Raw genomic sequence first — 57,248 nt, 5'->3', positions numbered from 1 at the left:
CGACGGCAAAGCCAAGACCGATACGGGCCTTGGTGCTGAGTCGAGAAACCGAACGAGACAAGAACATGCGATAGCCTTTCTAAAACGTGGTCGGGAACGACTTTATTGGTAAAGTGTATTTCTATTAAGAAATATCTCCCAATAGAAATTAACGATCAACGAGATAGGATTTGCTGCACGCTCCATAGAACATCTGCGAAAAGTGCCGTTTTGTATTCAGGGTCTGTAAAGAAGCAAGGTGGTAAAGCATCAAAACTAAGAGCGGGAATGAACATCATGGAGTCACTCCTTGATAAGGAGGTCAGCGCGAGAGAAAGAATGCAGTATCGGTCGCTCAGGCGGCCAGGGAATAGAATTGGTCTACAGTGGACACAACTTGCCCGTATGGGTTGTCCAGTTGCCCTTCCTTGATCATGTGCATGGTTTTGATACAGGCCTGCAGAGTGCATAACCGTCGTTCATCGGTATTCGCCCTGATACAAACTAACTACCCTGCCAGAACCGGCACCGGCTTACTGCAACGGAATCTTAGTTCTGCAACCGGGTCATGTTTGCTACGCCAGCAGCCGGTAGGATATTGTTATCGCACTTTGTGCTGTGCCAGCGGCGGGCGGCTGTTCGGCCAGCGTCCACCAAGCGATAAGGTGGCTCTCTCGGCTGCGGTCAGCAGCAGGCTGCTCATTCGCTGAACCGCAAGTTCGGAGAAACGCTCAAGCGGTCCCGACAGTGACAAGGCGCCAAGCAGCGTATTGGCCGGGCCGAACACCGGACTGGATATCGCGCCGCACAGCGGGTCGCGTTCCCCGAACGACGTAAATACGAGCTGCACATCATCGCCGTCAGTAGGGCCGCCATTGGCGTAGGTGCGCAATACCTTGCCAGGCGCACCATTCTTTAATGGCAGTAAATCACCTACCCTGACCCGGTCGAGCGTTGAATGCGCCGAATCGATGCGGCACAAGCAGACACGTGTATCGGCGCTTTGCTGTACATGAAACGATGGACTCTCCGTACCCTGCTGTACTAGCCACTCCATCACCGGCAAGATCGCATCCTTCAGGCCATAACTGTTCTCAAACGTGCGGCCGAACAAGAATGCCAAAGGACCAAGCGCATAACGTTTGTCATTGCGCTGGACAACAAGGCCGCTACGTTCAAGGGATGCCAGCAGGCGCAGCAAAGTGCTCTTGTACATGCCCGTCAGGCGCGCGATGTCGGCGAGCGACTGCGGTGTACCGGCCTGCGCGAGCGCGATGGCGATGGCGAGGGCGCGGTCGACTGCGGCGACGCCGTCGTTCTGGCCGACGGCGCTGTCTGCGGTCATGTCGGTCAAATTGAATCTACGGTAAACAGTTGGCGGAAATTCACGGTCGCAACGACATCATAGTGTAGGGAGCCGGTTTCGCTCAGTATTCTAACTCAAAGAATAACTGTTCTGTGAAAGAGAACGACATCAACACTAGTTCCGGTTTTTCTAGTGACGATTGTGGCCGTTTAGGCTCATAAACTCCTCCGTTATACCGCCTTGACATGCTGCTAAGGGGCACGTAGAATTCATAAATCAGAACCAAAGTTCTGTCAGGGAGAACGAAAATTCGAGTCTCATCCGTTTCAATAAGAATGCATTCAAAAGCAAGACTTTGAGGAGCGCCAACTTTGCGCTTTCATCGGCTTTCAAAATAAGTGGACCAGACGTGGTTTGTTGTTCCTCGCATCGAGGGCAGAGACACCTAGGTCCATACAACCAGGAGATAAGAGTGAAGCGTACTGTGTTTGGAATTGCCCTAAGTTTTCTGATTGGCGCTTCTGCGACAGCAATGGCGGACAGTTTTCCCGAAAAGCAACTGACGATCGTTGTTCCATATAGTCCTGGAGGAAGTACAGATGCGACGGCAAGGCTATTGGCTAACGGTCTGAAAAAGAAGCTTGGGCAGCCCGTCATTGTGGATAATCGCGCCGGTGCAGGCGGTAATATTGGCGCCTCATTTGTGGCGCGCTCGCAGCCCGATGGCTACACCATGCTGATGACGAGTAGCGCACATGTTGCGAACAGATCACTTTACAAGACCTTGCCCTACGATTTGCTCAAGGACTTCATGACCGTCACCCAAGTGGCGCGCATACCCAATGTCCTAGTAGTCAACAATAACATTCCGGCAAATACGCTTAAGGAATTCATCGAGTACACAAGGAAGTCGAAGGACCCCATTACTTACGGGTCCGCCGGTAGCGGCACGGGGCAGCATTTAGCTGGAGCCTTATTTGCAAGCAAAATCGGCGCGCCGATGACCCATGTGCCGTACAAAGGAGGCGCTGCAGCGGTGACCGACTTGATGGGTGGCTTGATAGATTCTGTATTTGCACCTGCAGTTGAGATCCTTCCTTATATCGAGTCGAAGCGTTTGAAGGCATTGGCCGTCACGACGCAGCAAAGAGCTAAAGCACTTCCAGACCTGCCGACTGTAGCCGAAGCGTTGCCTGGATTTGAAATCGCATTATGGAATGGCATTCTTGTCCCAACCGGTACTGACCCTAAGCGCGTCGCATTGCTGAGCAATGCCATCGCGGAGGTCATGAACGGTGAAGAGGTTAAGAGTACCTTGGAGCGGCAGGGCTCGACCCCGGTGAGTAATAGCCCAGCCGAGTTCAAGAAGATACTGGATTCTGAGGTGACACGATGGGCGGATATTGTGAAAACGTCAGGCGCAGAAGCCCAGTGAAATGAGCTATGTTCGCCCACGATTTCGTGTGCTCGATTCTAATTGGAGAGGCAAATGAAGCAAGAGACGTTACAGAACACGGAGTTTTCCGCTGCCGAATGGCAAGCGAGAGTCGAGCTGGCAGCCTGTTACCGGCTGGTGGATCATTTCGATATGTGCGACATGATCTATAACCATATCTCACTGCGCGTGCCGGGGGAAGGTCACGCATTTCTGATCAATCCATTCGGGATGATGTATTCGGAGATCACCGCATCATCGTTGCTTAAAGTTGATATAGATGGACGTATTTTGTACAACCCATGGAGTGAATACTCCATCAACAAGGCCGGCTACGTGATCCATAGCGCATTGCATGCAGCGAATGAGCGGATTGCATGTGTAGTGCACACGCATACTCCCGATGGCATGGCCGTCTCTGCTTTGAAGTGCGGACTTCTTCCCATTACGCAGACTGCGATGCGATTCGGCGAGGTGGCTTACCACGATTATGAGGGAGTAGCCGTCGAAGAAGACGAGCGCGAACGCTTGGTGCAACATATGGGAAACAGCGAAGTAATGATTCTTCGAAATCACGGTTTACTGGCCGTCGGCGAAACTGTCCAGCAGGCCTTCAATAACATTTATCGGCTCGAGCGTGCCTGTCGGACTCAAGTGAAAGCCATGTCATGCGGCGCGGAACTTGTCATTCCGCCACAAGAGGTGATCACTAAAACGAACAACCAATTGCGCCTTCAACCCAGCGCAGACAAGCCGGGCTCGCAGAAACCATATGGCATATTGGAATGGCCGGCGTTATTACGCATGCTGGACCGCAAAGATCCATCCTATAAAACATGACCGGCAAAGCAGCATTCACGTTGAGCGATTGTTGAAATGATGAACATTACATGCCTGCACTAATGACGACAATATTGACTTCGGAGTTTGTCTGGCGGAATTTCTCCTCCGCCGGATCGGTAACCGATAATCGACCGGACATTCGATGGCTGACATTCGATGGCACCCACCGTCTGTCGAACGAGGACTTGCTCTCGGTTGATGTCGCGTATTTATCAAGCGACATACTTGGCACATCGACTAAGACCGACCTGACAGAATCGATGGCTTTGTTTTGTGACATGCTCCTCGAGGCCAAGCAGCTGAAATGGCTCCAAGTGCCTTCAGCAGGCTTGGATCGTCCGATCTACCAAACACTGGCCTCACGTGGCGTACGACTCACCAATGCGGCAGGCATGGCCTCGGTGACCGTTGCGGTGACTGCGTTGACCGGGCTTCTGGCGCTATCAAGACGCCTTCCGCTGTGGGTTGAAGCGCAGCGGAGTCACAGTTGGCTGCCTTTGCGCTCAGGCTCTCGTGAACCGAAAGAGCTGCAAGGTCAAAGGGCGCTGATTGTTGGTACGGGCAGCATAGGCCGGGAGCTTGCTCGCTTGTGCAAGGCGGTGGGCTTGTTCACCCATGGGCTGCGCCGCAATGTCAGTGAGCCCCTGGAGTACTTTGATGTTCTAGGTTCGATCAATGATCTGGATGAGGCAATACCGAAGGCAGATTGGATAATCCTTACTTGTCCACTGACGGATGAGACGCGCAAGATGATTGACCGTCGGCGCCTGGAGCTGTTCTCGGAGGGAGCCCATTTGATCAACGTCGCAAGAGGCGAACTCATCGTCGAAGAAGACTTGATTGCCGCCTTGAAGAATGGCCGCGTTGCGGGCGCATACCTGGATGTGTTTGAAGCGGAGCCGCTGCCGCCTGATTCGCCGCTTTGGGATTTGCATAATGTGCTTATCTCGCCGCATAGCGCCGGCGACGGCTCAGGCAGGCATGCACGAATTGCCCATCTCTTCTTCGACAACCTTGAGCGATGGTGCAAGGGATCAGCGCTCAATAATGAGGTCGTGCTTCGAGCATAAGTCGGCCTACAGCGGACCGTTGCACCGATTCACGTCGATCCAAGCGCGATCCACGGAGCCTGCGGCGCTTGATTGCCGTGGAGTCATGAATCCGGTAAGCGGCACGATGTCCCAAACAGCAATTTCATCATCATCGGAGTCCTATTCATGCAACAGCAGTCCAGCCTCGTCACAAAGGCTTTGCTCATCGGTGGTGAGCACGTTATCAACCACAACCAAAAATTCGAATCGGTCAACCCGGCAACCGGGGAGGTCAATTACTTTTTGTCGCTGGCGACCGCGTCACACGTTCAAGCAGCGGTGGCGTCGGCGAAGGCTGCTGCGAATGACCCAGCCTGGCGCTTCATGCTACCCCATCTGCGTGCGCGCCTCCTGTCGCGCATCGCCGATGGCATATCAGCCCGAATCGAAGATTTGGCGCGTTTGCAAATGATCGAGAACGGCAAAGTATGGTCTGAATGCAAAGCGCAAGCGGCAAGTGCGGCCGCCATCTTTCGCTACTACGCTAGCGTGTGCGAAACGCTGGGCGCCGAGATCACTCCATCCCGGGGGGATTACCTATCGATGACGTCGTATGAGCCCTATGGCGTCGTTGCCGCAATTACGCCATGGAATTCGCCTTTGACAATGGAGGCTCAGAAAGTGGCGCCCGCGCTTGCCGCGGGGAACGCCGTCATTCTGAAGCCTTCAGAAATCACGCCATCTACCGCTTTGTTGCTCGGTGAAATCGCACTTGAAGCCGGATTGCCGCCGGGTCTACTGAACGTCATTACCGGCGATGGTGCGACTACCGGTAGCGCGCTGGTCTCGCATCCCGACGTGCGCATGGTCTCCTTCACTGGCGGCACCGCGACCGGAAAGCATATCGCCCGCATTGCCGCAGAGCGTTTGATCCCTGTTGCGCTTGAGCTGGGCGGAAAGTCGCCACACATCATATTTGACGACGCCAATGTCGACGCAGCGCTCAAGAGCGTGGTAGACGGAATTTTCGAAGGTAGCGGCCAGTCCTGTATCGCGGGTTCACGCCTGTTCATCCAGCGCGGCGTGTACGACCAGGTCGTTGAGGCGCTGGTCACGCGGGCTCAGACGATCAAGGTTGATGCGCCGGAGGCCTCCGGTGCCGAAATGGGGCCGGTGGCAGGATTCAGGCACCGGTCCCATGTGGAACGCCTCGTGGCGGTCGCCCGGGAAGAAGGCGGACAAATCCTGGCCGGCGGCGCCCGCCCGAGCGGTGCGCAGTATGAGCGCGGCTCCTATTATCTTCCCACTGTTATCGCGGGCTTGAACAATCGTTCCACGGCGGTACAGCAGGAAATTTTCGGGCCGGTATTGTGTGTCTTGCCGTTCGACGACGAGCGCGACCTGGTGGCTCAGGCGAACGACAGCGCTTTTGGTCTTGCGTCTGGAATCTGGACGGCTAACTACCAGCGTGCATGGCGCGTTGCGCAGGCGCTCGAAACCGGATTAGTCTGGATCAATACGTACAAGCAACTCTCGATCTCCACTCCGTTCGGTGGCTTCAAGGAAAGCGGCATCGGGCGCGAGAAGGGTGTCACGGGCGTGCGCCTGTATCAACAGAGCAAAGGCATCTACTGGAGCATGGATCCGGCTAATTTCCCTGCTCCGAACCAATAATTTAAAGAGGAATTTTATGTTCAAGCTAATCGGTTTTATCGGCGTTGGCGTGATGGGGGAACCTATCTGCAGGCATATTGCCGTCAAAAGCGGCCTTTCCGTCATCGCGCATGATCGTGACAGCCGCCCGCTCGAACGACTCGCGGAACACCAGGTCAAGGCAGGTTCCCTTGAACAGATCGCTGCTGCCGACATCATCTTTCTTTCCTTACCTTCCGGGGAAGTCGTCGAACAAGTCGTTCTTGGAACAGGCGGGCTTCTCGAAAAAGGGCGCGCCGGCCAGGTAATCGTCGATTTGAGCACGTCGCCTGTGGATACAACCCGCAAGCTGGGGGAGGCGTTGGCCGAGCGGGGTCTTCTGTTTGCTGATGCACCGGTAATGCGTACCCGTGCAGCAGCGGAGGCCGGCACGTTGGCTGTTCCGGTAGGAGCCGAAGAGGCTCTGTTTGCGAACATCGAAAAATTCATTCGCATGTTTGCCGCCGATGTCATTCACGTCGGGAAGGTCGGTGCCGGTCAGGTGGTCAAAATTCTGAACAACATGGTCCTATACGAGACAGTACTCGCACTGGCAGAAGCACGGGCCATCGGCGTGCGTGCCGGAGTGGACGCGGAAAAGCTTTTCTCGGCACTCTCCGTCGGTTCGGCCGACAGTTTCGCATTGCGCAACCACGGCATGAAGGCTATTGCTCCACAGGAGTTTCCTGAACGCGCCTTCCCGGTAACCTACGCAAAAAAGGACCTCCTGTATGCCGTAGCGCTCGCTGAACAGATGGGCGTCGATGCGACAGGTGCAAAGAATCTGGTCGCCTGCTTTGATAAGGCAATTTCCGCAGGACACGGTGACAAGTACGCACCGGCAATCAGTCTGGTATTCGAAGGAAAATAGGAGGGTTCTGTCGCATTAGCCGTCCGGGGGCGCGCGAAGCGCTGCCCGTCACGCTGGACGGAATGCGCCCGCAAGCGCATAGAACTGTTCCGCGAAAGACATCATGTCAGCACCGGACATGCCCATCTGTCCCTTGCGGATCACGTGCATGAGTTCGATACCGGCCAGGACATGGCCGACCGAAATGACTGAAGATGAACATGGGCCGCGCGCGCCGCTTGATGGTGCCGTTCTTGTCCATCAACAGCCCGCCAGAGAAAAAAATTCAATTATTCGTTTAATTTGTTCTCCTCCTGCTCAAACATCAATTCCATACGAGCCCGGTGCGCCGCACGGATGTGTGCCCGGCTTGCTTCTTCCGCAGTCGCCGCATCATGGCGCTCAATTGCAGCCACCAATTGATCGTGTTCTTCAAAAGCGTGAGCAGAGCGGCCTGGCAGACTAAGCGTCGTTTGTCCAAGTAGGGCCATTGAGTCGCGCAGCATGCTCAAGGTCTTGAGCAGATAGCGGTTATGGGCAGCGCGATAGAGTGTTTCGTGGAAAAGGCGGTTATTTCTTGCTAACTTAACAGGGTCGTCTCCGAAAGCTTTGTCGCGATCGGCAATGTCGCGCAACATCGCGATCTCCACGTCCGATGCATGTCGCGCGGCTAGTCTGGCCGCAGCGCCTTCCAACACCTCACGCATAAAGTAAAGTTCGGCCACCATGCTATGGTCCAGCTCGGCGATGATCATCCCGCGTCGGGGTTCCTGCACCACCAGTCCTTCGGTCTGCAGACGGTTAAGAGCCTCTCGCACGGGCGTTCTACTGCTCCCAAGCCATTCAGCAATTTCTACCTCCCGAAGACGCATTCCCGGCTTTAATCTGCCGGTTTGAATGCCTTCCAGCATCTTTTGATACGCATCTTCGCCCCGCGACAGGGACGGCTGTTCACTGTCATTAAAAGAATCGAGAGTCTGTTTAGTTTTTTGGGAACACATGATGTCGTAAAAGGATTGCAAGCGCCTATTTTGAAGAGCAAGTCAGGTGGATCGTATATCGCATTTTAACGCGATTAGACAGTTGAAAGCATTTGCATACAAACGTATACATATCAATGAACACTATTGTATACTAGTGCATACATTGTGATCCTATCCTTTCAGGAATCGCGTAAATGCAGGACATCGAGCATGTCGATGTCCGAGGCCGGCGCCAGCTGGAACATTGGAGACCCGAATTGAAATACGACGTATTGGTCATTGGAGGCGGCAACGCTGCACTCTGTGCCGCGTTAACGGCGCGTGAAGCCGGCGCTAGTGTACTGATCCTTGAATCTGCGCCGCGCGAATGGCGGGGCGGCAATTCTCCACATACACGAAATGTGCGCTGCATGCATGATGAGCCACAGGATGTGCTTGTGGATGCTTATCCCGAAGAAGAGTACTGGCAGGATCTGTTGAAGGTCACGGGCGGCCTTACCAACGAAAAGCTCGCGCGTATCGCAATCAAGGCATCTGCGACGTTTCGGCCTTGGATGCGCAAGCACGGCGTCAATTTCCAGCCACCATTGTCGGGCGCATTGCATGTCGCCCGTACCAATGCGTTTTTCATGGGAGGCGGCAAGGCTCTGGTGAACGCGTACTATCGTAGCGCCGAAGCACTCGGGGTGCAGGTTCGCTACGAAGCCCCGGTGGATGCGATTGAACTTGACGACGGCCGTTTCGTTGCGGCGCGTATTGGCGCAGAGCGTATTGAGGCCCATGCATGCGTACTAGCGTGCGGCGGATTTGAATCCAACCTCGAATGGCAGCGGGAGGCGTGGGGACAAAACGAATGGGGCGAATGGACGGCAGATAATTTTCTCATTCGCGGTACCCGCTTTAACAAGGGCGTGCTGTTGAAGTTCATGATGGATGCGGGCGCTGACATGATCGGGGACCCGACTCAAGCGCATTGCGTCGCGATCGATGCGCGTGCGCCGCTATACGATGGTGGTATTTGTACACGGGTCGACTGCGTTTCGCTTGGCATCATGGTGAACAAGAATGGAGTTCGCTTCTATGACGAAGGGGAGGACTTCTGGCCGAAACGCTATGCCCTGTGGGGCCGACTGGTCGCCCACCAGCCGGGTCAGATAGCGTACTGCATCATCGACAGCAAGGCGATCGGCCGTTTCATGCCGCCGGTATTTCCCGGTATTAAGGCACTTACACTTGCTGAATTGGCACTTCGCCTGAATCTGGACGAAAAAGCCTTTCTGCAAACTGTAAATGATTACAACGTTGCCTGCCGCGTCGGCACATTCAATCATGCAGTCCTGGACGATTGTCATACCGAAGGGCTAAATCCGTCAAAGACACATTGGGCTCAGCCTATCGACACCGGCCCGTTCTATGCCTATGCCCTGCGGCCAGGAATCACGTTCACCTATCTGGGCCTGAAAATCGACGAAAGGGCGGCGGTGCACTTCAACGGCAAACCAAGTGCAAATCTCTTTGTTGCCGGCGAAATGATGGCGGGGAATATTCTGGGAAAAGGATATACCGCCGGAGTCGGCATGACTATCGGCACGGCGTTTGGCCGCATTGCCGGTGTTGAAGCGGCGCGTTCGGCCAGCGCGGCCGGTGAGCGAGAACAGAATCAGGAATTACAGCATGCAACAGCTTAAGTCACTTATCGAAGAAGCCCGCGTCGAATCGCCGCGTGTCATCCCTATCAAGGTGCTGCCTCTTACCGCAGACGAAGAAGAAGTAAGCCGGCAGATGCAGATTTGCAATGCCTGCCGCTATTGCGAAGGTTTTTGCGGGGTATTTCCCGCAATGACCCGACGACTTGAATTCGGTAAAGCGGACATCCATTTTCTCGCAAATCTTTGCCACAATTGTGGCGCATGTCTGCATGCCTGCCAGTACGCACCTCCGCATGAATTTGCGGTCAACGTACCTCGTGCGATGGCCAAAGTACGGATGCAGACCTATACCGACTATGCGGTTCCGCGAGCATTTGGCACCTTATACAAGCGCGCCGGCCTGACGGTGTCACTCGCGCTCGCTGGTGGCCTCGCGTTATTTCTCATACTCGCTATTGTGATGACCGGTGGTTTGTTCCACGAGCCGATGGCCGGCAATTTCTATGCAATTTTTCCGCATAACACCCTGGCGGCAATGTTCGGCATGGTGTTCGGTCTTGCCGTCATCGCGTTAGTCATTGGTGTCGCCCGTTTCTGGCGTGATGTCACGCCGGCCGATTACCTGAAGGCGGCTTCATCAGACGCTGTCGGAGAGGCCACGCACAACATTCTTCGCCTGAAGTATCTGGACGGTGGTCATGGCAAGGGATGTAACGAGGAAGATGATAGATTTACGCTGTTGCGACGTAAATTTCATCATTTCACCTTCTATGGATTTCTCCTCTGCTTCGCATCTACGAGCGTTGCTACCCTTTACCATTATTTTCTTGGTCTACATGCGCCGTATCCGTTTCTGAGCTTGCCAGTCCTGCTAGGCACCATCGGTGGGATTGGTCTATTGATTGGTCCGGCCGGTTTGCTTTGGCTGAATTTGCGTCGCCATCCACTGCAAGGCGATGCAGCGCAAAAGCCGATGGACCGCGGTTTTATCGCGCTGTTGCTACTGATCAGCGCGACCGGTCTGGCCCTCCTGGCGCTACGTGACGGCCCTGCAATGGGCTTACTTCTCGCCCTGCATCTTGGTACCGTTATGGCGCTGTTCCTGACTCTGCCTTACGGAAAATTCGCGCATGGGATATACCGCTCTGCCGCGCTGCTCAAATGGGCCATCGAAAAACGCCAGCCCGCAAACCTCAAGCTAGCCGACGATTGAAAGCAAGTAGTCAAGCCCGGCAACATGGGAGGCAATTGCGTAATGTCTCACCGGGCTTGATGTCGACGTAATAGCACTACATAAGATGGCATCGACGCCAGCGCATCGGCGTCTTCCACGTTCTATCCCCTGCAACTTCGTATCCCGCGCCAACAGCGCGCGCAGATACCCGGTATCAAACTCACGCTTTCCCAACGGTAGACTCCGGCCCGTAAGCGCTCATCATCTAGTCGATGATGAGCGCTTACGGGCATTGCACATTGCTGCTGCCGCCACTGTTTGCTCCTAACTTCCTTTTCTATTTTGAAAGTAAAAACCGACCACAAACATGTTGACATGTTCAACGAGTTCGTTGACACTTACAACGTTGATACATACAACGAAATGGCGGGCGGCGCTGAGATGAGCGACTTCCGGCGACTTGGTCCGATGAGCAGGGCCGAATTCTTCACAGGAGACTAGAAATGGTATTTCGGTTAATCAAGGGCGCCGCAACCGCTGCGGCATTGGTCAGTATTTTCGGGATTAACCCGGCAGCGGCGGAAGATACTTATCCTTCCCGCACCACGACGCTGGTGTCGCCGTTTGCTGCAGGAGGCACAAACGATTATCTGGCTCGCGCGATGGCAAAGAAACTTGAGACAACGCTTGGGAAGACCTTCATTGTCGAGAACCGGACTGGCGCAAACGGGATTATTGGCGCAACTTATGTTGCAAAGAACAAAGGTGATCCGTACACACTCTTGATGGGCAACAGTGCGACCCACGGCACCAACCTCACGCTCTATCCAAAGACCACCTACAATCCCATCAAAGATTTCACGCCAATCGGTATGGTAGGCGCGGTTCCGTTAGTAATGGTTGTCAGCAGCAAGCTGCCGGTAAAGTCTGTTCAGGATCTCATCGCCTATGCGAAGGCCAATCCCGGAACGCTAAGTTTCGGCTCCAGCGGAGTGGGGGGAACCGGGCACATGACTGGCGAAAAATTCAAGAAGGCGACCAGCATGGACATCATCCATGCAGCGTATAAGGGCGATGGCCCCGCAGTCGCAGACGTTATCGCCGGCCAAATCCCTGTGGCATTCATTGGTGCTACAGCAGTAGTCCCACACATGAAATCTGGTCGCCTGCGTGTGCTGGCAGTGGCAGGCAAGAACCGATCTTCTTCGATGCCGGACGTTCCTACTTTTGCCGAAGCAGGTGTGCAGGATATCGACTTCGTGCAATGGTACGCAATCATGGCGCCTGCGGATATTCCCAAGGATGTTGCGAACAAGCTGAGCGCTGCGGTCGCCGATGCAGTGAAGTCGCCAGAGATGAAACAGGCTTTTGCAACTCAGGGTGCCGACCCGATCACCGCCGGCCCCAAGGAACTCGAATCATTTATTGATGCAGAAATCACCAAGTTCGGGAAGGTCATCAAGGAACTGAATATTCGCGTCGAGTGACGCGTCAGCACCTTACATACCTTACATTGAAGAAAGAACGAACCATGCTTTTGGAAAACAAAACCGTCGTCGTCACCGGGGCCGGGCAGGGCATCGGGCTTGCATTTGCCAAAGCCTTCGCCGCGGAAGGCGCGCAAGTGGTCGCCAACGATATCAATGCCGCCAAGGCTAACGAAGCGGCCACACTGATTCAGGAATCGGGTGGCAAAGCCATTGCCCAGCATTCCGACATTTCCACATTTGCCGGGGCCGATCAGCTCGTCGCCGACTGTCTGCAGGCCTTTGGCAAGATCGACGTAATGGTCAACAATGCCGGCATCCTGCGTGACCGCATGAGCTTCAACATGAGCGAGCAGGAATGGGACCAAGTGATCGCGGTATGTTTAAAGGGCAGCTTTGCCTGCTCGCGCTCGGCGATCCGCGCAATGCGCGCCGCCGGCACTGGCGGACGCATCATCAATATTGCGTCCCGTTCAGGACTGCGCGGTATTATGGGACAGGCCAACTACGCAGCTGCCAAGGCCGGCGTGTTGGGGTTGACCCGCACGCTCGCGCAGGAAGTGAGCAAATATGGTATCACCGTCAACGCAATTTCACCGCGCGCGGTCACCGACATGACCAACAGCATTCCGGATGACGTGAAGGCCAAAAAGGATGCTGCATGGAAGGACAGCAGCGTGGTATTGCGCGGTACTGCGGAACAAGTTGCGCCGGCCGCGTTATACCTTGCTTTAGATGAATCTGACTGGATTAATGGCCAGGTCATCGGTATTGCCGGCGACAAGCTGTCCTTGTGGTCGCATCCGCACGAGGTATCGGAAGCCTTCATGTTCGGCGGCTGGACCGTGCAAAACTTGCGTGACCTGTTCAAGTCGTCTGTCGGATTCGAATTGCAGTCGCTTGGCAACAAGGATTGATCGCTCCGCACTTTACTCTCACTAACGTCTTTACGATGATAATGTCTTCCACAAGTATGGCTGCCGCAAAACATGAACGTGTACCGGCAGCCTCCCTGGCCGAGTTGTTCAGCCCGAAGTCCATTGCCGTTATCGGCGCCTCCAGCAACCCGACGCGGTTTACCGGAAAGATCATTCCGACCCTGCTGCGCCAAGGGTTTAAAGGCAGTATTTACCCGGTAAACGCCAAGAGTGCGGAAATTGCAGGTATCAAATGTTATCCCGACCTGGCCGCTATTCCCGATCAAGTCGACTGTATCGTCTATGCTCTTGCGCCCGAGCAGATGCACACTGCATTGCGCGGCGCCAATCGACTCGGCGCTAAACTGCTGGTCGTGGCTAGCGCCGGCTTCGCCGAGCGCGGGGATGAAGAAGGCAAGCGTCTGCAGCAGGAGTTAGTGGCGCTTGCGCATCAACAAGGCATGCGCGTCATCGGCCCGAATTGCATTGGTTTCGCTAATTTTGCTGACCATATCTGCGCTACTGCCGCCGCCGCCATGGACTGGCCTGATATCCAGCCCGGGCGCATCGGCCTTGTGTCGCAGAGCGGCGGACTGGGATTTGCGACGGTGCTGTTCAACGCATTGGAAGAAGGTATTGGCTTCAGTCACGTCGTTACCACGGGCAATGAGGCCGACCTCGACACGATCGACATTGCACGCTTCCTCGTCAACGATGCGCGTACAGATGTGATTGCGATCACGATCGAAGCGGTGCGCGATCCCCAGGGCTTTATCGAATTCCTTCGCTATGCACGCGAAGCCGGAAAGCCGGTCGTTGTCCTCAAGTCAGGGCGCACCGATCTTGGAAAAGTCATGGCGGCATCTCACACAGGGGCGCTGGCCGGCTCTGCGGAAGTATTCGAGGCGGTGTGCCGGCAGTTCGGCGTCACCTGCACGCATGACGTCGATGAGTTCTATCAAATCGCAGCGATGTTCGGCAAGCTGCGCGCGGCGGGCAAGCTCAAGCGGCCGGTAGCACCGGGATCGAAGTGCACGGCCTTCTCGATTTCGGGCGGGCACATTGGCCTGTTTGCGGATCATGCATCGACCCATGGCCTTCAATTCGCGCCTTTCTCAGTAAACACCATGGCCGCGATTGAGCGCGAGCTGGGTTTCTCCGGTAACTTCCAGAACCCGCTCGATACCACTGCTCGCGCAATTGGCGATGATGCATTCTGGGGACGCTGCCTGAAGGTTCTACTGGAAGACGAATCGGTTGAGGTTGCGGTACCGATCATTACGGTGGCGCGCAGTTATGACCGTGCGATTGAAGATTTCATCGCGCTTGCCGGGCAATCCGAAAAAATCGTCACGGTACTCTGGGCAGGCGGCAGCTTTGAAGGCAATGGCATGCGTCTGCTGCGAGAAAGCACAGTGCCCGTATTCCGTACTGCTGCCCGCGCCGCCGCGGCCATCGAGGCACTCGACCGCTATTGCACCGTGCAGAACCGGATACAACAGCCGGCAACGACACGCAATGCCGACGGTATGGATAAGGCGCGCGCCATTCTTTGCGCCGCCGCCGACGGAGCCCGGTCGTCTCTCACAGAACGCGAAAGCAAGGAGGTGCTCACCGCGCTCGGATTTCCTGCAACCCGCGAGAGGGTGGCTTCCAGCGCTGCTGAAGCTGTCGCAGCGGCACAGGACATTGGATTTCCGATTGCACTCAAAGGTGAACACCCGGACATTTTGCACAAGTCCGAGGCCGGCATCGTTTTTCTGAATCTGCAGGATCAGGATGCGGTGGCTGATGCCTATGCCACCATCGTTGAGCGCATGCTAAGAGCCATGCCCGGTGACAAACGGGGGCGCGTACTGGTTCAGGAAATGCTGCCTCAGGGTACCGAACTCATTCTCGGCGTGACCCGCGATCCGGAATTCGGGCTGGTCGTGCTGTGCGGAATTGGCGGAATTTTCGTAGAAATCCTCAATGACGTATCGATGCGGCTTCCCCCGTTCAGCCATGATGAAGCGCTGCGCATGATCGGCGAGCTGCGCGGTATAAAGATTCTGCAGGGCGCACGCGGCCGCGAGCCGGTCGACCTCGGCCGGGTGGCTGAACTGCTGGTTGCTCTTGGTGACTTTGCCGTGGCCAACCGGGACCTGGTTAAGGAAATTGACATCAACCCGCTGATCGCCATGGGCGGCGACCGGCTGAATATGGCAGATGCGCTGCTCGTACTCAACCGCGAGCCCGCACCATAAGTTGAACTTCCTCTCGATTAAGGAAAAGCAATGGAAGTAGATAAATCTCTCGTAGGGACGGCTACACCGCCCTTTACTGTGGAAGTGGAGAAGGGGGCGATCCGTCTGTTCGCGGAGGCGCTTCAGGATGAGAATCCGCTCTACCGGGACGCCGCCTTTGCACGTCGCATGGGCTACAACGATGTCGTGGCTCCGCCGACCTTCCCGACCAATTTCCGGCCGCCGCAGCGCCAGCAGTGGATGCTGGGGCTGGACGAAGGCCGGATTCTGGCGGGCGAGCAGTACTTTAACTACGAACGCCCCATCGTAGCCGGAGATGTTCTTGAATGCCGCCTGCATTTTGTGGGCATCGAAGAAAAGACCGGCCGTAGCGGAAAAATGCAGCTGCTGGTTCAGGAGCTGCGCGCGGTGGACCGTGAAGGCAGGCTGGTCGTCACCAACGGGCGGGTCGTCGTTTATCGCGTGCCCGGCGCCCTGAGCGAAAAACCATAATCGGAGGAGCACATCATGGCAGAAAAAAATCTTCTCCATCCGGGAAGCATCATGCGCATTCGGCGCGGACCGGTGAGCACCACACAGCTGGTGAAATACGCCGGCGCTTCAGGCGACTTCAACCGCATTCACTTTGACCAGCCGTTCGCGTTAGGCGCAGGCCTGAAGGGCGTGATTGCGCACGGCATGCTGACGATGGGTTTTGCGGCTTCCTGCCTGTCCGAGGCGGTGGGTCCGCAAGTCTTCTTAAAGCAGATCTCGGCACGCTTCCTGTCCCCGGTGTGGGTGGGCGATATCGTAGATGTCACCGCTACGGTGACGGAAATGACAGCCACCGGAGAAGCGCTGGTGGAGCTGGAAGCACGGGTCGGCGACACATCGGTATTACGTGGCAAGGCGACCGCGGTCCTGGTAGCGGCCTCCGTCAGCGCAGAGCCGCAGGAAGCGTGAGCAAGATGAGCATACATGGAAAAGCCTATATCGTCGGTGCATACGAGCATCCGACCCGCAAAGCGCCAGACAAGTCGGTTGCCCAGTTGCATGCCGAAGTCGCCAAGGGTGCGCTGGACGACGCCGGACTGAACAAAGACGACATCGACGGTTACTTTTGTTCGGGAGACGCTCCCGGCATGGGGCCGACCTCAATGGTCGACTACATGAACCTGCGGCCAAAGCATGTCGATTCCACCGACATCGGCGGTGCGAGCTATCTCACGCTGGTCAATCACGCAGCACAGGCTATCGCGGCAGGAAAATGCAATGTGGCGTTGATTACGCTGGCGGGACGCCCGCGCAGCGAAGGTGTGACGACGGGCACAACACCGCGCTTGCGCAACCCCTCTCAGGCGGATTTCCAATGGGAGTACCCGTACGGTATTGCCAACGTGAATGGTTATGCGATGTGCGCGATGCGCCACATGCATGAATATGGCACCACCAGCGAGCAACTGGCATGGATTAAGGTCGCGGCATCCCACCACGCACAGTACAACGAGCGCGCGATGCTGCGCGATGTCGTCACGGTAGAGGATGTGCTTGCTTCGCCGGTGGTGGCCGATCCCCTGCGTCGCCTTGATTGCTGCGTCGTCAGTGATGGCGGCGGCGCGCTGATCGTCGCGCGTCCCGAAATTGCACGCACGCTTAAGCGGCCGCTGGTGAAGATTATCGGTGCTGGGGAGACGGTAAAGCACCAGATGGGTGGCGAGATTGACCTTACGTATTCAGGTGCCGTCTGGTCTGGTGCAGCTGCGTTCGCAGAAGCAAAGGTGACACCGGCCGATATCAAGTACGCATCGATCTATGACAGCTTCACCATCACCGTGCTGATCCAGCTTGAGGATCTCGGATTCTGCGCCAAAGGCGAGGGTGGTAAGTTCGTTGCGGATGGCAACCTGATCTCCGGCGTGGGCAAGCTGCCCTTTAACACGGACGGCGGCGGGCTGTGCAATAACCACCCGGCCAATCGTGGCGGGATGACTAAAGTCATCGAGGCGGTGCGACAGCTGCGCGGCGAAGCACATCCGGCGGTGCAGGTACCCAACTGCAACCTGGCTCTCGCACAAGGTACCGGCGGCATGCTCGCGACACGCCATGGCAGCGCCACCCTCATCATGGAACGGGAATAAGCTCATGACGCAAAAGGAACGTATCGTACCCGCACCGGCAACCAATCCGGAAACGCAGCCATTCTGGGACGCTGCCCAGGAAGGGCACTTCCTGCTTAAGTGGTGCGCTGACTGCGGCAAAGCCCATTGGTATCCCCGCGCCGTCTGCCCGTTCTGCTTTAGCGGAAACACGGAGTGGCGCGAGGCGTCAGGCAACGGAACAATCTACTCGTACAGCGTGATGCGGCGCGCACCGGAAGTGTTTGCGGTTGCCTATGTCACTCTGGCAGAAGGACCGACCATGCTGACGAATCTGCGCGACTGCGACGTTGATCGCCTATCGATCGGGCAAGCCGTGCGCCTCGTATTTTCGCCTACAGACGGCGGGCCCCCCGTGCCGATGTTCACCCCAGCCTGAATGCAGCAACTCATTATTTGAAGGAAGGACAACATGGATCTTAATCTGAATGACAAGGTCGTCTGCATTACCGGCGGTAGTCGGGGCATCGGACTGGCAACAGCGATCACGTTCGCAACGGAAGGTGCGAAAGTCATCATTTGCGCGCGAGATGCTGGTCGACTTGAAGATGCTGTCGAGCATGTGCGCATCGTAACCGGCGTGAGTATTGAGGCAGTGCAGACGGATGTCACGAAGCCGGAAGACATTGAACGTCTGGGTCAGTACGTGGAAAGTAAACATGGCAACCTCGACGTGCTTGTCAATAACGCCGGAACCGGCATTTACAAGCCATTCGCATCGGTCACTAGCCAGGACCTGATGGAAGGCATGGCGATAAACTTCTTTGCGCAGTTCCGGGTCACTCAACGGATGCTGGGTTTGCTCGCGAAGACTGATAATAGCGTGGTCATCAACATATCTGGCCGCACGGCGCTACGCGGCAATTTTCCTCCTGGATCCAGCTGCACCGGCCCTGCCAAAGCCGCCGAAGTGCGATTCTCGATCGACCTGGCAACAGAGTTAGCCGAGCTCGGTATCCGCGTGAATTGCGTGGTCCCGGGCGTAGTCGAATCAGACGATCGCTTCAAATTGTGGGAAGGGCAGGCATTGAATCGTCCACTGGACGACAAATCGGCCGACGCTGTGCGTCGCGACCTCGAAAAAACATCGGTCCCGAAGGGCCAGCGATGGGGACAACCATCGGAACTCGCCGACGTCATCGCATTCCTCGCGTCGCCGCGTGCGTCCTACATCAATGGCGTGGCGCTCACAGTCGACGGCGGCCCGCACAACAAGTCCTACGTAACACAACTGTATGCACAAAAGCCAACTGTGATCGACAAGCTCGGTGCAGAACAGTCATAGGCAACCGTTCAGGTTGACGCGGTACACGCCAGCACGGTGGGGGAGCGAAATGCTCCTGCACCGTGAGCGTGATCTTATCGTTTCCATTCATGTTGTCATTCATGCCATCCCGGTCGCCTGGCCCGTTTCCTGATTCACCAGACGACGCGACGGTGACGCCGTCTCCGCTCGCGCCGCTGAAGCACGAAGTTTTCCGTTTGCTCTGGAGCGTAACGCTTGTAGCGAATGTTTGCATGTGGATGAACGACGTGGCTGCGGCGTGGATGATGGCTTCGCTCGACGCCTCGCCGGCTTGGGTCGCGCTGGTACAGACCGCGTCGAACCTGCCGGTGTTCCTTTTAGGTCTGCCGAGCGGCGCACTGGCGGACATCCTCGACCGCCGGCGCTTTTTCATCTTCACCCAGTTCTGGATAGCAGGCATTTCCCTTCTTCTCTGTACGGCAGTGCTGCTGGATATGGTGACCCCGGTGTTGTTGCTGGCATTGACCTTTGCCAACGGGATCGGTCTGGCCATGCGCTGGCCACTCTACGCGGCGCTGGTTCCTGAACTTGTGCCGCGTGCAGAACTTCCCAGTGCTTTAGCCCTCAACGCAGTGGCGATGAATGTGTCGCGAATTGCAGGCCCGCTGGGCGCCGGCCTGCTGATCGCGAGTGCCGGCAGTGGCTACGTTTTTATGCTGACCGGCGCAATATCCGTACTTTCCGGCATGTGCCTGCTGCGGTGGCAGCGCAACCATGTGGTGAGTCCGCTAGGGCCCGAACATCTCGGGCGCGCGATAAAGGTAGGCCTGCAGTTCGTACGTCATTCAGCCACCATGAAATCCGTACTGCTGCGTGTTTCGCTGTTTTTCTTTCATGCGATTACCTTGCAGGCGCTGCTGCCACTGGTCGCCCGCGGGCTGGGAGACGGCGGGGCGAACGCCTACACGCTGCTGCTTGCATCCATGGGGTGCGGAGCGGTGTTCACTGTTGTGCTGTTGCCGCGCCTGCGTACCGGGATGTCACGCGACCGGCTGGTGATGTACAGCACGATGCTACAGGCGGCGATGATGGCTGTGGTGGCCCATGCGCCAAATGTTTACGTCGCCGCGCCGGCAATGTTCATTTGTGGAATGGCCTGGATATCCTCAGTCAACACGCTGACTGTATCCGCCCAGCTTGCCCTGCCTGACTGGGTTCGGGCGCGTGCCATGTCGGTCTACCAGATGGCGATCATGGGAGCGGGTGCCCTCGGCGCTGCTTTCTGGGGACAGGTGGCGGCGTTCAGCAGTGTGCAAAGCAGCTTGCTGATGGCATCGGTCAGCGGTGCTTTGTCAATGGCGGCTGCCTGGTATTTTATGAAGGTGAATATCAGCGAGGAAGACCTGAGGCCGTCGCACGAGCTTCCGGTTCCTGCTGTCACCAGTCCTCCAGGCGACGGGCAAGTACTGGTGACGATTGAGTACCAGATCGATCCGCTCCGCGCCAACGAGTTCGTAGCGCTAATGGAGGAAAGCCGTCGCCATCGCTTGCGCCAGGGTGTACTCAGCTGGAATCTGTTGCACGACATTGCCCGGCCCGAACGATATATTGAACAGGTTCTGGATGTTTCCTGGACCGAATATCTGAGACGCTTCGACCGGCACACAGGCGCCGACGTCACGTTGCGCGACCGCAAACTGGCATTTCACGTCGGTGACGCGGCACCGGAAGTCACGCGTTACGTAGTGAGGATTCCAACTGTTTGAACGGCCACACAGCCGTTGACCTGAGTGGTCAACTCGTTGATAATTACAACTATTATGGCAAAAGCAAAAACCGCTGGACGAATCATCAACAGTAGCGCAGGCCCAGAAGAGGGTGCGCGCCCCGTAGGCATGACCGAACTTCTTTCATTTCGGCTGCATTCGGTCGCAAACCTGTTGTCGCGCAGTGCCGGCCTGCGTTACAAACGCGATTTCGGCGTTACGCTATGGGAATGGAGAACGATCGCATTGGTGGGCGGGCAACCCGGCATTTTATTCAAGGATCTCGCAAAGACGGCCGGTCTGGACAAGAGCCAGGCAAGCAGGGTAGTCGGTGGCCTGAGCGAGCGCCGACTGCTTCTGCGTAGCAGCGACGAAAACGATGGGCGCGGCCTCCGGCTGTCGTTGACCAATGCCGGTCAGCGCCTATACGAAGGCTTGATTGAGGCTGCGGCAGAGCGCAACGAAGCGTTTCTTGGCGCGCTGGAGCCGCAGGAGCGCCGCGCTCTGGAAAATACATTAATAAAATTGGAACAGCTTGGGCGCGAATTCATTGAGCGGGAAAAAGAACTCGGAGGCAAGGACTGAGTCCCGCCATGGTACCGTCGTCCCGATCCCGCTTCATTGACATCCGCGGCCTGCGCTATCATCTGCGCGAATGGGGGCCATCCGGCGCGCCTCAACTTTTCATGCTGCACGGTTGGCTTGACGTGTCGGCATCCTTTCAGTTCATCGTCGATGCATTCAAAAAGGGCTGGCATGTCATTGCGCCCGATTGGCGCGGTTGCGGGCTGAGTGAACGGGCCTCCGGCACGAACGGTTACCGTTTCATCGATTTCGTGGCAGACCTCGACGTCATCATTGAAGTCTGTAAGACTGACGCGTCGGTGTATCTGGTTGGCCATAGTATGGGAGCGAATGTAGCTTGCCACTATGCCGGGATTCGTCCGGATCTGGTACGGCGGATGGTCAGCCTGGAAGGGTTTGGCCTGTTACTGCGCAACGGTGACGAAAATCCCGCAGGGACTCCGGCGCGCCTTGCGCGCTGGCTTGACGAGCTTCGCGCTGTACGGCCTTTCACTCGTTTCGCAACGAAAGACGAAGTCATCGCGGAGCTGCATCGCCTGAATCCCCGGCTTTGCGAAGACCGCGCCCGGTATCTGTGTGAACACTGGTATGAGCGTAGTGCAGAGGGCAGTTTCCAGCGGCTTGGCGATCCCACCTATAAGGTACGCGAACCGGGCAGATATAGGCAGGCGGAACTCGATGCGCTCTGGGCTGCGGTAACAGCTCCTGTGCTCCACATAAGCGCGATCCATAACAGTGTCCATTCTTCGGAGGCCGAACTGGAGGCCGCTGCACGCTTCCGTGCCAGGCTTCAGGCATTTCGCGACTTCCGTGAAGTAATAGTTGGCGATGCAGGCCATATGGTTCACCATGACCAGCCGGAGAAGCTCGCGTCTTTTATCGAAGAATTCTGCTGCTAGTAAGCGGAATACCGCAGGGTAAGCCCCAACCGACCAGCCCTCTCATTACTTCCGAGGCGTTAAGTTGACAGAGGGCAAGCCGCTTTTCAACATGGTTGATATGGAAAGAGGGTACTGAGCTGCAAGGGCGGAGACCGGCAAGGCAGCGCCTCTCAACATGTCATTGGCAAAATGGATTCGAAGTATTTAAAAACCTTAGTCGCGGTTAATGGCACTTGCTGACGGTATCGAACAGCATATGGCGCGACCATGACGGTTGGTCGAATACAGGAAAGGGGGCGCAATTTTAAATTCCAGATCCACGGCACTTAATGGTGGGAGTAGGGCGCGCTTTGCCTGGATCTCAGTCTAACAAATTGCATGTCACGTGAAGAAACTTCACCGCTTTAGGCAATCAATGATGTCGCTCCAGAATCTTTATGACTTCGATGGACAAGGCATCGAAACCGATGCAGCTTAATGGACCATGGACCGGAGTCATTCACTGCGAGCGCGTGAATTATCGATAACCACATCAAGCATCCGTGCAAGCGCGCGCCTGTCCGCTGCGCTCAGGCCGCTTGTAAGCAGCGTACTCCATTCGCGTGCCCACCCGGACCTGCGAACAAAAATTTTCTTGCCTGCGGATGTGAGACTGAGAATCTTGCCGCGCCCGTCGTTAGGGTCTACGCATTGCTCTATGTACCCTTTGTCCCGTAACTGGGAGAGGACCCGGCTGATGGTAGTCTTGTGCAATCCTGTAAAGTGCCCAATCCGGCTTGGCCCGATATCTGGATAAAGCGCGATCGTATAGATAACAAGCCACTCGGGCAGATTGATTCCTTCCGGGCGCCCGATTTCCTCAAAAAACGGTTGTGTATACAAGTTGTACAACAGAATAAGCTTGCGGCCGAAGGATTCTTCCAGCGTATTCCCGGACTGCTTAGCAGGTTGCCTCGCCATGCGCGTGACCTTTGATCTATCGAGTGATAAACGCCATGCGGGCCAGGCGTTCAGGCCGGTTCAATCTGCCTGCGCATCATCGCTGCCTGTTTAAGGAAAAGAGCCTTGGAGCTGCAGAAAACCAAGCCGATTATAGCAGCACCGACGGCTCATCCCTTCGGAAGCGGGACTCGGATTTAGCGGGTGAATGTGCCAGCGGGTCCTTTTTGTGCACCGCGCACCAGGCGTCCGGGAAGGTGCCCCGTGCTTGCGCCGTTCCGGTAAACCGGCACGCCGGAGACAATCGTGGCGACATAACCGTGTGCCCCTTGCAGTAGGCGCTTCCCGCCGGCGGGAAGATCGAACGCAATATAGGGCGCTTCCGCGGCTAGCACGGGAAAATCGATAACATTCAGGTCCGCTTTCATGCCGGGCGCGATAATGCCCCGGTCAAATAACCCGACTGCCGCCGCAGTTTCACTGGTGAGCTTTCGTACGAGCCGTGGAAGATCGAAACGCCCGGCCTGACGGTCGCGGCCCCAGTGCGTAAGCAGATAGGTAGTGAAGCTGGCATCGCAGATCGCACCGACGTGGGCTCCACCATCACCTAGCCCGATGATGCTGTGTGCATCCGACAACATCTCTCGCGTCGGGTCGAGGGAGCCATAAGCGTAATTGGCAAACGGCATCAGCATAAGCGCGCGTCCGTCCCGCTCCAGCAAAAGATCGTACACCACCTCCAGTTCATCACGATTGCCGGCGGCAGCGATCTGACTGATCGAACGCGTAGCGGACGGTTCATAATCAGGCTGTTCGCCGAGCGGGAAGACATTGCGGTAGTCCAGTTCGTGACCATTGCTCATGCCGGGATGTTCCCTTGCCTCCTTCAACAGCTTTTGCCGGAAGCCGCTTTGCCGCATTGTCGCGACAATCTGCTGCAGTGGCAGTTTCGAGATCGCTTTAAAAGAATCGCAATTTTGGAACGGCCCACGGCTGGTTTGAAGCCCGAGCAGAATGCCGATGGGGCGCGGTGCGACCTGAGCACGCATTTCCAGTCCTTGCTTATTGGCTTCACCAATGCGATTGAGGAGGTCTCGCCATCCTTCGGGTTTGCCGTGACGTTGAGCAATGGAAATGGATGTCGGCCTTCCTGCTAGTCGGGTCACGCGGCTGATCATGTCAAACTCTTCGACGAGATCATCGCCAAAATCGGAGATAAATTGCAGCACCCCTTTGCCGGCATCAGCAAGGCCTTGTGCGATCCCGGCGAGTTCGTTCTCCGCGGCACGCAAGGACGGCGTCGGCTCTCCGCTGATGGCCTTGTGATTGCTGCTGCGGGACGTAGAGAATCCGATTGCGCCGGCCTGCATCGCCTCTTCAGCAAGTCGGCGCATTGCGGCGATGTCATCCGGACGCGCTTGCTCGAGGTATGTGCCGCGCTCGCCCATCACATAAACCCGAAGAGCGGCATGAGGCAATTGGGCCGCCACGTCGATGTCGCGCCCGGATTTTTCAAGTGCATCGAGATACTCGGGAAAGCTCTCCCAATTCCAGTTGAGCCCTTCATGCAAGGCAGTTCCAGGGATATCCTCGACCCCTTCCATCAGTTCGACCAGTCGCTGATGATCAGTCGGACGGACCGGCGCGAATCCTACGCCGCAGTTACCCATGATCGCGGTTGTGACGCCATGGAGACTGGATGGCCACATGCGTTGATCCCAGGTTGCTTGCCCGTCGTAATGCGTATGGACATCAACAAAGCCCGGCGTGACAAGCAGTCCGGATGCATCGATCTCTTCCGCACCAGTCTTTCCGATACGTCCAATTTCGCGGATTACGCCGTCCTTGATCCCGATATCAGCCGTATAGCCAGGGGTGCCTTTTCCATCAATGATTTCTCCCGCGCGAATTACCAAATCGAATTGATTTCCCATGTCTCTGCCCTTTCTGATTTAGTTTCAGGTGAAACTATCATTAGTGTCACATGAAACTATCTACGAGTCAAAGAGAGTGCCGGTGCGGAGCGGTCAATGCTTAAGAGAAATAAATTAATTTGTATGTAATCGTGATTGCGTATGAAAACGTTTTCTGATAACTTTCTGAAAAACGGATTCAGATAAGTCCAGAGTAAAACATTAAAAGGAGACAGCAATGGTTTCACGCCGTGCGGTAGTATCCCTGTTCCTCTTTCCGGTTTTAGCATCTGCCATCCCAAGAGTTGAGGCTGCCGAAAAACTTAACTATGACGGTCCTCCGATTACTCTCCGCTTTTCCCATTTCGCTCCCGAGACCCACCCACTGAGCAAGGCAGTCAGTAAGAAATGGATAGAGATGGTGGAGAAAGACAGTAACGGGAAAATCAAGATCCAGACCTATTTGGGCGGGGTTTTGCACAGCGCCAAAGACGGCTTCAAGGCGACCGTGAACGACATCACCGACTTTACGCCTGCGTACACCATGTACCAGGCCGGCAGCTTTAGCCTGACCCACGTGCTCGACCTTCCCTTTGCGTTCCCTAATGCAGCCGTCGCAGCGAAAGTGGCGGAAGAGCTTTATCCGAAGTACTTCAAGAAAGAGTACGAGGCAATGGGCGTCTACCTTGCCAACTATAACGCCAACGGTGTCTACAATCTCTTTACCAAGAAGCCAGTATCCCGGCTCGAAGACATGAAGGGAATGAAGATCCGTGCCGCGGGTGGAACGCCATCAAAAATTATCAAGGCGTTGGGTGGCGTGCCTGTCGCAGTTCCGGCGCCGGAAGCATATAACGCCTTCCAGCGCGGCGTAGTTGACGGGGTGGCTTTCTACGACACCGGCGCAATTGCCTATCGCGTTCATGAAATTACCACCCATCTTACGGAAACGAAGATGAACAATCCGGCCAATGCCTGGGCGTTTAATCGGAAGACCTGGGATAGTTTGCCACCCGACGTAAAGCGCTATATGTACAACATGCAAAGAAAGCTAAGCATGATGTATGGCATTGAATTTGACCGACAGGATACTGCTTCCCGCGAAATCCTGGAGAAAAAGGGCATCAAGATCATCAAGCTTTCGCCGGAGGAAATGGCGCGCTGGAAGGCTGCCGCTGAGCCGTTGTGGGAAGAATTCATTCAGGAGAATGAGGCCAAGGGCTTGCCTGCACGGGCGCTAGTCAAGGATCTTCGCGCGCTTTCCGATAAATACGCGAGCTGGACACCTGAACAGCTTATGAAGGAAGTAACAGAGCATCCCGTCTCTGGAATCATCGACGGCATGTAAATCCGGAGCCGCTTTCGTTGTTGTCTGCACAGACATCCTGTGACGCGACCTACATGTTTAGCGCCATTTGTGCAAACGTTTTCATAAAGTATCTGACATGAGCGACGTCGCGCGTTGACGTCCGACTGCGCAGCTATGCGGTCGAAGACCTGATTTTCCGCGTCTCTTGCGTACCAAATTTCTACTGGATGAAGGGAGAAAGACCGTCATGCTGCAACGCCTTCACGCTGTCCTTAAAGACTTTTCCACATGGTGCCATAACGTTGGCACCTTAGCAGTTCTGCCGATAATGGCGTTAATCATAACAATTAACGTTGTCATGCGTTATTTCTTTAACGCGCCGATCGCGTGGGGGGAAGAGGTGAACGGCTTGTTGCTCTTCCTGGTTCTTTTTCTTTCCATGACTTATACCTGGGACCAGAAAAAGCACATTCGCATGGAACTTGTGTATGTGCACCTCAAGGGAGGCTGGCGCACTCTCTCTGACTGGGTGACCGCCATCGCCGGAATCATCTTTTTCGGGCTTCTCGGCCTTCAGTGTTTTTCGGATATCGGCTACATGATCAAGACCAATGAGACTGGGGAAGAACTGCATATGCCGCTCTGGCCATTCCGTGCGCTGGCCACGCTTATCAGTCTGGTCTTTGTCATCAAGCTGGTGTACTACCTGGCGCGGGGCAGACACGAAGAAGGGGAGATCGTTACTGAAGTTGAGGGCGTCGTCATTCAAAAGGAGAAAAGATAATGGACCCCATTACCATCGGCATCGTCGGTATCGCTGCGATGCTCATCATGTTAGTGCTGGGTGTTCCCATTGCCTTTGCCATGGCCGTCGTCGGGATAGGTGGAACGGCTGCAGTGGTCGGCGTTACGCAAACCATGTCCCAAATTACTTTGGTAACCTGGGACAAAGGCACGGACTTCATTATCGTTTGCATTCCGCTGTTCATCTTCATGGGACAGTTGACTGCAACCACGGGCATCGCAGGCGACCTTTACTTGTTTCTTCAACGATGTCTGAGCCGCGTACGCGGCGGGCTCGGGATTGCTTCCGTGCTTGGCTGCGGCGGATTCGGCGCAGTGACCGGTTCAAGCGTTGCATGTGTGGCAACCATGGGGACGATTGTTTATCCGGAGATGAAAAAGTATGGCTTCGACCCGAAGCTTTCGACGGGCGTGCTGGCGGCGTCCGGGACGCTTGGGATCCTTATTCCGCCCAGTCTGGCGTTCGCCTTCTATGGGACGCTTACCGACACGTCAATTGCGGCATTGTTTATTGCGGGCATTGTTCCCGGTGTTCTTACCATGATTGTTTTCGCTGGCATCGTCTACGTGCAATGCCTACTTCGGCCTGAGCTCGGGCCTCTGGGAGAGAAGTACACCCTGAGGGAAAAGCTGGTGGCAGCAAAAGGGATCTGGCCAATTGCCGTCATTTTCCTGATCGTCATCGGCACCCTTTATGGTGGCGTCTGTACGCCGACCGAAGCGTCAGGAATCGGCGCCACGGGTGTCGTACTGGTGAGTCTTTTGATGAAGCGTCTGACTTGGGAGAACTTTAAGAAGGCACTTTCGGATACCGGTATGGTAAGTGCATTCATTTTCGCAATCATCGTCGGCGGCTATCTCATTTCACGCTTCCTGGCAGTAACGCAGATCACCGATCTTCTTGTCAGCTTTGTTACTGAGATCAATCCATCAAAGTATGAATTCATCTTTTTCATGATCGTGTTGTACCTTCTGCTGGGCGCCATCCTCGATGTGTTTGGAATGACCATCCTGACGTTGCCATTCATATTTCCGATTACTACCGCGTTGGGTATTGATCCAATCTGGCTTGGCGTGTTTATCGTGATCATGACCGAAGTGGCATTAATTACGCCGCCGGTAGGCGTAAATGTATTCGTCATGAGAGGTATCGCTGATGACGTACCAATGGGAAAAATCTTTCAAGGCGTGTTCCCCTTTTTAATAGGCGAATTCGTGATCATCGGCTTGATCATCGCATTCCCTGACCTTGCAACCTGGTTGCCTCGCATGATGAAGTAATACCAATCCCAACCCATAACGCTCGTCGTCAATAGCTCGCTATTGACTCCTCCTGCGCCTTGCCAGTCAAAAAAATCCATCGATCTCATTTGTCACGTTATAGCTTGGGATTGGTATAAAACCGGCAGGCCTTTGCGTGCAGGCGATCGTAATTATTGCAGCGGAAGAGCATCACGTTTTCGTGCTGCTCCAGGACATGACACGCCTGACGGTGATGAGTAAGGAAGATGGATAGCGCACAGGAACGAACTGTTCCATGGTTCTGGCACACATTAAATGTGCCATTCAAAGAATGGCAAATGTGACGCCACTGATGCTGTGGCAAAGCGTATGGAAACCAAGGCTTGATAGCCCTACGCCCCTGGCAGTTAAAGCGCCGCAAGGGTGACGAATCAATATTAAGCAAATACCGACCGAGGAGACACAATGACAAGAATTAGCATGGTACCGGCGAAACCGACGGACTCTGAGCTGAAACCAATATATGACGAACTGGCGTCCATGCTCGGCCCCGACTTCGCCCTGCCTAATCTGTACCGCGTGCTGGGCCGATCGCCAGCGATGTTTCGCGCATGGATAGATTTTGCCTGGCCTCTCCGGCGGCAAGCCAGCAGTTCACGGAAAACCCGCGAGTTAATGATTCTGCGTGGCGCCCAGGTATCGAAAACTGATTATGAATGGGCGCACCATGTGCCGCTTGCACTTGAATCAGGCGTTACGCAGGAGCAGATCGACGTACTTTTTTCATGGCAAGAATCTGGACTGTTCAGTCCAGAGGAAAGAGCAGCGATCAGACTGGCTGAGGAAGTTACCAACGGACCGAGCGCTTCTGCGGAATGTATCGAGGACCTTAAACGTAATTTCAGTGAGCCTGAAGTCGTCGAGCTTGTACTGACTGCCAGTTTTTATGTTTGCGTAGGCCGCTTCCTGAAGTCCATGGATATTGACGTGGAACCGGACTACCAACACCTGCGCCCGAAAGAGAAAGCATGAGCGTTCGGCCCATGCTCCTGATTGCTTGCTCCGCATAGAGGAAACAATGAAAATTTTGAACCGTTTGTTATACACGCTCGCCGTGACGACCTTGGTTTTGCCGGGCACCGCTGGTGCACAGGGTACGGAAAAATTCACTTATGATGGTCCTGTCATTACCGTCCGCCTGTCGCACTCTGCACCCGCCACCTTTCCTACGATTAAGTCGACGCTAGATCCTTGGGTCAAGATGGTTGAGCAGGAAAGTAACGGAAAGATCCGCGTCGAGAAATACTACGGCGGCGTATTGCATAGCGCAAAGGATGGCTTTAAAGCAGCGGTGAACGACATTACGGATTTTACGCCGGCATACACGATGTATCAGGCTGGCAGTTTTCAGCTACATCATGTGCTGGGTTTACCGTTCGCCTTTCCGAATGCTGCAGTAGCGTCCCGTGTGGCTGAAGAACTTTATCCCAAGTACTTCAAGAAGGAATATGAAGCAATGGGAGTCTATCTGGCCAACTACAGCGTGACTGGCGCATATAACCTTTTCACCCGAAAGCCGGTACGAACGCTCGAAGATGTTAAGGGAATGAAGATTCGTGCTTCTGGAGGGTCAGGGACAACAATGGTCAAAGCACTTGGCGCGGTTCCCGTGAGTACTCCAGCGACGGAGTCGTACGCAGCCTTTCAGCGGGGCATGGTGGATGGTGTTGCTTTCTACGATACCGGTGCCATTGGTTACAGGGTACATGAGGTCAGCAAGTATATGACGGACCTGAAGCTCAATAACAGTCCTCTTGCCTATGCATTCAACAAAAAGAGCTTCGACAGCTATCCGCCCGAGGTCAAGCGTTTTATGTACCGAATGCTGCGTCGGCTTAACCAGATGAGCGGCAATGAGTTCGACAGGTACGATTCACTATCGAGAAAAACTATCGAGGAAAGTGGCGTCAAGGTTATACACCCGTCACCTGAAGAATTAGAGAGGTGGAAGAAAGCGGTAGAACCGATGTGGGAAGACTTCATCCGTGAGAACGAAGCCAAAGGGCTGCCGGCACGCCAGCTCGTTTCCGACTTGCGGTCTCTTACGCGCAAATATTCGACCTGGACACCGGAGCAACTCATGCAAGCTGCGATTGACGATCCCGTCAAGGGAATTATCGACGGCATGTAAGCCTGATCGGGCAAATACTCATTCCAGTAAAGCACCAGTCGTTGCTCTTCAATGCGTCATGTTTACAAACCGATCAGCTTCACGGCTGCTTTTGCAGTCGAAAATTTAACCAACCAGGAGACATCTTCTATGGCACGTATTCCGTACTTTGATCTTGACAAGGCGTCACCGGAACTCGCATCCATCATCAAGGGCCGTTTACCTCTCAACATCTATCGCATGGTTGCACATGGCGGCAATACGGCGGTTGGATTTCTCGCCTTGGGAAGTGCAATTCTTAACAAGTCCGATATCGAACCGAAACTACGCGAGCTGGTGATTCTTCGTGTAGGAGCAATCAGCAATGCGAGTTATGAAGTATTCCAGCATCGTAGGGTGGCGAGCAAGACCGGCGTCTCCGCGGAAAAGATCGAGGCAGTACTCGCCAATCCGGAGAAACCGGTTGACTCGACCCTGTTCACGGATCTGGAGCAGTTGGTGCTGCGCTTTACCGACGCGGTCGTCCGCGAGGTTAAAGCCCCGGAACAGTTGTTCAATGATGTCGCCGCGCGGTTGCCGCATCAACAGCTGGTGGAACTGATGATGACGATTGGGTTTTACATGCTCGTAAGCCGGTTGCTGGAAAATCTTGAGGTAGACATCGAAGAGACGCCACCGCACTGAACGCAATATCCGTCGCCGGCGTGATGCGCAGGGTATGGCCAGCCGGCAGCAAGAGTGAGTTACTCAAAAGGCAAAATAATGAATCAGACAGATAACGAAATTCCCGCTCGTGGCCTTACCGCGGTCGATCCGCTTCGCCACGTGTTTGAAGAGGCCTTGGGCATGGCGCCGTCCCGCAACCGCATGGAAGGCCGGGCGATTCTTGTCGTAGGCGCCGGCCAACGTCCATTGGAAGGAGAGGAACGGCCTCCGCTCGGAAACGGACGTGCAATTTCGCTGATTTGCGCCCGCGAAGGTGCGTCCGTTGCCTGTGCTGACGTCAACGTTCGGGCGGTCGAAGAAACTATCGAGTTAGTCAAGAAGACGGGTAGTCGTGCAATGCAAGTTCTGGTAGACGTGTCGGACCCTGACGCGATTGAGCGTGCCGTCAAGGAAGCTGCGGACGGCCTTGGACATCTTGACGGGATGGTGCTTAATGTGGGGATCGGCGGCCCATCCGGGCTCGCTAACCAGACTGCCGACGCATGGGATGCAGCGCTCGCCGTCAATCTGCGTAGCCACATGCTGGCGTGCAAATATGCGCTGCCCCTGATGAAGCCTGGCAGCTCTATCGTCTTTGTCTCTTCTACAGCAAGCATGCGACCGGGAACGCGAATTCCTTCGTACGACGCGTCGAAGGCAGCGCTCGCCGCATTATGCAGGCATGTCGCCCTTGAGGGAGAGAACCTGGGGATTCGCGCCAACGTCATCGCTCCCGGGCCGATCGACACGCCGTTAGGCCGAGAAGCAAGCCGCGCTCGTCCCGCACGTAGCGCGCAGCGCCTGCCCTTTGGTCGCGAGGGAACGGCGTGGGAAGTTGCTTATACAACGTTGTTTCTGCTATCCCACGAATCCTCGTTTATCAACGCGCAAGTCATTGTCGCCGATGGGGGCATCACCGGGCTACAGCTACGATGATTTGTTCGATGCGCAAGAGCCCGCAATGACCAGGTCAATGGATTTAGTGATATGACGCGGGGGCACCTGAGGACCGACGCGGAGGCGTTCAAGCAGCAACTCGGCTGCCGTGCGCGCATGCGCGTCGATGTCCAGACGCAGCATCGTGAGCGGCGGATTGGCAAATCCAACCGAGTCGGCGGTGCCAATGGCGATGACGGACATGTCTGCCGGGATCGCCAGCCCCTGTTCGTAGACAGCGCGGGTGGCATCGGACAGAACGTGCGTGCTAAGGCCGATAATGGCAGTTGGACGCCTGGGCTTCGAAAGCAACGCTTTCATGTCGTCGTACGAGGAGGTCAGGCGCGGGTTTGCGCCGATGATCAGTTTGGGATCGATCTTTCGTCCCGCGGCCTGGTAGGCCTCTTTGTAGCCTGCTATGCGCTCACGCCCCGGGCGGATTTCGGTACCAGGCGTAAGCAACACAATTCGCTCATGGCCCAAGGAAAAAAGATATTCGACAGCATGACGGATGCCGTTTCGGTGGTCGAGCAAAACCGTGTCATACCGGCTGCCCATGTCGCGGTCGATGATAACCACCGGGATCTTGCATCGGGCAAAAGTCTCTTCCGATTCCGATCGTCCTTCGTTGACTGTCGTGGCGATGATGCCGTCCATGCCGCGGCTTTCAAACAGCTTGATCAGTTCCCGTTCACGGGCGAGCAGGCCGCGGGTGCTGCCGAGCAGCAGCATGTAACCATCTTCCTGCAGCCGCGCTTCCAGCCCCGACACGTAAGAGGCATAAAGCGGGTTCGAGATATCCGGAACCAGGCAGCCGATGGTCTTGCTGGTGCCCATGCGCAGGCCGCGCGCATTGGCGTTTGGGTGATAGCCGAGTTGTTCTACTGCGCGCAGCACCCGTGCCGACAGGTCTGCGCTGACATATCCGTTGCCGTTGAGGACGCGCGAAACGCTGCCAATGGAGACGCCGGCCGCCGCGGCGACTTCCCTTACCGACACTTTTTGCAGGACTGAATTGCTCTTGTTTATTTTCATGGGTTATGGCTCCGCGGGGAATCATACCGTAGGACGGGCGGAACAAGCCGAATTTCGACAGCAGTTTACTGGTATTCAACGCCAGTCATTTATTACGGGAGACGTATATGAACACACATTCACAAGGTCAGGCACAAGCGTTTTCATCGGCTCTTGGAGATGGCCCCGGCCGAGGGCGACTGGATGGGCGCAGGATTCTGGTGGTCGGTGCGGGTCAACGCCAGTGCGACGATAGCGAGGCGGTCGGAAACGGGCGCGCGATAAGCCTGTTGTTCGCACGCGAAGGCGCGGCAGTGGCCTGCGCCGATCGGGATTTCGATTCAGGGCAGGAAACGGTAGAGCGAATTACGTCATACGGAGGCAGAGGGTATTTTGTTGCATGCGACGCGACCGATGAATCGCAGGTCCAGAACATGGTGGAAAATGCAGCGGCTGCATTGGGCGGCCTCGACGGTGTCGTCATTAATATCGGCATCAGTAATGGTCTTGGCCTGCACAACCAGACAGAGGCATCCTGGGACCAAGTGCTGTCAATCAATCTAAAGGCCCATATGTTCGTTGCCAAACATGCCATGACTTCATTGAAAGATGGCGGTTCGCTGGTCTTCATTTCCTCTCTCGCCTCCAGGCTGCCATTGAGTCGACAGCCGGCCTATGAAGCATCGAAGGCAGCGCTCCCGGCGCTTTGCCGAGCCGCCGCGCTGGAAGGCCAACCCCGGGGCATCCGCGCCAACGTGGTATCGCCCGGCTTGATTGATACGCCGATGGGGCGGGCCGCCAGTGCCAGACGGCCTGACCGTGCCACCAGACCGCTGCCATTTCAACGACAAGGCACGGCATGGGAGGTTGCGCATGCGGCATTGTTCCTGATCTCTCAGGATGCTTCCTACATCAATGGACATGACCTGATTGTGGATGGTGGCCTGCTATCGGGCATTGCGAGGTAGGTTGCACGAAGAGGCATGACGCGCTTCAGGCCAGGGTGGTCAACCGTGACGTCATGCACGAGGTCGCCTCCCGAGGTCGAAAATTGGGTTCTGGTGCAAATAATCGGTTTCGCTAGACTGGTTTGGATGAGTTGTTCAGGCGACGACACATCGAGCAGGAGATCATCATTCGTTGTGTCCGATTAAAGCTGCCGCATGGCTGCTGCCGTCGGCGTCCACTGATAGAGCCAGGTTTCACTCAAGGGTGCTCCTCCCACTGTCATGTAGGCGCGCAAGTCGATCGGTGCGCCGCTGTCGTCGGCTGGCCTGAGGTCGAACATCACCCGATAACCCTGGATATCGTCCAGTGGACGTGCCGAACTAAGCTCCACAATGCCGCGGGAGGCGCTAATGACGGGTAGGACTTTCGCATCCTTACCCAGCAGTTTGAGGTTGCCGCCAACGAAGTCGATCACGAACCGCCATGAAAAATAGTTGCGCTTCTGTCCTATCACGCCGCCAATACCGGTGCGTGTCGCAGCCACGGTTGCCAGCTGCTGTGACACGGGAATATTGCGTCCCCAGTGCATCCTGTAGGAGTACAGGTATTCCTGTCCCCGCTGCGGCTTATCGGCGGGATTCCAGAAACAAACGATGTTATCGAAGGTCTCGTCGACAGTCGGAATCTCGACAAGCTGAATTGATCCTTTGCCCCAGTCCGACTTCGGTTCTATCCACAAGCTGGGGCGCTTTTCATAAAATACTCCATCATCCTGATAGTGGTCGAAATTGCGGTCACGCTGAAGCAGGCCAAAGCCGCGTGGACTTTCATCCTGATAGGCGTTGAAGCGCAGTTGCGCAGGATTGGTCAGTGGCCTCCAGATCCATTCGCCATTTCCGCGCAACATCGACAAGCCGTCGGAATCATGGATCTCAGGCCGCCAGTCGTTGGCCGCGGCGATATGGCGATCGTTTTCGCCATACTGAAACATGCTGGTCAGCGGCGCGACGCCGAGCCGCTCGATGGTCGTGCGTGGATATAACGCGACGTCCACATCCATCACGAAGGAAGCGCCCGGTTCCATTTCGAATCGATAGGCGCCCGCAACGCTCGGCGAATCGAGCAGCGCGTACACCACCAGGCGGTTGGAATTGTTTTGCGGGCGCTCCAGCCAGAACTTGGTGAACATCGGAAATTCTTCAGGACGTTCCATGCCGCAGTCGATCGCCAGGCCCCTTGCCGACAAGCCATACTGCCAGTCGGAGCCGACTGCGCGAAAATAACTCGCGCCGAGAAACGCAGTGACATCGCGCGACAGATCTGTGTGGAAGTTGATCCTGAAGCCAGCAAAACCAAGATCTGCCGGTAGCTTGCGCGGATGCAGACCGCTCTTGCCGTAGTTGAACATTTCCGGGTCATAGGCGATTTCCCTGGCCTGGCCGTTCACCACTTCATGGATATGCACGGGGGATTTAAAGAATAGGCCCCGATGAAAAAACTTAGCCTGAAACATTGAAGCTTCGTTCGCCCACAACGCATGATCCGACCGGTACTGGATCATCTGATATTGGTCCCAGTCGAGCTTGTCCACCTCATCCGGCAACTGGCTGGACGGTGCCTGGTAGGCCGTCGCAGCCATCTGGCGCGCTTGCCCTTTTAGCCACGCATAATCAAATGCCTGCGTGTGGCCGATGTATTTGAGCGCTCGCGGTGCAGTGGCCATGGCAAACAGCGGCGAAGAATGAATACCAGTCCCTGCAAGGGCAACAGCATTTCTCAAAAAACCGCGTCTATCCATAAAACTCCTTTTTAAGGTCGTTATCCTTGCCGCGACCGGCGAAGTTTATCAGCACTGGGTCAACTCTCGGTGTACGTCCTCCCAAGCTTTGATATCGATTAATGGCTTGCAAGCACTGTGAAGCGGATTGCAGCGAGACGTACTGAATAAGAGTAGGGTGTAATTTATTCGGATGATGGGTTAATTGCACAAGAAAAAGCAATCTAAAAAGATATCGGTTTCCTTGTTTCAATTACTGAGTCTTATCATTTCATTTACAGATATTTCTAAAATGCCCGGCCGATATGTAAGATTATTTTACATTCATCGATTCCGGAGCCTTCTACCAACTCATGCGGCTTACAGAAATCGGCAAGCGTCATGGCCCCAGCCAGCCGTCTTGGACAGTTGGCGGAGGGTCGGTACTCATGTTGCCCTACGAACATCGTCTTCCCAAGGATATCGATCTCTTCGTTCCTGACCCACAATATCTCGGATACGTCACGCCCCGCCTCTTCGATGTCGCGGCCTCTAAGTCGGGGTGAAACTGCTCTAGTGAGCGCGGCGTGCTGCCTGATGCTGCGCGTTAAGCAAATAGCATTAGCAGCGAGTCCCAGAGGCGCGCAAAAAATCCGGCTTCCTTGACATCTTCGAGCGCGACCAGCGGCAGTTCTGTCAGCGGTTTGCCGTCGTAGCTTACTTTGACAGTGCCAACCTTGGTGCCTTTGGCAATGGGAGCGACCAGCTTGTCCTGCAACACAACGTCAGTCTTGATCTTACTGCCGGCACCCTTGCCAAGGGTTTCAAAACGATCGGCGCCAAAGCCAGCCTTGAAAGACTTTTGGTCGCTCTTCCATACAGCCGGCGTCACTAACTGCTGGCCATCGGTGGCAACTTTGACACTCTCAAAGTTGGAATATGCCCATCCGAGTAGCTTCACGCTTTCGTCGGCACGTAGCCGCGGCGACGCAGTGCCGGTCACCACGGTAATGATCCGTTGATCGCCGTTGCGCTTGGCCGATGCGATCAGGTTGTAGCCAGACCCGTTCACATAGCCGGTCTTCATGCCATCGACGGTTGGATCGCGATACAGCAGCAGGTTGCGGTTACCCTGCTTGATATTGTTGTAAGTGAATTCCTTGATCGAATAGATCTTATAGTCTTCAGGGAAGTCGCGGATTAGGCGCGCGGCCAGCAACGCCAAATCTTCCGCGGTCGAGTAATGCTCGGGATGGGGCAAACCGGACGCATTCATGAAGTGGCTTCCCTTCATGCCGAGCTCCTGTGCTTTTTTATTCATCATCGCCGCGAACGTTTCTTCGCTGCCGGCGATCGTTTCAGCTAGCTGAACGGCTGCGTCATTGCCGGACTGGATAATCAGTCCATAGGTCAGGTCCTTGATCGACACCGGCACCTTCGGGTCGATGAACATTTTAGAAGATGATTTGTCAACGCGATATGCATTGAGCGATACATTTGCCATCTGATCCCAATCCAGGCGCTCGTCGCGTATTGCCTCGAATACCAGATATGCGGTCATCACCTTAGTCAGTGAGGCAGGGATGATGCGTAGTCCGGCGTCCTGGGAAGCCAACGTCTTGCCGGTATTGGCGTCAAGAACAGTCCAGCTTCGTGCGGCGGCGACAGGCGCTGGAACGGTTTGTGCGACAGCAGGTAAGGCTCCTGCCAGAATGGCACCGGAGACGAAGGCGCGGGCAATGATAGAAATAGTAGGCTTTAGCATGTAAAACAGTCAAAAGAGAATGGAGGTCTGCCGGCAGCGGCAACGCAAGCCTCTGGCAAGCGGCGATGCATCTATCTACAAATACGGCATTTAAAATGAATACTTCGTGCAATTCCTGCAAAGAACGACAGTGTTATACACCTGCGGTGCGGACGCGGTGTACAGTGACTTTTAAATGAACTATCACCGGTTAGACATCATTATCGGGAACCACCGTCTGCATACAAAGTACTCTAATAGCAGCTTTGCAAGTAGACATGCAGGAGGCGCATCGCGTCCGTAGCCAGCGTTTGCGTGCCGAAACGCGCGGGGGGCATACTTCATGGGCGGTATATTGATTGGCGAGGACCAGTCCAACGCCGCAGGAAACCGGTAGATTGTTACGGTCGTATGTCAGCGCCATTGTGTCATCCTTTTTATCCGTCATATATCAATGCGTAAGCGCTCCCATCTTACTGCAGTAGTAAAGAAAAGAAGGACTATAACGTGCGTTCGGGAACGACTATACATACGTTACATTAGGCGAGGCTTAACGGCCATATGCAACCTGTTCGGTGATTGCCTGCTAGTCAAGGTGTTGTCGGCTATATGATGCGTCGTCCTCCGGTCATGTGGCCTAATCTCGGGCAACACAGATCGTGACCGATTGCGTGGAGAAGCGCTTTCGGATGGAGCTACGTCGGTTGATTAGCGTTGTCCTGCGATGGTCTTGAAGCGGTCATAACCGTCGATAGCGCCACCGATGCCACGGTGTTCCCTACCTTTGTCAATCATGTTCTGATACCAACCTTGCGACCGGGCGATGTCGTGGTAATGGATAACTTAAGCGCGCAAAGTCGCCGGTACTGAGCAAGCCATTGAAGGTGCTGGCGCCATCTTAATGTATCCGCTACCTTACTCGTCAGAGCTGTCGCCTATTGAAAACTGCTGGTCCAAGCTTAAAACCAAACTAAGAAGTGCAAAGGCAAGAACCCGGCAGGCCCTTGATGAAGCCTTGGCTGCGGCGATCGACTCAATCAGTGACGCTGATGCTCAAGGCTGGTTTAAACATTGTGACTATCTCCTACATCGACATGAAATTCGCTCTAATGTCTCCACATGTTCGGAACTAAATGCGCCATCTAAGCAGTTGACAGATATTTGTCAACTGCTTAACCCACATAGGCTGGACCTTTTGAGAAAATAGAAATCTGGCGATTCCCGGTAACTCAAACCCGTTCCGAATGAACACACATCATGGTTAAACCATCGTAACTAGAACGGATAATGCCGCGCTGTAGTCTGCACTGTCATCCATCGCAGGTCGGTGAATTCAGCAATGCCGGCCTTGCCGCCGAAGCGCCCCATGCCGCTACCCTTGACGCCGCCGAACGGCATTTGCGCCTCATCATGCACCGTCGGGCCATTGATGTGACAGATGCCGGATTCGATGCGCTTTGCAACGTTCATCGCACGTGCAATATCGGTGCCAAACACCGCCGATGAAAGGCCGAATTCATTGTCGTTGGCGCAGCTCACTGCCTCTTCCACACCATCGACGCGCACGATGCCCTTGACCGGACCGAACGATTCCTCATGGTAGATCTTCATGTCGCGAGTGACATGATCCAGCAGCGTGGCGGGCATCAAGGTGGAATCGGCGCGCCCGCCGCAGAGCAGCTTCGCGCCTTTCGACAGCGCATCATCGATGAGCTCATTGCATCGATGGACGGTGCTCATGTCGACCACTGAACCGAGTACCACAGGTCCCTTGCGCGGGTCGCCCAGGGGCAACTGTTTTGCCTTGGCGGCCAGCCGTTCAGTGAAGGCGTCGGCGATCTTGCGGTCGACGATGATGCGTTCGGTGGACATACAGATCTGCCCCGAGTTGGCAAAGGAACCGAAGGCAGCTGCATTGACTGCCGCGTCAAGATCAGCATCATCCAGAACGATGAATGGCGCCTTGCCACCAAGTTCCAGCACGGCCGGCTTCAGATATTTTGCACAGTATGCGGCGATGATCTTGCCTACGCGCGTCGAGCCAGTGAAGTTCACGCGGCGCACGGCGGGATGGGCGATCATTGCTTCGACGACCGCCGATGCGTCTTGCGGCGCATTGGTCACGAAATTGACGACGCCAGGCGGCAAGCCGGCTTCCTGCATGGCCTCGATAATCAGCCCGTGGGTGGCAGGGCACAGCTCGGAACCTTTCATCACCACGGTATTGCCGCAGGCAAGCGGCATGGCGATGGCCCGTACACCCAGGATGATCGGAGCATTCCAGGGCGCCATGCCCAATACCACGCCCGCCGGCTGCCGTACGCCCATCGCGAGGCTGCCAGGTACGTCCGACGGAATGATTTCGCCACTGATCTGCGTTGTCATCGATGCGGCCTCGAGCAACATGCCGGCTGCCAGATGCACATTGAATCCAGACCACATTGCCGAGCCGCCTGTCTCTGCAGCCACTGCGGCAGCAAACGCCTCTCCCTTGGATTCGAGGGCATGCGCGGCTTTCATCAGCAATGTCCGGCGTTCGCCCGGCCCCATCGCGGCCCAGGCAGGAAAGGCCTTCGCCGCAGCATCGACTGCGGCAGTGGCGTCCTCGACGCTGGCGGCGGGTGCAGTGGTGGCAACGCTGCCGTCCAGCGGATTGCGACGTTCGAATTGCGCGCCATTACGGGCAGGAACGCGCTCGCCATTGATCAGCATGGAAATAGTGCTCATTATCGATTCCCAATCAAGTTGAATTGTGAGTAAAACCCAGCCAAGGCTAGAAGAGCGCCTGGCTGGTTTGGCCATTTGTTTGTCCTATTGCTTCTCTACAGCCCCAAATACGACTTCCTGATTCGCTCACCCTGGAGCAGTTCTTGTCCGGAACCTTCCGCCACGACCTGACCCTGCTCCAGGATATAGGCGTGATCGCAGACGGAAAGCGCCTGCCGTACATTCTGCTCCACCAGCAAAACGCCGGTGCCCTGGTCGCAGATCTGCCTCAAGATACGGAACAATTCGACGACCATCTTTGGCGCCAGGCCGAGTGACGGTTCATCCAGCAGCATGCACTTGGGCTTGCCCATCATTGCCCGACCCACCGCCACCATTTGCTGTTCGCCCCCGCTCATGGTGCCAGCCAGCTGCTGGCGCCGCTCGGCAAGACGCGGAAACAGCGCCAGAACTTCGTTCATCAGGCGACGCCGCTCGGCGGAAGGCAGCAGATAACCGCCAAGCTCCAGGTTTTCCTCGACCGTCATCTGTGCAAACAGATGACGTCCTTCCGGCACCAGCACCAGGCCGCTAGAGACGCGCCTGGATACGTTGAAGGACTCGACCGAATTGCCGGCGAGCGCAACCCCGCCTTGCCCGAGGGGCAGGATGCCGGACAGCGCCCGCATCAGGGTTGTCTTGCCGGCGCCGTTCGGCCCAACGATCACTGTCAGCTTGCCTTGCAGTACCTGGATGTTGATGTTACGGATGATTTCTAGAGGGCCGTAGCCTGCGGACAAGCGTTTTGCTTCAAGCAGTACATTCATGGCTGTGCTCATTCCACCACCTCATCGCCCAGATAGGCACTGATGACCTTGGGATTGGCGGCGATCTCGGCCGGGGTGCCATCGGCCAGCAGCTGGCCGAAGTTCAACACCGCGACACGGTCGACCGTCTTCATCAGGGTGCGCACCGCATGTTCAATCCAGACCACGGTCAAGCCATAACTATCGTGCAAGTGCCTGATCAGCCTTGCCACGTCTTCGACTTCGCCTTCAGTCAACCCGGCTGCCACCTCGTCCAGCAGCAGCAGGCGCGGAGCGGTCACCAGGGCCATGGCGATCTCCAGCTGGCGTTGACGGGCCGGCGGCAATGCACCGGCGACCTCGCTGCGCAGGGTAGCCAGATGCGTTTCTCCAATCACCTTGTCCACCAGGCTCACATCGCCGCCCTGGTTACCGAACAGGAAGGCAAAGCGTACGTTTTCCAGCACCGTCATGTCGCCGAAGATGCGCGGCGTCTGGAAGGTGCGTGCCACGCCGGCGCGGCAGAAGGCATCCGGGCTCCGGCCCTGAAGCTCACGGCCATCGATACGCACTGTGCCCGAAGTCGGCACATGGACTCCGCTGATGGCATGGAAGAACGTGGTCTTCCCAGCCCCGTTGGGACCAATGACTCCGACGAATTCGCCCTGTTTGACTTCCATGGTGACGTCGGCGAGCGCCTTCAGGCCACCGAACTGCATGCCCAATCCCTGCACCGAAAGCATGGATGTACTCATGCTGCCTCCTTGTGTCCTGCGACCAGACCGCCATCACTCCTGCGGAACAGGTTTTTCCATTTGATGCTGGCAATGCCGCCAGGGATGAACAGCACGCACACGATCAGCAGCACGCCAAGAATGACCAGATAGGCATGCGGAAAGTTCAGACGCAATGCATCCGACAGCAGGCTCAGACCGATTGCCGCGATCACCGGGCCACGCCAGGTGGTCGCGCCGCCGATCATGGCGATCAGCACGGTCTGAAAACCGATCAATGGACTGAAAGCGGAATGCGGATCGATGTAGGTCCATCGCACCGCCATGGCAGCCCCGACGGCGCCGGCGAACCAGGCGCTCAACGCGAAGCCGGCCAGCTTGGTAACACGCGTGTTGACGCCGAAGGTGGCGGCGCGCTGCTCGTCGGCACCGATGCCGCGCATCGCCATGCCCAGGCGCGACACCGACACCAGCTTGTAGGTGACGATGGCCAGCAGTGCCAGCACCAGCATAGTCCAGTACAGTATCTCGTTGGACGGGACTTCGGTCAGCACCCGGCCAACCGTGCCGAACACACTCTTTTCGGTATAGGTAATGGAGTGGCGTACCAACTCTCCAAGGCCGAACGTCAGTACCGCGAAGTAGGTGCCGCGCAGATGGAATACCGCAGCACTTACCAGCAAGGCGAACAGCGCCGACACTAGTCCACCCGCCGCGATTAGCAGCGGCCAGGGCAGGTGCTGCATTGCCATCGCGGTAGTGTAGGTTCCCAGGCCGAACAGCGCGGAGGTCGCCAACGACAGATAGCGCGTGGTGCCACTGAACATGGCCCAGCTCACCGCTAACGCGGAGTACATCATGCAGGTCATCGCCAGCGACAGCCAGAAGTCGGAGAAGACCCAGGGACCGGCAGCCAGGACAATACCTGCGAGGGCCACAAAGCTCATGAATTTTTTCATTTTGCGAACAGGCCTTTTGGTCGGGTCATCAGGATCAGAACGAAAATACCGTAGCTCAACAGCATCTTCAGCGAGGGGTTGGTGAAGTGGGTGCCGAAGCTTTCCACCAGACCGAGCAATATGGCGGCGGCAAAGCTGCCGCCGATGCTGCCGAGTCCACCCAGGGTGATAACGATCAGTGCCATGACGGTATAGGTCTCGCCAATGTTGGGGGACACCTCGTAGATCATGCTCAGGAGCGATCCGGCCAGTCCCGCCATGGCGATGCCGAGCGCGAACACAAACGGGTGCAGGCGCTGCGTGTCGATGCCGACCAGCCAGGCGCCCAGCGGCGACTGCAGCATGCCACGCACCGCCTTGCCGAGCAGCGTGCGTTGCAGCAGCATGATCAATCCGACGCTCGCCGCCACCGCCAGGAACAGCACCAGCAGTCTGTTCTGAGTAACGACCACGCCGGCATACTTGACCGGTTCGCTCATGAAGTCATAGCCGCGAATGTCGGCGCCCCAGATCAGGCTGGCGGCATTCTGCAGAATGAACATCAGGCCGAAGCCGATGATCAGGCTGCGTTCTTCCACCTGGTCCAGAGATTTGGAGGTCGCGGTCAGGCGCCTGAACACCAGTCGGTGCAGGAGCAGCCCGCCGGCAAAGCACAAGGCCACGATCACCGGCAGCCATAGCAGCGGGCTTGCACCTGTCAGCGTGTGCAGCGTGAAGGTGAGGAAGGCGCCGATCATCAGGAACTCGCCATGGGCGATGTTGAGGATGCGCATGAGGCCGTACTGCAGGTTCAGGCCAATGGCGATGACGGCATAAATGCCGCCGATCACCAGGCCGTTCACCGCCAGGTCGGCAAACAGGGAAAGATCCATTTTCTATACTCGAAAAGTGCTGCGGACTGCTATGAGCTGCGGCGAACTGCTACAGGCCGGTGGCTTACTTCCAGGCCGGCTTGGCCGTCACGAGCTTGGCTGTGGCGCGTGACGGCGGCCACACGACTTCGAATTCGCCACCCTGCCACTGTCCGACAGTGCCCGGAATGCTCGCATTCTCGCCGCGCTGGAAGCGGATCTTGCCCAGGATGGTGTCAAACTCGTTGCCTGCGATATGCTCGCGCAATGCCTTGCGATCGAGGCCGACCTTCTCAACCGCCTGCTGCAGAATCTGCAGGCCTGCCCATGCGTGGCCGCTGGCCCAGCGGTCCGGTTCCTTCTTCATCTGCGCAGCATGCGCATCGAAATAGGCCTTGGCAGCAGGTGTCACCTTCGGGTTCCATGAGCCCATGCCGAGCACGCCTTCCGCGTTGGCGGCGATGCGCTGCTTGTAGAGCGGGAATGCGGTGCCAACCGAGGCGTAGAAGAACTTCGGATTGAATTCGATCTCGCGCGCCTGTGTCGATGCCAGGATGGTGTCGGGCGGATAGGTAATGCCGATGAATGCGTCCGGATTGATGGTTTTGATGCTTTTGAGCACCGGCGACAAATCTTTCACGCCGAGCGGATAGCTTTTGCTTTCGACAATCTGAATGCCCTTTTCCTTCAGGGCGACCCGCAGCGATGCCATGTTCTCGATGCCAAACAGGTCATCCATATAGATCACCGCAGCGGTTTTGACGCCATTTGCGGCGAGCATGTCGGCGAGGGCGCCCATCATCTTGTCCGGCTGCTGCAGCAGCGAAAAGAAATACGGCAGCTGCATGTCGATCAGCTTGCGGGACAGCGCAGTCGGCGCCAGGAAGGGATAGCCGTAACGGTTGGCAAGTGGGGCGACCGCAAAGTTCATCGCCGAGCCCCAAGGCGGCAGAATCAAATCGACCTTGTCGCTGCCCATCAGTTTTTCGTAGGTACGTACAGCGGTTTCGATTTCGCTGCGGTCGTCGTAGGCAATGAGTTCGACCTTGCGCTTCTGGCCCTTGACTGACAGGCCACCGGCGGCATTGACCTGTTCGGCCCAGAGCAGGTAGTTCGGTTCCTGCGATACTTGCGCGCCCGGCGCATACGGGCCGGTACGCGACATGGTGTAGCCAACGCGAATCGGCTTGTCGGCCTGGGCAAAACTTACGGTGGGAACTGCAGCAGCGGCAGCAGCAGCGAGTGCGAGAGCAGCTGCGAGGGTTCTGCGTTTCAGATTGATAGGGTAGTTCATGTTGTCTCCGTTGTTGTGATGCTTTGTTGGTGCACGAATCTTTTGTTTTATTGCGGATGCTACGGCACAGCGCCTTTTCCGGCCGGAAAAGGACTATTCACATCGATATGCCGGCGGACCATCAGCGCCGGTGCCGATAAGCGACCGGCTTGTCAGGAAGCCAGACGCAGGATAGGAATCAGATTGTCTTCGCCGCTGTGTTCGGTGGCGTGCTTCAGGTTCAGCAAGGCAATTTGCCTGTGTTCTTCTGACAGCGCCGCCGCACGCGCACCTTGTCCGCGTCGCAGGGCATCGACCAGCATGTGATGCTGGCGGTGGGCGAACCGCATCAGTTCATCGCTATGTGCTTGCTTGGACTGGAACGGCAGCATGCCGCCGGCGGAAGCAAATGGAATACGGTCTATCGATGCCAGACATTGCTTGAGCACCTCATTGCCGCAGGCATCAACAATCAATTGATGAAAGCGGTTGTTCATCTCGAGGTAGGCGGCAATGGCTTCCATTTCCATCTTCTCGGCGGAGGTGATCCGGTCTCCTTCATCGAGACAGGACTGCAGTTCGTCACTGAGATTTCGCGCCATTCCCTGCTCCGCAAGCAGGCGGGCGGCCATTCCCTCCAGGTTGGCATGGACTGCGATGGCCTGGGAAACTTCGCGCGCTGTGTACTTGCGCACCACGTAACCGCCGCCCTGTACGCGCTGCACCAGGCCTTCCTGTTCCAGCATCAAAAGCGCGGAGCGCACCGGCGTGCGGGATGCTTGCAGTTTTTCCGACAACGTCGCTTCGACCAGGCGCTCGCCGGCGGCGAAGGCGCCCTTCATGATGAGGTCGCGGAGTTCGACTAACAGGCGGGCAGTCTGGGTGTCCATACGTTTATTGTCTCGGTTAATACATTCTTTAATGTCTATTAAAGTACACCAAGATTTATATAATGTATACCATGATGCTAAATTTAAGTAAAAATAGGCCGAAATGTGGGCGATATTCTCCGTACTGATGGGGTACGGTATACCAATGTGCTAGAAGTCACCATTTCCCCAAATGGGAATCGCCATGCCGTCGGCTATGCGCGACGAATATAAGCAGCAGCATGTCAAACATAGCCTGGACCTTATAGCCGGTGCGGATGTAGCAACGGCAAGCTTGTCAGCCGCGGGTGCCCGGAGCCTCAGCGATCCTGCGCAGTTCCTCGATCAGCTTTGCCGCGGGCCCTGGCAGCAGTCCTTCGCGGCGACGGAAAGCGGTCAGGGTACGTTCCGCATGTGCTCCCTCGATAGGCAGGGCGTCAATCAGACCTGCGTTGCGTTCGACTTCGTACATCGGTGCCGGCATCCAGCTAATAAAGCCGGCATTGATCACCAGGCTTTTGAGAACCACGATGGAACGGGTCTCGACAACGATGTTTGGCAGCCCCAGGCCATGCCATTCCGTTGCAGAGTCGCCGTGACAAGGCAGCCGCCAGGCGCTTCTTTCAGCGGCTGCTGGACGAGTATCCGAGTGGCCCACGCAAGATCGTCACTGACCAGCCTAGTGGTGGAAATTGCTTATTTCCACCACTAGGCTGTCATCTGCGTCTGCGAGGACTGGCCGATTGCCGCGCGCCTGAAAGTGGAAGGGGAGACGCCGATATGTTCCTTAAAGAAGCGCGAGAAATTGCTGGGCGCAGAAAACCCGAGATCGAAGGCGACGTCAGTAAGCGTCGCTTTGGGTGCGATTAGTCGCCGCATTGCTTCCTCCACGCGCAGCGCGCTCCAGAATACCTGGGGTGTGGTGTTAAGCTGCTCTTTGAAGAGCACAAAGAAATGCGCGCGCGACACGCCCACTTTTTCGGCGATTTCCTCGACGCCGATGCCGCCTCCAACGTGGTCGCGCATCAGAGAAATGGCAGTGCGCAGGCGGTGGTCGAGCAGCGGCGGCAACATCCGCACGCCGGCTGCCTCCTTGGAGCCGGTTGCCGCTGCAACTGAGGCATCGATCAGGCTTTCGGCTTCAGCATCGATCAGCGCACGGTTTCCGCTGTTTGTCATGAGAATGTTCAGCAGCCGCCAGCAGGCCTTGCGCAGGTTGTCGTCGATCGGGATGCGAGGACAAGGAAATAGAAAAGGGCGGCCGGTGGCCTTACGCCGCTCATTGAGCCAATCGCGGGAAATCATCAGCAGCAAGAACACCGCAGTGCCGTTCTGTTCCAGCAGCGCCATGTCGTGCAGCTGGTAGGCATTGGTCGCAACGCCGACATCCTCTGCGTAATGCACCATGGTATTGCCGACTTGGGCCTTGGCGCGGGCGCCGCCTAGCCAGAACGCCACCTGCGACTCTGTGTGCGAGTGCGCCACGAGACTGGTACGGGACTCCAGCACAATGGCCTGACCGAAGGGGCCTTCGTGAAAAGCGTATGCCTCTGACATGCTTGTCTCCTCCCACCGGTATTCGGCGTGTCGGTCGATTGTAACCACACTTTTTAGTGATATCAGCTATTCATGCGAAAGATATCAGACTCAGCGATAAGCCTTAAGACAGCTAGATAAGCCACGCGACCGGTCGATAAGCGCGTTTTGTCATCTCTTCCTACACTCGAATCCACCTGAACAGCGCCTTGGCAGCTTGCCCTGGCGGCAACATCATCGTGGAAGGATGAACTAATGCGAATTGCAAGTTATCGAGTGGACGGCCAACGTTTCGTCGGGCTGGTGTCGGCGGATCAGACAAAGGTGACGCCCTTGGCTTTGTCAAAGGAACAAGCCGAGCGCGGCGCATTGGCGATCATCGAAATAGTAGCGGCTGGAAAAATGTTGCCGGCAACGGACGGGCCAGAGATGGAAGTCTCGGCGATCAAACTTGAAGCACCGATTCCGTTGCCACGTCGCAACATCTGGTGCGTCGGCCGCAATTACCACGCGCATGCCAAAGAATTGCAGGCGTCGGTATTCAAGGGCAACGATGCCAATCCTGAGTCTTGGCCAATTGTTTTTACTAAAGTACCTGAATGCGTAGTTGGCCCATACGACGATGTCAGCCTGCCGGGCGCAGCAGTCTCGGAGCAGATTGATTACGAAGCGGAGCTGGCGGTGGTCATCGGCCGTGGTGGCAAGAACATTCAGCGCGCCGACGCGATGCAGCATGTGTTCGGCTATACCGCTGTCAACGACGTTACTGCCCGCGATGTGCAGATGCGCCATCAGCAATGGGACATGGGCAAGTCCTTCGATAATTTCTGCCCAATGGGTCCCTGGCTTGTGACTGCCGACGAACTCGACGGCACCCGAACCCGGGTGCGCTGTTGGGTCAATGGCGAGCTGCGCCAGGACGGTCCAACTGAAAACCTGATTTTCGACATCCCGACCCTGATTGAGACGGTCTCGCGCGGCATCACTCTGTATCCGGGCGACGTCATCGCCACCGGCACGCCGGCCGGCGTCGGCATGGGCTTGCAGCCGCCCCGGTTTCTCAAGTCCGGCGACGTGGTGCGCATCGAGATCGACGGCCTCGGCGCGATTGAAAACCGCTTTGTTTGATTCCGCCATCTAACAGGGGAAAACCATGGCGACGCAAATTATCACGAACCTGGCAGTCGAGGTAGAAGGCGAAGGAGCGGCTATCGTCTGCGTACATGGCCTAGGCGGCAGCAGCAATACCTGGACGCCCCTGCTGCCGGTGATGCAGGGTTACCGCGTGGTGCGCATTGACCTTCCGGGAAGCGGCCGTTCTGCCAATACCGACAGCGCTTTGAGCATCGCGCAAATGGTGGAGGCAGTGGCGACCGTATGCCAGCATCTGGGCATAGCCAGCGCCCACTTCATCGGCCACTCAATGGGGACGATCGTCTGCCAGCACCTTGCTACCCGGCACCCAAAACTGGTGCTAAGCCTGGCGCTGTTCGGCCCATTGACCTGCCCACCGGATGCAGCGCGACCCCATATCATTGCCCGCGCCGCCAAAGCGGGCAGCGGCGGCCTGCCGGCCATGCAGGAAATAGCCGATACCATCGTCGCGGCCGCCACCAGCCAGGAAACCCGAGCCGAGCAGCCGGCTGCCGTGGCGCTGGTCAGGGAAAGCGTCATGCGCCAGTCACCGCAGGGTTATGCGCAAAGTTGCCTGGCGTTGGCAAGCGCCCAATCTGCAGCCATTGAGCGCATCGAGGTGCCGACGTTGCTGGTAACCGGTGACCAGGACGGCGTGGCTCCCGTGAAGGCGGTTCAGGAAATGGCGGCGCGCATTCCGTCGAGTCGCATGGTGGTGCTTGCAGGATGCGGTCACTGGCCGACGTTCGAGAAGCCGGCCCATTGCGGAGCCGAACTCAATAGCTTCCTGCGCATGGCCGCATGAACACCTTATACCGAAAAACACTTTCAACGAATAAGCGACCCAATGACGACAACATTCTTTGAACGTATCGCTGTAGAAGTTGACGGCGAAGGCGAGCCGGTGGTGTGCATCCACGGCCTTGGTGGATCTTCCAACAATTGGACGCCAGTCGAGCATGCTCTGTCGGGGATGCGTCAGATCCGCATCGACATGCCCGGCAGTGCGCGTTCAGCGCGGGTAGAAGGGCCGCTGTCGATCGAACGGCTGGCCGAAAGCGTGATCGCCGTCTGCCGGCGCCTGGACATCACCGGTGCCCGTTTCCTTGGCCATTCGCTCGGCAGCATCGTCTGCTTCCAAGTGGCCGTGATGGAACCGCGGCTAGTGCGCAGCATGGCACTGTTTGGCCCGCTGCTGTGCCCGCCAGACGGCGCGCGCCCAAACATCCGCGCCCGCGCTGCTAAGGCACGCGAAGGCGGAGTCGCAGCAATGCAGGAGATTGCGGATGCCATCGTCGGTTCCGCATTGTCGGCCCGCACCAGGCGCGAGCGGCCAGTCACCGTGGCCATGGTACGTGAAAGCGTGATGCGCCAGGACCCGGACGGCTATGCACGAAGCTGCGAAGCACTGGCCGAGGCAGTTGCGCCGCCGGTAGAGCAAATCGGCTGCCCGACTCTGCTGGTCACCGGCGACGAGGACGTGGTCGCACCGCCGCAGTCGGTGCGCGCTATCGGTGAACGCATCGCCGGCAGCCGTACTGTCGTCTATCCGCAATGCGGGCACTGGACCACCTTTGAGCGGCCGGAGGAGTGCGTGCGTGACCTGAAAGAATTCCACGCTGGCCGTTTCTGAACAACAGCCGCGGGTAGCAGATAGCAGGCAGCAAAAAACACCGACAAGGAGACAAGCATGGCCAACGTACTGTTCACGAATGTCCGCATCTTCGACGGCAGCGGCACCCAGCCTTACCATGGCGAAGTGCTGGTCGAAGGCAAGCGCATCACCCGCATCGCCCGCAGCGCTCGCACCTTTCATCCAGGCGACGTTACCGTGATCGATGGCGCCGGCGCCTTTCTGATGCCGGGCATGACCGAGGCCCATACCCATTTCGCCTGGAACGACCAGCCTTCGCTGTCAGCGATCCAGATGATGCCGCCGGAAGAGCACATTCTCTGGTGCGTGCGAGTGGCCAAGCGTTACCTGGACATGGGCTGGACCTCCTGCGTCGGGGCAGCTACCGCCAAAGCCCGACTGGACGTGGTCCTGCGCAACACCATCGATGCCGGTGAATTTCCCGGGCCCCGCTACTTGGCTGCCAGCCAGGAAATCACCACCATCGGCGGCCTCGGTGATGAAACCCGGCCGCACCTGCCATATCCGGAGTTGAGCTTCGGCTGCGTGGCAACCGGCGCCGACGAGATGCGCAAGGTGGCGCGCACCTTCATCAAGTACGGCGTCGATTCGCTCAAGATCAATCTCTCCGGTGAGTACATCGCCGGCAGTTCGGCTGAATCCAGCCCGTTCACCGACCCCGAGATCGCAGCGCTGGTCGAAGAGGCGCGCCGTCACGGCAAGCGCGTAGCGGCTCACGCCCGTTCTTGCGAATCGATCAAGCAGTGCATTCGTCACGGCATTGAAGTTATCTACCACGCCAGCTTTACGGACGATGAAGCGTTGGACCTGTTGGAAGCCAACAAGCACCGCGTGTTCGTGGCGCCTGGGCTGGCCTGGCTAATCAACACCAGCTATAACGCCAGCGAGTACGGCATCACCCCGGAGGCCGCCAAGGCGATGGGCTACCACCGTGAGCTCGAACATGCGATCGAGTCGATGAAGAAGATCCACAAGCGCGGCGTACGCATCCTGCCGGGCGGCGACTATGGCTTTGCCTGGATCAAGCATGGCACCAATGCACGCGACCTGGAATACTTCGTCAAATACCTCGGCTTTTCCACCATGGAAGCGCTGATCTCGGCTACCAGGTACGGCGGCGAAATGATGATGCGCCCGCACGAACTTGGACAGGTCAAGGAGGGCTATCTGGCCGACATGCTTCTGATCGATGGTGATCCGTTGGCTGATATCCGCATACTGCAGGATCCGGAGCGCATCCTGGCGGTGATGAAGGATGGCGAGTTCCACAAAACACCGGCAATCCGCAACGCTCGCAGCACTTCCACCTCGCGTTGGGCGGCCTACGCATGATGCTCGCCCGCGCCCATATGCCGCGCACGTCAACGCTAGTGGTGACGGCGGTGATCGGCATCCCGCTGCTGGCACTGTCCATCTTGGCGCTGTCGACTCAGCCCAAGCTGTTCATTCTCTCGCTGCTCAATGGCCTGACGCTGGCTGCGCTGTACTTCCTGGTAGCGAGCGGCTTTACGTTGGTGTTCGGGTTGATGCGCAACGTCAATCTCGCGCACGGCTCGCTTTACCTGATGGGCGCTTATGTCGGCTACAGCGTCGGTGAGACCACTGGATCCTGGTTACTGGCAGTGGCGGCCGGCTTCCTGTTCGCGGCGCTGGCCGGCCTGCTCTTGCAGGTCTTTGTGCTGCGCCACATGGATGGACAAGACCTGCGCCAGACCATGGTTACCATCGGCATCTCGATCGTGCTGGCCGACATCTTCCTGTGGATCTGGGGTGGCGACACCTATCAATTCGACCCACCGGAGTGGACGCAATTTCCAGTGCCGCTGCCGATTATCAATGCCTATCCTGGCTATCGCTTGCTGGTGCTGCTGGCGGCGGTCGCGGTAGGGTTGGTACTGTGGTTGTTTCTCAACCGTACCCACATCGGCATGATGATTCGCGCCGGTGTCGACGACAAGCGAATGCTGTCGGCCAGCGGGGTCAACGTGCAGCGGATCTTTGCACTGACGTTTGCCATTGGCGCCGGTTTGGCGGGGGCTGCCGGCGTCATCGGTGGCACCGCGCTATCGATCGCGCCCGGTGAAGACACCCGCTATCTGCTGGCTTCTCTGATCGTCGTCATTGTCGGCGGCATGGGCAGCATCAGCGGCGCGGCGGTCGGCGCGCTGCTGATCGGCATCGCCGAAACGATGGGCATGGCCTACGCGCCGACCTACGGCGTGGTGTTCACCTTCGTCATCATGGTGGTGGTGCTGGCATTCCGTCCGCAAGGACTGATGGGGAAAAAAGCATGAGCGCGAACAAGTGGCGGCATGCCACCAGCACTGTCCCGGCGCCGCGGCATGACCGGGCCGCAGCATCCGCAGCAGCAAAGGGCAAAATTCGGCCGCACCTGAAGCTTGCTACGACACCGGCATCTGTGAAAACGCCATCAGCAACCTCATTGCGCAGAATGCAGGCACTTCGCTATGCGGTGGTGCTCGTCGCGCTCGTAGTCTATCCATGGGTGGCATCCTCCTTCTTCACCTTCCAGGTCGCCGGGCAGGCGCTGGTGCTGGGCATCATCGGCTTGTCGCTTGCCTTTCTGGCGGGCTACGGCGGCATGGTCAGCTTGTCGCAGATGACCGTGGCCGGCATTGCCGGCTATGCCGTGGCCATCTTTGGGCAGTCCGCAGTCAGTAACATCAGTCTGGGCTGGCCGTGGTGGCTGGGGGCGCTGACGGGCGTGGTGCTGGCGGTCGTCGTTGCCACCCTGATCGGCCTGATCTCGGTGCGCACCGACGGGATCTACACCATCATGATTACGCTAGCCATCGGCGTTGCGATGTTTTATCTGGCCCAGCAGAACCACACCGTGTTCAATGGCTTCCAGGGTTTTTCGCGCGTGACGGCACCGGTGATTGGCGGTATCAGCCTGCGTGACCCGGTTCCGTTCTTTTATGTGGCGCTGGCACTCGGACTAAGTGCCTATGCGGCGGTCAAGTATCTCGTGCGGGCGCCGTTCGGCATGGCGCTGCAGGGCGTGCGCGACAACGCCAGGCGGATGAGGGCGCTCGGCTTCGACGTGACGGCGCACCGTGTGGCGGCGCATGCCTTCTCCGGCCTGATCGCCGGCATCGGTGGCGTCCTGCTGGTCTGGTACAACGCCGGCATTTCACCAGGCACGATCGGTGCCGATGCCCTGATCAATATCCTGGTAGTGGCTGTGCTGGGGGGCATGCGTCATCCGATTGGGCCTTTCATCGGCGCCCTGGTATTCGTGCTGCTTCAGAACTTTGCGATTGACTTGATCGACCGTGAGCGCTTCAACCTTGTGATTGGCGGCGCTTTCTTGCTGATCGTGCTGTTTTCCCCTGATGGCCTGCTTGGATTGTGGCATCGGGCGCGTGGCTACCTTCACCCGGCCACTAAACGATAGGGTGAGTTTTCCATAACCAAAACCAGGAGACGAATGATGAAGCTGCAAACTAGAGAACTGCGCGCCACGGTCCTTGCCCTCTCGCTGGCCGGCATCGGCATGGCCGTCCAGGCCCAGGAGGTAATCAAGGTCGGCGTACTTGCCACCCTCGAAGGTGCGCTCGCCGTATCGGGCCAAGATGGCATGCGCGGCATGGAACTGGCGATGAAGGAACATAACTTCAGCGCGGGTGGCAAGAAAATCGAGGTGATCCGCGCTTCTTCCAACGGCAAGCCTGACGTGGCCGTCAACGCTGCCCGCAAGCTGGTCGAGCAAGACAAGGTGCAGGTACTGATCGGACCGCTGTCCGGCTCCGAGGGCATCGCCATTAAGGATTACGCCAAGACCCAGCCTAACGTCATTTTCGTCAACGGCTCCTCGGCGGCTCAGCAAACCACACTGGCCGATCCGTCACCCAACTTTTTCCGCTTCACTACCGATGGTGCCCAGTGGTCCTACGGTCTTGGCTCCTACTCTTACCAGAAGGGTTACAAGAAGGTCGCCATCGTGGCCGAGGACTACGCCTTCCCGTATTCCCAGGTGCAGGGTTTCATGGCCGAGTTTTGCAAGGCCGGCGGAAAAGTGGTGGACAAGCAGTGGGTGCCGCTCGGCTCCAAGGACTACTCCTCGGTCATCGCCAAGCTGCCGAATGACATCGATGCCATCTACGTCGTGTTGGGCGGCTCGGATGCAGTCAACTTCTTTTCGCAGTACGAGCAGGCTGGCGGCAGCAAGCCATTCATTGCCGGCTCCATCACCGTCGACCAGACCGTGCTTGGCTACAAAGGCAAGCGCCGGGATGGCCTGGTTGGCACGCCAGCCGCCGGCCCGATCGCTGACAACTGGGACAATACCGACTGGAAAAAATTCGTGACTTCCTATCAGCAAGCCGGCTTCAAGGATGCTTATCCGACCCCGGGCCTGTTCGCTCATGCCTACTATGTCAACACCAAGGCGGTGCTGACTGGCCTGGACGCGACTAAAGGAGACGTCTCGCAACTTGGCAAGCAGCTTACCTCGATGACGCTGAAGACGCCGACCGGCGATGTCAAGCTGGATGAGAACCGCAACGGCGTGGCCAGCATTTTCCTGACTGAAGTCGCCAAGGGACCGGACGGCAACCTGTACAACAAGGTGGTCAAGGTAACGCCCAACGTTGCCCAGACTCTGGGCATGAGCCGCGACGAATTCCAGAAGATGGGCATCGGCTCCCGCACTAACCCCGACTGCAAGTAAACATCGAGGCAACCAGGACCATCGGTACTCCGTCGCGCGCCGTACTCCGCCGCGCGACGGAGTACCGGTGCCTAGCGATTAGGACCCATTAGGACCCATTTGGAACCTTATTCCATGAATGCAACCAGCATTGCAACCCGAGCGGCTACCGGATTCAACTCCGGCAATGCCCTGGAACTGCACGGCGTCTCGCGCAGCTTTGGGGCGCTCAAGGCAATCGACGACGTCTCTTTCAACGTCGCAGCCAGCGAGCGTTACGCGGTACTGGGCTCGAATGGTGCTGGCAAAACCTCACTGTTCAACGCTATCACCGGCGATTTTCTGCCGACCGCCGGACGTGTGCTGCTGTTCGGCGAGGACGTGACCGTTCTGCCGCCGCAGGAGCGCATCCGGCGCGGGCTTCGCCGCACCTATCAGTCATCGCTGCTGTTTCGCGATCTGACGGTGCGCGATAACTTATTTCTGGCGGTTCGCGGCGTCAATCGCGGTCGCTTCAGTTTTTTTCGTGCCAAGACGGACGACGCCAGTGCAGCGTCGGCAAGGGATCTGCTCGAGCATGCGCGCCTCGCGCACCTGGCCGATGCCCCAGTGTCGGAACTGTCGCATGGGCAGCAGCGCCAGCTGGAAATCGGCATGGCATTGGCTGGAGCGCCGCGGCTGATTCTGTTCGATGAGCCGGCAGCGGGGCTGTCGCCGGCTGAGCGCAAGGAGCTGGTTGCGCTGTTAAAGGGCCTGCCGCAGCACATCGGTTACATCATCATCGAACACGACCTTGAGATTGCGCTCAACGTGGTCGAGCGGGTCACGGTCATGCATAACGGGCGCGTGCTATGCCACGGGACGCCGCGCGAGATTGAAGACAATCCGCAGGTGCAGGCGATCTATATGGGGGAGCATGGCCATGGCCACCATTAAGGGCATGACGCGCGGCCTGACCGACGGCGCGACCGACGCGCCCATCCTCGAAATCCGCGATCTGGACGTCTACTACGGGCAAGCGCATGCGCTGCAGGGCGTATCGCTCGCTCTGGACAAGGGCGTGTTGGCCGTTGTCGGCAAAAACGGCATGGGCAAGACTTCGCTTTGCAATGCCGTCACGGGGCTGGTGCCGGCGCGCGGCAGCGTGCGCTTTCAGGGCGCCGAAATGCTTGGCATGTCGCCGCACCGGATTACTCATGCCGGCATTGGCTACGTACCTCAGGGGCGACGGGTATGGCCGTCGTTGAGCGTGGACGAACATCTACGGCTGGCTTCCCGGACGGCGCGGCGCGGCGAATGGACCGTGAAGCGGATCTACGAACTGTTCCCGCGGCTGGGCGAGCGCAAGGAAAACGGCGGCGCTCAATTATCGGGCGGCGAGCAGCAGATGCTGGCCATCGGCCGGGCCTTGCTGTTTAATCCGAAGCTGCTTGTCATGGACGAGCCAACCGAAGGCCTGGCGCCAGTGATCGTCGAGCACGTGGCTGACATGATCCGCAAGCTGGCGCGGGATGCAGGCGTCTCGGTACTGCTGATCGAGCAGAATTTGGGTGTCGCCATCGATGTCTCGGATACGGTTGCGGTGCTGGTCAACGGCCGGGTGGCGCGGGTACTTCCGGCCGCCGAACTCGGCGCTGACCGGGAATTGCAGCAGCGTCTGCTGGGCGTGCGCGGCGGCGAAGAGGGTAATGAAGAATCCGTTTCGCGCTCGGCGCAGGCAGAAGGCGGCGGCAGCGGAGGCGAACAGAACGGTTCCGTCATTGAGATCCTGACTATACGTCGTGGCGGCGACGCCTTGGGCCGGGACGACGATGCCAGCGCGAACCTGGAACGGGTGACGCGTTGGGAGCGGCAGCCACAGTCTGCTGCATCGGCGCTGCCGTCGTTGCCGGCGCAGCCGCCGGCCCCGATTGCGTCGGCAGCCGGTAAGCTTGCCGACGAAGCGCGCGTCTTTGACTTCCCGGTGGCGGCAACCATGGAGCGCGCCGCCTATATCGTCGGCACCTTCGATACCAAGGGCCGCGAACTGTTCTACCTGCGCAACTGCATCGACCGGATGGGCATCCGTACGGTGACTGTCGATCTATCAACGAGCGGCGCACCATCTTCCGCGAACGTGCACCCGCGCGAAGTCGCACGCTTCCATCCCGGCGGCGAGCAGGCGGTGTTCTGCGGTGACCGTGGCGCGGCGGTAAGCGCGATGGCGGAAGCGTTCAAGGCCTTCCTGCCCAGCCGGCGCGACCTCGGTGGCATTATCTCGGCGGGCGGCTCCGGCGGGACCGCGCTGGCCACGCCCGCGATGCGTGCACTGCCCGTGGGCGTGCCGAAAGTGATGGTGTCAACTGTCGCCTCTGGCAATATCAAGCCGT

General features: G+C 57.1%; 53 protein-coding genes and 4 pseudogenes (2 of these 57 only partly in view). 38 read left to right on the top strand and 19 right to left on the bottom strand.

Annotated features, from left to right (window positions below; translation table 11 throughout):
- The 3 genes and pseudogenes from ASE07_RS24455 to ASE07_RS24450 all read right to left on the bottom strand — a co-directional run.
- Positions 1-67, bottom strand: partial view of a methyl-accepting chemotaxis protein gene (locus ASE07_RS24455; protein ID WP_057293413.1) — the 5' end (the start) only. Its footprint begins 1,532 nt before the window's first position; 67 of the gene's 1,599 nt are visible here — the first part of the coding sequence; the start codon lies at positions 65-67; its stop codon lies beyond the left edge, outside the window.
- A 267-nt stretch (positions 68-334) separates the two neighbouring features.
- Positions 335-436: pseudogene (locus ASE07_RS30065) on the bottom strand (IS6 family transposase); the annotation flags it as partial.
- Between the two features lie 144 nt (positions 437-580).
- On the bottom strand, positions 581-1,324 hold the full coding sequence (locus ASE07_RS24450) for an IclR family transcriptional regulator (RefSeq protein ID WP_057293412.1): 744 nt from the start codon (positions 1,322-1,324) through the stop codon (positions 581-583).
- Between the two features lie 433 nt (positions 1,325-1,757).
- Here ASE07_RS24450 and ASE07_RS24445 point away from each other — a divergent pair, with 433 nt between their 5' ends.
- The 5 genes from ASE07_RS24445 to ASE07_RS24425 all read left to right on the top strand — a co-directional run bounded on the left by ASE07_RS24445 (position 1,758) and on the right by ASE07_RS24425 (position 7,157).
- Entirely contained in the window at positions 1,758-2,720 is a 963-nt protein-coding gene (locus tag ASE07_RS24445) for a Bug family tripartite tricarboxylate transporter substrate binding protein (RefSeq protein WP_057293411.1), read from the top strand.
- A 54-nt stretch (positions 2,721-2,774) separates the two neighbouring features.
- The gene (locus ASE07_RS24440; protein ID WP_057293410.1) at positions 2,775-3,560 is read left to right on the top strand and encodes a class II aldolase/adducin family protein; all 786 of its coding nucleotides are present in this window, start codon (positions 2,775-2,777) and stop codon (positions 3,558-3,560) included.
- Between the two features lie 62 nt (positions 3,561-3,622).
- Complete coding sequence (locus ASE07_RS24435; RefSeq protein ID WP_162256948.1) at positions 3,623-4,633, top strand: D-2-hydroxyacid dehydrogenase; 1,011 nt, start codon at positions 3,623-3,625, stop codon at positions 4,631-4,633.
- Between the two features lie 147 nt (positions 4,634-4,780).
- Complete coding sequence (locus ASE07_RS24430) at positions 4,781-6,268, top strand: aldehyde dehydrogenase (RefSeq protein WP_057293408.1); 1,488 nt, start codon at positions 4,781-4,783, stop codon at positions 6,266-6,268.
- A 16-nt stretch (positions 6,269-6,284) separates the two neighbouring features.
- Positions 6,285-7,157 carry an NAD(P)-dependent oxidoreductase gene (locus tag ASE07_RS24425; RefSeq protein WP_057293407.1) on the top strand — a complete coding sequence of 291 codons (873 nt, stop codon included), beginning with the start codon at positions 6,285-6,287 and terminating at the stop codon, positions 7,155-7,157.
- Between the two features lie 48 nt (positions 7,158-7,205).
- On the opposite strand, the pseudogene ASE07_RS30060 reads toward ASE07_RS24425, so the two are convergent.
- Both ASE07_RS30060 and ASE07_RS24420 read right to left on the bottom strand, forming a co-directional pair.
- Positions 7,206-7,340 (bottom strand): annotated as a pseudogene (locus tag ASE07_RS30060) (IS6 family transposase); the annotation flags it as partial.
- A gap of 86 nt (positions 7,341-7,426) precedes the next feature.
- Positions 7,427-8,137, bottom strand: coding sequence for a GntR family transcriptional regulator (locus tag ASE07_RS24420; RefSeq protein ID WP_057293406.1), 711 nt, complete (start codon positions 8,135-8,137; stop codon positions 7,427-7,429).
- A gap of 176 nt (positions 8,138-8,313) precedes the next feature.
- Here ASE07_RS24420 and tcuA point away from each other — a divergent pair, with 176 nt between their 5' ends.
- The 13 genes from tcuA to ASE07_RS24355 all read left to right on the top strand — a co-directional run bounded on the left by tcuA (position 8,314) and on the right by ASE07_RS24355 (position 22,223).
- The gene (tcuA, locus tag ASE07_RS24415) at positions 8,314-9,807 is read left to right on the top strand and encodes an FAD-dependent tricarballylate dehydrogenase TcuA (protein WP_082584432.1); all 1,494 of its coding nucleotides are present in this window, start codon (positions 8,314-8,316) and stop codon (positions 9,805-9,807) included.
- Positions 9,794-10,981 carry a tricarballylate utilization 4Fe-4S protein TcuB gene (gene tcuB / locus ASE07_RS24410; RefSeq protein WP_057293405.1) on the top strand — a complete coding sequence of 396 codons (1,188 nt, stop codon included), beginning with the start codon at positions 9,794-9,796 and terminating at the stop codon, positions 10,979-10,981. The genes tcuA and tcuB overlap by 14 nt, the downstream gene beginning before the upstream one ends.
- A 464-nt stretch (positions 10,982-11,445) precedes the next feature.
- Positions 11,446-12,429, top strand: coding sequence for a Bug family tripartite tricarboxylate transporter substrate binding protein (locus ASE07_RS24405; protein WP_057293404.1), 984 nt, complete (start codon positions 11,446-11,448; stop codon positions 12,427-12,429).
- A 44-nt stretch (positions 12,430-12,473) separates the two neighbouring features.
- Positions 12,474-13,346 carry an SDR family NAD(P)-dependent oxidoreductase gene (locus ASE07_RS24400; RefSeq protein ID WP_057293461.1) on the top strand — a complete coding sequence of 291 codons (873 nt, stop codon included), beginning with the start codon at positions 12,474-12,476 and terminating at the stop codon, positions 13,344-13,346.
- A 41-nt stretch (positions 13,347-13,387) separates the two neighbouring features.
- Entirely contained in the window at positions 13,388-15,592 is a 2,205-nt protein-coding gene (locus ASE07_RS24395) for an acetate--CoA ligase family protein (RefSeq protein ID WP_162256947.1), read from the top strand.
- A 30-nt stretch (positions 15,593-15,622) separates the two neighbouring features.
- Positions 15,623-16,084 carry an FAS1-like dehydratase domain-containing protein gene (locus tag ASE07_RS24390; RefSeq protein WP_057293402.1) on the top strand — a complete coding sequence of 154 codons (462 nt, stop codon included), beginning with the start codon at positions 15,623-15,625 and terminating at the stop codon, positions 16,082-16,084.
- 15 nt (positions 16,085-16,099) lie between these two features.
- Positions 16,100-16,534 carry a MaoC/PaaZ C-terminal domain-containing protein gene (locus tag ASE07_RS24385; RefSeq protein WP_057293401.1) on the top strand — a complete coding sequence of 145 codons (435 nt, stop codon included), beginning with the start codon at positions 16,100-16,102 and terminating at the stop codon, positions 16,532-16,534.
- A gap of 5 nt (positions 16,535-16,539) precedes the next feature.
- The gene (locus tag ASE07_RS24380) at positions 16,540-17,709 is read left to right on the top strand and encodes a thiolase domain-containing protein (protein WP_057293400.1); all 1,170 of its coding nucleotides are present in this window, start codon (positions 16,540-16,542) and stop codon (positions 17,707-17,709) included.
- A gap of 4 nt (positions 17,710-17,713) precedes the next feature.
- Entirely contained in the window at positions 17,714-18,106 is a 393-nt protein-coding gene (locus tag ASE07_RS24375; protein WP_057293399.1) for a Zn-ribbon domain-containing OB-fold protein, read from the top strand.
- Between the two features lie 33 nt (positions 18,107-18,139).
- On the top strand, positions 18,140-19,012 hold the full coding sequence (locus ASE07_RS24370; RefSeq protein ID WP_057293398.1) for an SDR family NAD(P)-dependent oxidoreductase: 873 nt from the start codon (positions 18,140-18,142) through the stop codon (positions 19,010-19,012).
- Between the two features lie 101 nt (positions 19,013-19,113).
- Positions 19,114-20,739 (top strand): MFS transporter, encoded by a 1,626-nt coding sequence (locus tag ASE07_RS24365; RefSeq protein ID WP_057293460.1) that lies wholly within the window; start codon positions 19,114-19,116, stop codon positions 20,737-20,739.
- Positions 20,740-20,793: 54 nt separating this feature from the next.
- Positions 20,794-21,324 (top strand): MarR family winged helix-turn-helix transcriptional regulator, encoded by a 531-nt coding sequence (locus ASE07_RS24360; RefSeq protein WP_082584429.1) that lies wholly within the window; start codon positions 20,794-20,796, stop codon positions 21,322-21,324.
- Positions 21,325-21,332: 8 nt separating this feature from the next.
- A complete protein-coding gene (locus ASE07_RS24355; RefSeq protein ID WP_057293397.1) occupies positions 21,333-22,223 on the top strand; it encodes an alpha/beta fold hydrolase in 891 nt (296 codons plus the stop codon).
- A gap of 477 nt (positions 22,224-22,700) precedes the next feature.
- On the opposite strand, the gene ASE07_RS24350 is transcribed toward ASE07_RS24355, so the two are convergent.
- Positions 22,701-23,165, bottom strand: coding sequence for a MarR family winged helix-turn-helix transcriptional regulator (locus tag ASE07_RS24350; RefSeq protein WP_057293396.1), 465 nt, complete (start codon positions 23,163-23,165; stop codon positions 22,701-22,703).
- A 176-nt stretch (positions 23,166-23,341) separates the two neighbouring features.
- On the bottom strand, positions 23,342-25,078 hold the full coding sequence (locus tag ASE07_RS24345; protein WP_057293395.1) for an N-acyl-D-amino-acid deacylase family protein: 1,737 nt from the start codon (positions 25,076-25,078) through the stop codon (positions 23,342-23,344).
- Between the two features lie 217 nt (positions 25,079-25,295).
- Between ASE07_RS24345 and ASE07_RS24340 the strand changes: the two genes are divergently transcribed.
- The 7 genes from ASE07_RS24340 to ASE07_RS24310 all read left to right on the top strand — a co-directional run bounded on the left by ASE07_RS24340 (position 25,296) and on the right by ASE07_RS24310 (position 32,223).
- Positions 25,296-26,405 carry a TRAP transporter substrate-binding protein gene (locus tag ASE07_RS24340; RefSeq protein ID WP_082584428.1) on the top strand — a complete coding sequence of 370 codons (1,110 nt, stop codon included), beginning with the start codon at positions 25,296-25,298 and terminating at the stop codon, positions 26,403-26,405.
- A gap of 208 nt (positions 26,406-26,613) precedes the next feature.
- Positions 26,614-27,150 (top strand): TRAP transporter small permease, encoded by a 537-nt coding sequence (locus ASE07_RS24335; RefSeq protein WP_057293393.1) that lies wholly within the window; start codon positions 26,614-26,616, stop codon positions 27,148-27,150.
- The gene (locus ASE07_RS24330) at positions 27,150-28,451 is read left to right on the top strand and encodes a TRAP transporter large permease (protein ID WP_057293392.1); all 1,302 of its coding nucleotides are present in this window, start codon (positions 27,150-27,152) and stop codon (positions 28,449-28,451) included. The genes ASE07_RS24335 and ASE07_RS24330 overlap by 1 nt, the downstream gene beginning before the upstream one ends.
- A 426-nt stretch (positions 28,452-28,877) precedes the next feature.
- Positions 28,878-29,444, top strand: a complete 567-nt coding sequence (locus ASE07_RS24325) for a carboxymuconolactone decarboxylase family protein (protein ID WP_082584427.1) — start codon at positions 28,878-28,880, stop codon at positions 29,442-29,444.
- A gap of 46 nt (positions 29,445-29,490) precedes the next feature.
- Positions 29,491-30,603, top strand: a complete 1,113-nt coding sequence (locus ASE07_RS24320) for a TRAP transporter substrate-binding protein (RefSeq protein WP_057293390.1) — start codon at positions 29,491-29,493, stop codon at positions 30,601-30,603.
- Between the two features lie 129 nt (positions 30,604-30,732).
- Positions 30,733-31,266: a carboxymuconolactone decarboxylase family protein gene (locus ASE07_RS24315; protein WP_057293389.1), complete on the top strand. Its 534-nt coding sequence runs from the start codon at positions 30,733-30,735 to the stop codon at positions 31,264-31,266.
- Between the two features lie 78 nt (positions 31,267-31,344).
- A complete protein-coding gene (locus ASE07_RS24310; RefSeq protein ID WP_082584426.1) occupies positions 31,345-32,223 on the top strand; it encodes an SDR family NAD(P)-dependent oxidoreductase in 879 nt (292 codons plus the stop codon).
- On the opposite strand, the gene ASE07_RS24305 is transcribed toward ASE07_RS24310, so the two are convergent.
- The gene (locus tag ASE07_RS24305) at positions 32,215-33,258 is read right to left on the bottom strand and encodes a LacI family DNA-binding transcriptional regulator (protein WP_057293388.1); all 1,044 of its coding nucleotides are present in this window, start codon (positions 33,256-33,258) and stop codon (positions 32,215-32,217) included. The genes ASE07_RS24310 and ASE07_RS24305 overlap by 9 nt on opposite strands.
- 107 nt (positions 33,259-33,365) lie before the next feature.
- On the opposite strand from ASE07_RS24305, the gene ASE07_RS24300 reads away from it, so the two are divergent.
- Entirely contained in the window at positions 33,366-34,205 is an 840-nt protein-coding gene (locus ASE07_RS24300) for an SDR family NAD(P)-dependent oxidoreductase (protein WP_057293387.1), read from the top strand.
- A 182-nt stretch (positions 34,206-34,387) separates the two neighbouring features.
- Here ASE07_RS24300 and ASE07_RS24295 read toward each other — a convergent pair whose 3' ends face one another.
- Both ASE07_RS24295 and ASE07_RS24290 read right to left on the bottom strand, forming a co-directional pair.
- Complete coding sequence (locus ASE07_RS24295; protein ID WP_057293386.1) at positions 34,388-35,983, bottom strand: glucan biosynthesis protein; 1,596 nt, start codon at positions 35,981-35,983, stop codon at positions 34,388-34,390.
- A gap of 565 nt (positions 35,984-36,548) precedes the next feature.
- On the bottom strand, positions 36,549-37,706 hold the full coding sequence (locus ASE07_RS24290; protein ID WP_057293385.1) for a D-alanyl-D-alanine carboxypeptidase family protein: 1,158 nt from the start codon (positions 37,704-37,706) through the stop codon (positions 36,549-36,551).
- A gap of 856 nt (positions 37,707-38,562) precedes the next feature.
- Here ASE07_RS24290 and ASE07_RS30970 point away from each other — a divergent pair.
- The gene (locus ASE07_RS30970; protein ID WP_442946128.1) at positions 38,563-38,892 is read left to right on the top strand and encodes a transposase; all 330 of its coding nucleotides are present in this window, start codon (positions 38,563-38,565) and stop codon (positions 38,890-38,892) included.
- 68 nt (positions 38,893-38,960) lie between these two features.
- Here the strand turns inward: ASE07_RS30970 and ASE07_RS24285 are convergent, their stop codons facing one another.
- From ASE07_RS24285 to ASE07_RS24250, 8 genes are all read right to left on the bottom strand, one after another.
- Positions 38,961-40,412: an aldehyde dehydrogenase gene (locus tag ASE07_RS24285; RefSeq protein ID WP_057293384.1), complete on the bottom strand. Its 1,452-nt coding sequence runs from the start codon at positions 40,410-40,412 to the stop codon at positions 38,961-38,963.
- 95 nt (positions 40,413-40,507) lie between these two features.
- Positions 40,508-41,218 (bottom strand): ABC transporter ATP-binding protein, encoded by a 711-nt coding sequence (locus ASE07_RS24280; protein WP_156396963.1) that lies wholly within the window; start codon positions 41,216-41,218, stop codon positions 40,508-40,510.
- A gap of 8 nt (positions 41,219-41,226) precedes the next feature.
- A complete protein-coding gene (locus ASE07_RS24275; protein ID WP_057293382.1) occupies positions 41,227-41,952 on the bottom strand; it encodes an ABC transporter ATP-binding protein in 726 nt (241 codons plus the stop codon).
- Positions 41,949-42,878, bottom strand: coding sequence for a branched-chain amino acid ABC transporter permease (locus ASE07_RS24270; RefSeq protein ID WP_235548593.1), 930 nt, complete (start codon positions 42,876-42,878; stop codon positions 41,949-41,951). The genes ASE07_RS24275 and ASE07_RS24270 overlap by 4 nt, the downstream gene beginning before the upstream one ends.
- 8 nt (positions 42,879-42,886) lie before the next feature.
- Entirely contained in the window at positions 42,887-43,762 is an 876-nt protein-coding gene (locus ASE07_RS24265) for a branched-chain amino acid ABC transporter permease (RefSeq protein WP_057293380.1), read from the bottom strand.
- Between the two features lie 64 nt (positions 43,763-43,826).
- Complete coding sequence (locus ASE07_RS24260) at positions 43,827-45,035, bottom strand: amino acid ABC transporter substrate-binding protein (protein ID WP_057293379.1); 1,209 nt, start codon at positions 45,033-45,035, stop codon at positions 43,827-43,829.
- 152 nt (positions 45,036-45,187) lie between these two features.
- Positions 45,188-45,904 carry a GntR family transcriptional regulator gene (locus ASE07_RS24255; RefSeq protein WP_057293378.1) on the bottom strand — a complete coding sequence of 239 codons (717 nt, stop codon included), beginning with the start codon at positions 45,902-45,904 and terminating at the stop codon, positions 45,188-45,190.
- Between the two features lie 277 nt (positions 45,905-46,181).
- Positions 46,182-46,445 (bottom strand): LysR substrate-binding domain-containing protein, encoded by a 264-nt coding sequence (locus ASE07_RS24250; RefSeq protein WP_442946127.1) that lies wholly within the window; start codon positions 46,443-46,445, stop codon positions 46,182-46,184.
- Between the two features lie 14 nt (positions 46,446-46,459).
- Between ASE07_RS24250 and ASE07_RS30050 the strand changes: the two are divergent.
- Positions 46,460-46,561 (top strand): annotated as a pseudogene (locus tag ASE07_RS30050) (DDE-type integrase/transposase/recombinase); the annotation flags it as partial.
- Between the two features lie 30 nt (positions 46,562-46,591).
- Here ASE07_RS30050 and ASE07_RS24245 read toward each other — a convergent pair.
- Positions 46,592-47,440: an AraC family transcriptional regulator gene (locus ASE07_RS24245; protein ID WP_057293376.1), complete on the bottom strand. Its 849-nt coding sequence runs from the start codon at positions 47,438-47,440 to the stop codon at positions 46,592-46,594.
- Positions 47,441-47,674: 234 nt separating this feature from the next.
- Here ASE07_RS24245 and ASE07_RS24240 point away from each other — a divergent pair, with 234 nt between their 5' ends.
- From ASE07_RS24240 to ASE07_RS29535, 10 genes and pseudogenes are all read left to right on the top strand, one after another.
- On the top strand, positions 47,675-48,547 hold the full coding sequence (locus ASE07_RS24240; RefSeq protein ID WP_057293375.1) for a fumarylacetoacetate hydrolase family protein: 873 nt from the start codon (positions 47,675-47,677) through the stop codon (positions 48,545-48,547).
- A 25-nt stretch (positions 48,548-48,572) separates the two neighbouring features.
- Complete coding sequence (locus ASE07_RS24235) at positions 48,573-49,358, top strand: alpha/beta fold hydrolase (RefSeq protein WP_057293374.1); 786 nt, start codon at positions 48,573-48,575, stop codon at positions 49,356-49,358.
- 42 nt (positions 49,359-49,400) lie between these two features.
- Positions 49,401-50,186, top strand: a complete 786-nt coding sequence (locus ASE07_RS24230) for an alpha/beta fold hydrolase (RefSeq protein ID WP_057293373.1) — start codon at positions 49,401-49,403, stop codon at positions 50,184-50,186.
- Between the two features lie 57 nt (positions 50,187-50,243).
- Positions 50,244-51,539: a metal-dependent hydrolase family protein gene (locus ASE07_RS24225; RefSeq protein ID WP_057293372.1), complete on the top strand. Its 1,296-nt coding sequence runs from the start codon at positions 50,244-50,246 to the stop codon at positions 51,537-51,539.
- On the top strand, positions 51,536-52,501 hold the full coding sequence (locus ASE07_RS24220; protein ID WP_057293371.1) for a branched-chain amino acid ABC transporter permease: 966 nt from the start codon (positions 51,536-51,538) through the stop codon (positions 52,499-52,501). The genes ASE07_RS24225 and ASE07_RS24220 overlap by 4 nt, the downstream gene beginning before the upstream one ends.
- Positions 52,498-53,625 (top strand): branched-chain amino acid ABC transporter permease, encoded by a 1,128-nt coding sequence (locus tag ASE07_RS24215; RefSeq protein WP_082584425.1) that lies wholly within the window; start codon positions 52,498-52,500, stop codon positions 53,623-53,625. Before ASE07_RS24220 ends, ASE07_RS24215 begins: the two co-directional genes overlap by 4 nt.
- Before the next feature lie 33 nt (positions 53,626-53,658).
- The gene (locus tag ASE07_RS24210; RefSeq protein ID WP_200961013.1) at positions 53,659-54,900 is read left to right on the top strand and encodes an ABC transporter substrate-binding protein; all 1,242 of its coding nucleotides are present in this window, start codon (positions 53,659-53,661) and stop codon (positions 54,898-54,900) included.
- Positions 54,901-55,014: 114 nt separating this feature from the next.
- Positions 55,015-55,815, top strand: a complete 801-nt coding sequence (locus tag ASE07_RS24205) for an ABC transporter ATP-binding protein (RefSeq protein ID WP_057293369.1) — start codon at positions 55,015-55,017, stop codon at positions 55,813-55,815.
- Positions 55,796-56,317: pseudogene (locus tag ASE07_RS30445) on the top strand (ABC transporter ATP-binding protein); the annotation flags it as partial. The gene ASE07_RS24205 and the pseudogene ASE07_RS30445, both read left to right, overlap by 20 nt.
- A 537-nt stretch (positions 56,318-56,854) precedes the next feature.
- Positions 56,855-57,248, top strand: the start of a protein-coding gene (locus ASE07_RS29535) for a Tm-1-like ATP-binding domain-containing protein (RefSeq protein WP_200961017.1). It continues 833 nt past the right edge of the window; the window shows 394 of its 1,227 coding nt (coding positions 1-394); the start codon lies at positions 56,855-56,857; the stop codon falls past the right edge of the window.

The sequence above is a fragment of the Noviherbaspirillum sp. Root189 genome (assembly GCF_001428545.1).
Classification (GTDB): domain Bacteria; phylum Pseudomonadota; class Gammaproteobacteria; order Burkholderiales; family Burkholderiaceae_D; genus Noviherbaspirillum.
This window is presented reverse-complemented; position numbering and strand designations above follow the sequence as displayed.

Coding starts and splice junctions, on each gene's coding strand:
- ASE07_RS24210 (WP_200961013.1), top strand. CDS start 53,659: ATGATGAAGCTGCAAACTAGAGAACTGCGCGCCACGGTCCTTGCCCTC.
- ASE07_RS24360 (WP_082584429.1), top strand. CDS start 20,794: ATGGCAAAAGCAAAAACCGCTGGACGAATCATCAACAGTAGCGCAGGC.
- ASE07_RS24400 (WP_057293461.1), top strand. CDS start 12,474: ATGCTTTTGGAAAACAAAACCGTCGTCGTCACCGGGGCCGGGCAGGGC.
- ASE07_RS24345 (WP_057293395.1), bottom strand. CDS start 25,078: ATGGGAAATCAATTCGATTTGGTAATTCGCGCGGGAGAAATCATTGAT.
- ASE07_RS24340 (WP_082584428.1), top strand. CDS start 25,296: ATGGTTTCACGCCGTGCGGTAGTATCCCTGTTCCTCTTTCCGGTTTTA.
- ASE07_RS24430 (WP_057293408.1), top strand. CDS start 4,781: ATGCAACAGCAGTCCAGCCTCGTCACAAAGGCTTTGCTCATCGGTGGT.
- ASE07_RS24450 (WP_057293412.1), bottom strand. CDS start 1,324: ATGACCGCAGACAGCGCCGTCGGCCAGAACGACGGCGTCGCCGCAGTC.
- ASE07_RS24205 (WP_057293369.1), top strand. CDS start 55,015: ATGAATGCAACCAGCATTGCAACCCGAGCGGCTACCGGATTCAACTCC.
- ASE07_RS24310 (WP_082584426.1), top strand. CDS start 31,345: ATGAATCAGACAGATAACGAAATTCCCGCTCGTGGCCTTACCGCGGTC.
- ASE07_RS24225 (WP_057293372.1), top strand. CDS start 50,244: ATGGCCAACGTACTGTTCACGAATGTCCGCATCTTCGACGGCAGCGGC.
- ASE07_RS24245 (WP_057293376.1), bottom strand. CDS start 47,440: ATGTCAGAGGCATACGCTTTTCACGAAGGCCCCTTCGGTCAGGCCATT.
- tcuB (WP_057293405.1), top strand. CDS start 9,794: ATGCAACAGCTTAAGTCACTTATCGAAGAAGCCCGCGTCGAATCGCCG.
- ASE07_RS24215 (WP_082584425.1), top strand. CDS start 52,498: ATGAGCGCGAACAAGTGGCGGCATGCCACCAGCACTGTCCCGGCGCCG.
- ASE07_RS24330 (WP_057293392.1), top strand. CDS start 27,150: ATGGACCCCATTACCATCGGCATCGTCGGTATCGCTGCGATGCTCATC.
- ASE07_RS24315 (WP_057293389.1), top strand. CDS start 30,733: ATGGCACGTATTCCGTACTTTGATCTTGACAAGGCGTCACCGGAACTC.
- ASE07_RS24325 (WP_082584427.1), top strand. CDS start 28,878: ATGACAAGAATTAGCATGGTACCGGCGAAACCGACGGACTCTGAGCTG.
- ASE07_RS24390 (WP_057293402.1), top strand. CDS start 15,623: ATGGAAGTAGATAAATCTCTCGTAGGGACGGCTACACCGCCCTTTACT.
- ASE07_RS24270 (WP_235548593.1), bottom strand. CDS start 42,878: ATGAGCTTTGTGGCCCTCGCAGGTATTGTCCTGGCTGCCGGTCCCTGG.
- ASE07_RS24425 (WP_057293407.1), top strand. CDS start 6,285: ATGTTCAAGCTAATCGGTTTTATCGGCGTTGGCGTGATGGGGGAACCT.
- ASE07_RS24260 (WP_057293379.1), bottom strand. CDS start 45,035: ATGAACTACCCTATCAATCTGAAACGCAGAACCCTCGCAGCTGCTCTC.
- ASE07_RS24440 (WP_057293410.1), top strand. CDS start 2,775: ATGAAGCAAGAGACGTTACAGAACACGGAGTTTTCCGCTGCCGAATGG.
- ASE07_RS24305 (WP_057293388.1), bottom strand. CDS start 33,258: ATGAAAATAAACAAGAGCAATTCAGTCCTGCAAAAAGTGTCGGTAAGG.
- ASE07_RS24235 (WP_057293374.1), top strand. CDS start 48,573: ATGGCGACGCAAATTATCACGAACCTGGCAGTCGAGGTAGAAGGCGAA.
- ASE07_RS24240 (WP_057293375.1), top strand. CDS start 47,675: ATGCGAATTGCAAGTTATCGAGTGGACGGCCAACGTTTCGTCGGGCTG.
- ASE07_RS24265 (WP_057293380.1), bottom strand. CDS start 43,762: ATGGATCTTTCCCTGTTTGCCGACCTGGCGGTGAACGGCCTGGTGATC.
- ASE07_RS24385 (WP_057293401.1), top strand. CDS start 16,100: ATGGCAGAAAAAAATCTTCTCCATCCGGGAAGCATCATGCGCATTCGG.
- ASE07_RS24375 (WP_057293399.1), top strand. CDS start 17,714: ATGACGCAAAAGGAACGTATCGTACCCGCACCGGCAACCAATCCGGAA.
- ASE07_RS24220 (WP_057293371.1), top strand. CDS start 51,536: ATGATGCTCGCCCGCGCCCATATGCCGCGCACGTCAACGCTAGTGGTG.
- ASE07_RS24290 (WP_057293385.1), bottom strand. CDS start 37,706: ATGCTAAAGCCTACTATTTCTATCATTGCCCGCGCCTTCGTCTCCGGT.
- ASE07_RS24370 (WP_057293398.1), top strand. CDS start 18,140: ATGGATCTTAATCTGAATGACAAGGTCGTCTGCATTACCGGCGGTAGT.
- ASE07_RS24295 (WP_057293386.1), bottom strand. CDS start 35,983: ATGGATAGACGCGGTTTTTTGAGAAATGCTGTTGCCCTTGCAGGGACT.
- ASE07_RS24300 (WP_057293387.1), top strand. CDS start 33,366: ATGAACACACATTCACAAGGTCAGGCACAAGCGTTTTCATCGGCTCTT.
- ASE07_RS24435 (WP_162256948.1), top strand. CDS start 3,623: ATGACGACAATATTGACTTCGGAGTTTGTCTGGCGGAATTTCTCCTCC.
- ASE07_RS24320 (WP_057293390.1), top strand. CDS start 29,491: ATGAAAATTTTGAACCGTTTGTTATACACGCTCGCCGTGACGACCTTG.
- ASE07_RS24355 (WP_057293397.1), top strand. CDS start 21,333: ATGGTACCGTCGTCCCGATCCCGCTTCATTGACATCCGCGGCCTGCGC.
- ASE07_RS24420 (WP_057293406.1), bottom strand. CDS start 8,137: ATGTGTTCCCAAAAAACTAAACAGACTCTCGATTCTTTTAATGACAGT.
- ASE07_RS24230 (WP_057293373.1), top strand. CDS start 49,401: ATGACGACAACATTCTTTGAACGTATCGCTGTAGAAGTTGACGGCGAA.
- ASE07_RS24395 (WP_162256947.1), top strand. CDS start 13,388: ATGTCTTCCACAAGTATGGCTGCCGCAAAACATGAACGTGTACCGGCA.
- ASE07_RS24365 (WP_057293460.1), top strand. CDS start 19,114: ATGCCATCCCGGTCGCCTGGCCCGTTTCCTGATTCACCAGACGACGCG.
- ASE07_RS24275 (WP_057293382.1), bottom strand. CDS start 41,952: ATGAGTACATCCATGCTTTCGGTGCAGGGATTGGGCATGCAGTTCGGT.
- ASE07_RS24255 (WP_057293378.1), bottom strand. CDS start 45,904: ATGGACACCCAGACTGCCCGCCTGTTAGTCGAACTCCGCGACCTCATC.
- ASE07_RS24280 (WP_156396963.1), bottom strand. CDS start 41,218: ATGAATGTACTGCTTGAAGCAAAACGCTTGTCCGCAGGCTACGGCCCT.
- ASE07_RS24380 (WP_057293400.1), top strand. CDS start 16,540: ATGAGCATACATGGAAAAGCCTATATCGTCGGTGCATACGAGCATCCG.
- ASE07_RS24350 (WP_057293396.1), bottom strand. CDS start 23,165: ATGGCGAGGCAACCTGCTAAGCAGTCCGGGAATACGCTGGAAGAATCC.
- tcuA (WP_082584432.1), top strand. CDS start 8,314: ATGCAGGACATCGAGCATGTCGATGTCCGAGGCCGGCGCCAGCTGGAA.
- ASE07_RS24405 (WP_057293404.1), top strand. CDS start 11,446: ATGGTATTTCGGTTAATCAAGGGCGCCGCAACCGCTGCGGCATTGGTC.
- ASE07_RS24285 (WP_057293384.1), bottom strand. CDS start 40,412: ATGAGCACTATTTCCATGCTGATCAATGGCGAGCGCGTTCCTGCCCGT.
- ASE07_RS24335 (WP_057293393.1), top strand. CDS start 26,614: ATGCTGCAACGCCTTCACGCTGTCCTTAAAGACTTTTCCACATGGTGC.